The sequence below is a fragment of the Pedococcus bigeumensis genome (assembly GCF_006438965.1).
In the GTDB taxonomy this organism is placed as follows: domain Bacteria; phylum Actinomycetota; class Actinomycetes; order Actinomycetales; family Dermatophilaceae; genus Pedococcus; species Pedococcus bigeumensis_A.
In genome coordinates, this window is the sequence record NZ_RCZM01000004.1 from 342701 (window position 1) to 400018 (window position 57318).

56 protein-coding genes (2 of these 56 only partly in view) are annotated in these 57318 nt (G+C 70.3%); 42 read left to right on the forward strand and 14 right to left on the reverse strand.

Annotation, left to right across the window (positions count from 1 at the left end; genetic code table 11):
* Positions 1 to 486 carry the 3' portion of an NAD(P)H-dependent glycerol-3-phosphate dehydrogenase gene (locus tag EAH86_RS13115; protein ID WP_140741444.1) on the forward strand. It extends 513 nt beyond the left edge of the window, so only the last 486 of its 999 coding nucleotides appear in the window; its start codon lies beyond the left edge, outside the window; its stop codon occupies positions 484 to 486.
* Between the two features lie 80 nt (positions 487 to 566).
* On the opposite strand, the gene EAH86_RS13120 is transcribed toward EAH86_RS13115, so the two are convergent.
* On the reverse strand, positions 567 to 1643 hold the full coding sequence (locus EAH86_RS13120; RefSeq protein ID WP_241668351.1) for a trans-sulfuration enzyme family protein: 1077 nt from the start codon (positions 1641 to 1643) through the stop codon (positions 567 to 569).
* Positions 1644 to 1717: 74 nt separating this feature from the next.
* Between EAH86_RS13120 and EAH86_RS13125 the strand changes: the two genes are divergently transcribed.
* Entirely contained in the window at positions 1718 to 2848 is a 1131-nt protein-coding gene (locus EAH86_RS13125; protein WP_140741446.1) for a D-alanine--D-alanine ligase family protein, read from the forward strand.
* A gap of 164 nt (positions 2849 to 3012) precedes the next feature.
* Here EAH86_RS13125 and EAH86_RS13130 read toward each other — a convergent pair whose 3' ends face one another.
* From EAH86_RS13130 to EAH86_RS13145, 4 genes are all read right to left on the reverse strand, one after another.
* A complete protein-coding gene (locus EAH86_RS13130; protein ID WP_140741449.1) occupies positions 3013 to 3606 on the reverse strand; it encodes a GNAT family N-acetyltransferase in 594 nt (197 codons plus the stop codon).
* Between the two features lie 125 nt (positions 3607 to 3731).
* Positions 3732 to 4607, reverse strand: a complete 876-nt coding sequence (locus EAH86_RS13135) for an amino acid ABC transporter ATP-binding protein (RefSeq protein ID WP_277752337.1) — start codon at positions 4605 to 4607, stop codon at positions 3732 to 3734.
* Between the two features lie 2 nt (positions 4608 to 4609).
* The gene (locus EAH86_RS13140; RefSeq protein ID WP_140741451.1) at positions 4610 to 5434 is read right to left on the reverse strand and encodes an amino acid ABC transporter permease; all 825 of its coding nucleotides are present in this window, start codon (positions 5432 to 5434) and stop codon (positions 4610 to 4612) included.
* 96 nt (positions 5435 to 5530) lie between these two features.
* Positions 5531 to 6358: an ABC transporter substrate-binding protein gene (locus tag EAH86_RS13145; protein ID WP_140741454.1), complete on the reverse strand. Its 828-nt coding sequence runs from the start codon at positions 6356 to 6358 to the stop codon at positions 5531 to 5533.
* A gap of 277 nt (positions 6359 to 6635) precedes the next feature.
* On the opposite strand from EAH86_RS13145, the gene EAH86_RS13150 reads away from it, so the two are divergent.
* Both EAH86_RS13150 and EAH86_RS13155 read left to right on the forward strand, forming a co-directional pair.
* Positions 6636 to 7508, forward strand: a complete 873-nt coding sequence (locus EAH86_RS13150) for an LLM class F420-dependent oxidoreductase (protein ID WP_140741456.1) — start codon at positions 6636 to 6638, stop codon at positions 7506 to 7508.
* A 163-nt stretch (positions 7509 to 7671) separates the two neighbouring features.
* Entirely contained in the window at positions 7672 to 8397 is a 726-nt protein-coding gene (locus EAH86_RS13155; protein ID WP_140741458.1) for a phage baseplate assembly protein V, read from the forward strand.
* A gap of 44 nt (positions 8398 to 8441) precedes the next feature.
* On the opposite strand, the gene EAH86_RS13160 is transcribed toward EAH86_RS13155, so the two are convergent.
* A complete protein-coding gene (locus EAH86_RS13160; RefSeq protein ID WP_140741461.1) occupies positions 8442 to 9011 on the reverse strand; it encodes a hypothetical protein in 570 nt (189 codons plus the stop codon).
* Between the two features lie 210 nt (positions 9012 to 9221).
* Between EAH86_RS13160 and EAH86_RS13165 the strand changes: the two genes are divergently transcribed.
* Complete coding sequence (locus tag EAH86_RS13165) at positions 9222 to 10031, forward strand: LLM class flavin-dependent oxidoreductase (protein ID WP_140741463.1); 810 nt, start codon at positions 9222 to 9224, stop codon at positions 10029 to 10031.
* A 6-nt stretch (positions 10032 to 10037) separates the two neighbouring features.
* On the opposite strand, the gene EAH86_RS13170 is transcribed toward EAH86_RS13165, so the two are convergent.
* The 4 genes from EAH86_RS13170 to EAH86_RS13185 all read right to left on the reverse strand — a co-directional run bounded on the left by EAH86_RS13170 (position 10038) and on the right by EAH86_RS13185 (position 12691).
* Complete coding sequence (locus tag EAH86_RS13170; protein ID WP_140741465.1) at positions 10038 to 10679, reverse strand: hypothetical protein; 642 nt, start codon at positions 10677 to 10679, stop codon at positions 10038 to 10040.
* Between the two features lie 61 nt (positions 10680 to 10740).
* On the reverse strand, positions 10741 to 11499 hold the full coding sequence (locus tag EAH86_RS13175) for an MBL fold metallo-hydrolase (RefSeq protein WP_140741467.1): 759 nt from the start codon (positions 11497 to 11499) through the stop codon (positions 10741 to 10743).
* A 453-nt stretch (positions 11500 to 11952) separates the two neighbouring features.
* Positions 11953 to 12441, reverse strand: a complete 489-nt coding sequence (locus EAH86_RS13180) for a DUF3515 family protein (RefSeq protein WP_241668352.1) — start codon at positions 12439 to 12441, stop codon at positions 11953 to 11955.
* 16 nt (positions 12442 to 12457) lie between these two features.
* Positions 12458 to 12691: an Lrp/AsnC ligand binding domain-containing protein gene (locus EAH86_RS13185; protein ID WP_140741828.1), complete on the reverse strand. Its 234-nt coding sequence runs from the start codon at positions 12689 to 12691 to the stop codon at positions 12458 to 12460.
* A gap of 169 nt (positions 12692 to 12860) precedes the next feature.
* On the opposite strand from EAH86_RS13185, the gene thiL reads away from it, so the two are divergent.
* Positions 12861 to 13841: a thiamine-phosphate kinase gene (gene thiL / locus EAH86_RS13190; RefSeq protein WP_140741469.1), complete on the forward strand. Its 981-nt coding sequence runs from the start codon at positions 12861 to 12863 to the stop codon at positions 13839 to 13841.
* 52 nt (positions 13842 to 13893) lie between these two features.
* Here thiL and rpmB read toward each other — a convergent pair whose 3' ends face one another.
* Positions 13894 to 14100: a 50S ribosomal protein L28 gene (rpmB, locus tag EAH86_RS13195; RefSeq protein ID WP_140741471.1), complete on the reverse strand. Its 207-nt coding sequence runs from the start codon at positions 14098 to 14100 to the stop codon at positions 13894 to 13896.
* Between the two features lie 171 nt (positions 14101 to 14271).
* On the opposite strand from rpmB, the gene EAH86_RS13200 reads away from it, so the two are divergent.
* The 4 genes from EAH86_RS13200 (at position 14272) to rsmD (ending at position 19830) form a co-directional block, all read left to right on the forward strand.
* On the forward strand, positions 14272 to 15990 hold the full coding sequence (locus tag EAH86_RS13200) for a DAK2 domain-containing protein (protein ID WP_140741473.1): 1719 nt from the start codon (positions 14272 to 14274) through the stop codon (positions 15988 to 15990).
* A gap of 11 nt (positions 15991 to 16001) precedes the next feature.
* Complete coding sequence (locus tag EAH86_RS13205) at positions 16002 to 18266, forward strand: ATP-dependent DNA helicase RecG (protein ID WP_140741475.1); 2265 nt, start codon at positions 16002 to 16004, stop codon at positions 18264 to 18266.
* A gap of 76 nt (positions 18267 to 18342) precedes the next feature.
* Positions 18343 to 19131, forward strand: coding sequence for an alpha/beta fold hydrolase (locus EAH86_RS13210; protein WP_140741477.1), 789 nt, complete (start codon positions 18343 to 18345; stop codon positions 19129 to 19131).
* A gap of 123 nt (positions 19132 to 19254) precedes the next feature.
* Complete coding sequence (gene rsmD / locus EAH86_RS13215) at positions 19255 to 19830, forward strand: 16S rRNA (guanine(966)-N(2))-methyltransferase RsmD (protein ID WP_140741479.1); 576 nt, start codon at positions 19255 to 19257, stop codon at positions 19828 to 19830.
* Positions 19831 to 19927: 97 nt separating this feature from the next.
* Here the strand turns inward: rsmD and EAH86_RS13220 are convergent, their stop codons facing one another.
* Positions 19928 to 20221 (reverse strand): Fe-S cluster assembly protein HesB, encoded by a 294-nt coding sequence (locus EAH86_RS13220; protein WP_140741481.1) that lies wholly within the window; start codon positions 20219 to 20221, stop codon positions 19928 to 19930.
* Between the two features lie 163 nt (positions 20222 to 20384).
* On the opposite strand from EAH86_RS13220, the gene EAH86_RS13225 reads away from it, so the two are divergent.
* The 12 genes from EAH86_RS13225 (at position 20385) to EAH86_RS13280 (ending at position 31674) form a co-directional block, all read left to right on the forward strand.
* Positions 20385 to 20945, forward strand: coding sequence for a hemerythrin domain-containing protein (locus tag EAH86_RS13225; protein WP_140741483.1), 561 nt, complete (start codon positions 20385 to 20387; stop codon positions 20943 to 20945).
* A gap of 83 nt (positions 20946 to 21028) precedes the next feature.
* Positions 21029 to 21526 (forward strand): pantetheine-phosphate adenylyltransferase, encoded by a 498-nt coding sequence (coaD, locus tag EAH86_RS13230; protein WP_140741485.1) that lies wholly within the window; start codon positions 21029 to 21031, stop codon positions 21524 to 21526.
* A complete protein-coding gene (locus EAH86_RS13235) occupies positions 21459 to 23663 on the forward strand; it encodes an acyltransferase family protein (RefSeq protein WP_277752338.1) in 2205 nt (734 codons plus the stop codon). The genes coaD and EAH86_RS13235 overlap by 68 nt, the downstream gene beginning before the upstream one ends.
* A gap of 136 nt (positions 23664 to 23799) precedes the next feature.
* Positions 23800 to 24417: a YceD family protein gene (locus tag EAH86_RS13240; protein WP_140741489.1), complete on the forward strand. Its 618-nt coding sequence runs from the start codon at positions 23800 to 23802 to the stop codon at positions 24415 to 24417.
* Position 24418: 1 nt separating this feature from the next.
* Entirely contained in the window at positions 24419 to 24613 is a 195-nt protein-coding gene (rpmF, locus tag EAH86_RS13245) for a 50S ribosomal protein L32 (RefSeq protein WP_140741491.1), read from the forward strand.
* 65 nt (positions 24614 to 24678) lie between these two features.
* Positions 24679 to 25497: a ribonuclease III gene (gene rnc / locus EAH86_RS13250; protein ID WP_140741830.1), complete on the forward strand. Its 819-nt coding sequence runs from the start codon at positions 24679 to 24681 to the stop codon at positions 25495 to 25497.
* A 74-nt stretch (positions 25498 to 25571) separates the two neighbouring features.
* Positions 25572 to 26441 carry a bifunctional DNA-formamidopyrimidine glycosylase/DNA-(apurinic or apyrimidinic site) lyase gene (mutM, locus tag EAH86_RS13255; protein ID WP_140741493.1) on the forward strand — a complete coding sequence of 290 codons (870 nt, stop codon included), beginning with the start codon at positions 25572 to 25574 and terminating at the stop codon, positions 26439 to 26441.
* A gap of 92 nt (positions 26442 to 26533) precedes the next feature.
* Positions 26534 to 26830, forward strand: coding sequence for an acylphosphatase (locus EAH86_RS13260; RefSeq protein ID WP_140741495.1), 297 nt, complete (start codon positions 26534 to 26536; stop codon positions 26828 to 26830).
* A 161-nt stretch (positions 26831 to 26991) separates the two neighbouring features.
* Entirely contained in the window at positions 26992 to 27183 is a 192-nt protein-coding gene (locus EAH86_RS13265) for a hypothetical protein (RefSeq protein ID WP_140741497.1), read from the forward strand.
* 47 nt (positions 27184 to 27230) lie between these two features.
* Complete coding sequence (locus EAH86_RS13270) at positions 27231 to 27536, forward strand: chorismate mutase (RefSeq protein ID WP_140741832.1); 306 nt, start codon at positions 27231 to 27233, stop codon at positions 27534 to 27536.
* A 145-nt stretch (positions 27537 to 27681) separates the two neighbouring features.
* The gene (smc, locus tag EAH86_RS13275) at positions 27682 to 31254 is read left to right on the forward strand and encodes a chromosome segregation protein SMC (RefSeq protein WP_140741499.1); all 3573 of its coding nucleotides are present in this window, start codon (positions 27682 to 27684) and stop codon (positions 31252 to 31254) included.
* Positions 31255 to 31392: 138 nt separating this feature from the next.
* A complete protein-coding gene (locus EAH86_RS13280) occupies positions 31393 to 31674 on the forward strand; it encodes a hypothetical protein (RefSeq protein ID WP_140741501.1) in 282 nt (93 codons plus the stop codon).
* Positions 31675 to 31775: 101 nt separating this feature from the next.
* Here EAH86_RS13280 and EAH86_RS13285 read toward each other — a convergent pair whose 3' ends face one another.
* Together EAH86_RS13285 and EAH86_RS13290 are read right to left on the reverse strand one after the other, a co-directional pair.
* Positions 31776 to 32135: an STAS domain-containing protein gene (locus EAH86_RS13285; protein ID WP_161988649.1), complete on the reverse strand. Its 360-nt coding sequence runs from the start codon at positions 32133 to 32135 to the stop codon at positions 31776 to 31778.
* Positions 32132 to 34339 carry a SpoIIE family protein phosphatase gene (locus EAH86_RS13290; protein WP_140741505.1) on the reverse strand — a complete coding sequence of 736 codons (2208 nt, stop codon included), beginning with the start codon at positions 34337 to 34339 and terminating at the stop codon, positions 32132 to 32134. The genes EAH86_RS13285 and EAH86_RS13290 overlap by 4 nt, the downstream gene beginning before the upstream one ends.
* Positions 34340 to 34664: 325 nt before the next feature.
* Between EAH86_RS13290 and EAH86_RS13295 the strand changes: the two genes are divergently transcribed.
* The 20 genes from EAH86_RS13295 to EAH86_RS13390 form a co-directional block, all read left to right on the forward strand.
* Entirely contained in the window at positions 34665 to 37361 is a 2697-nt protein-coding gene (locus EAH86_RS13295; RefSeq protein ID WP_140741507.1) for a WD40/YVTN/BNR-like repeat-containing protein, read from the forward strand.
* A gap of 88 nt (positions 37362 to 37449) precedes the next feature.
* Positions 37450 to 38676: a signal recognition particle-docking protein FtsY gene (gene ftsY / locus EAH86_RS13300; protein WP_140741509.1), complete on the forward strand. Its 1227-nt coding sequence runs from the start codon at positions 37450 to 37452 to the stop codon at positions 38674 to 38676.
* On the forward strand, positions 38669 to 39718 hold the full coding sequence (locus EAH86_RS13305) for a hypothetical protein (RefSeq protein ID WP_140741511.1): 1050 nt from the start codon (positions 38669 to 38671) through the stop codon (positions 39716 to 39718). The genes ftsY and EAH86_RS13305 overlap by 8 nt, the downstream gene beginning before the upstream one ends.
* Entirely contained in the window at positions 39715 to 40548 is an 834-nt protein-coding gene (locus EAH86_RS13310) for an aminoglycoside phosphotransferase family protein (RefSeq protein ID WP_161988650.1), read from the forward strand. The genes EAH86_RS13305 and EAH86_RS13310 overlap by 4 nt, the downstream gene beginning before the upstream one ends.
* Before the next feature lie 146 nt (positions 40549 to 40694).
* Positions 40695 to 41159, forward strand: a complete 465-nt coding sequence (locus tag EAH86_RS13315) for a hypothetical protein (protein WP_140741515.1) — start codon at positions 40695 to 40697, stop codon at positions 41157 to 41159.
* On the forward strand, positions 41156 to 42130 hold the full coding sequence (locus EAH86_RS13320) for an MFS transporter permease (protein ID WP_140741517.1): 975 nt from the start codon (positions 41156 to 41158) through the stop codon (positions 42128 to 42130). The genes EAH86_RS13315 and EAH86_RS13320 overlap by 4 nt, the downstream gene beginning before the upstream one ends.
* A gap of 355 nt (positions 42131 to 42485) precedes the next feature.
* Positions 42486 to 42860 carry a maleylpyruvate isomerase N-terminal domain-containing protein gene (locus tag EAH86_RS13325; RefSeq protein ID WP_140741519.1) on the forward strand — a complete coding sequence of 125 codons (375 nt, stop codon included), beginning with the start codon at positions 42486 to 42488 and terminating at the stop codon, positions 42858 to 42860.
* 142 nt (positions 42861 to 43002) lie between these two features.
* A complete protein-coding gene (locus EAH86_RS13330) occupies positions 43003 to 43941 on the forward strand; it encodes a hypothetical protein (RefSeq protein ID WP_140741521.1) in 939 nt (312 codons plus the stop codon).
* Between the two features lie 210 nt (positions 43942 to 44151).
* Complete coding sequence (locus EAH86_RS13335) at positions 44152 to 45606, forward strand: ammonium transporter (RefSeq protein ID WP_194150780.1); 1455 nt, start codon at positions 44152 to 44154, stop codon at positions 45604 to 45606.
* Positions 45603 to 45941, forward strand: a complete 339-nt coding sequence (locus EAH86_RS13340) for a P-II family nitrogen regulator (protein ID WP_140741526.1) — start codon at positions 45603 to 45605, stop codon at positions 45939 to 45941. Before EAH86_RS13335 ends, EAH86_RS13340 begins: the two co-directional genes overlap by 4 nt.
* Before the next feature lie 264 nt (positions 45942 to 46205).
* Positions 46206 to 48581 (forward strand): [protein-PII] uridylyltransferase, encoded by a 2376-nt coding sequence (locus EAH86_RS13345; RefSeq protein ID WP_241668354.1) that lies wholly within the window; start codon positions 46206 to 46208, stop codon positions 48579 to 48581.
* 75 nt (positions 48582 to 48656) lie between these two features.
* Positions 48657 to 50276: a signal recognition particle protein gene (ffh, locus tag EAH86_RS13350; protein ID WP_140741528.1), complete on the forward strand. Its 1620-nt coding sequence runs from the start codon at positions 48657 to 48659 to the stop codon at positions 50274 to 50276.
* Positions 50273 to 51103: an alpha/beta fold hydrolase gene (locus EAH86_RS13355; protein WP_140741530.1), complete on the forward strand. Its 831-nt coding sequence runs from the start codon at positions 50273 to 50275 to the stop codon at positions 51101 to 51103. Before ffh ends, EAH86_RS13355 begins: the two co-directional genes overlap by 4 nt.
* A 44-nt stretch (positions 51104 to 51147) precedes the next feature.
* Complete coding sequence (locus tag EAH86_RS13360) at positions 51148 to 52236, forward strand: amidohydrolase family protein (protein ID WP_140741532.1); 1089 nt, start codon at positions 51148 to 51150, stop codon at positions 52234 to 52236.
* A 231-nt stretch (positions 52237 to 52467) separates the two neighbouring features.
* Entirely contained in the window at positions 52468 to 53517 is a 1050-nt protein-coding gene (locus EAH86_RS13365) for a sulfate ABC transporter substrate-binding protein (protein WP_140741534.1), read from the forward strand.
* A 4-nt stretch (positions 53518 to 53521) separates the two neighbouring features.
* A complete protein-coding gene (cysT, locus tag EAH86_RS13370; RefSeq protein ID WP_140741536.1) occupies positions 53522 to 54406 on the forward strand; it encodes a sulfate ABC transporter permease subunit CysT in 885 nt (294 codons plus the stop codon).
* A complete protein-coding gene (cysW, locus tag EAH86_RS13375; RefSeq protein WP_140741538.1) occupies positions 54403 to 55209 on the forward strand; it encodes a sulfate ABC transporter permease subunit CysW in 807 nt (268 codons plus the stop codon). Before cysT ends, cysW begins: the two co-directional genes overlap by 4 nt.
* Entirely contained in the window at positions 55206 to 56216 is a 1011-nt protein-coding gene (locus EAH86_RS13380; RefSeq protein WP_140741540.1) for a sulfate/molybdate ABC transporter ATP-binding protein, read from the forward strand. The genes cysW and EAH86_RS13380 overlap by 4 nt, the downstream gene beginning before the upstream one ends.
* 184 nt (positions 56217 to 56400) lie before the next feature.
* Complete coding sequence (locus EAH86_RS13385) at positions 56401 to 56865, forward strand: RrF2 family transcriptional regulator (RefSeq protein WP_140741542.1); 465 nt, start codon at positions 56401 to 56403, stop codon at positions 56863 to 56865.
* Positions 56865 to 57318 carry the beginning of an SDR family NAD(P)-dependent oxidoreductase gene (locus tag EAH86_RS13390; protein ID WP_140741544.1) on the forward strand. Its footprint extends 1103 nt past the window's final position, so 454 of the gene's 1557 nt are visible here — the first part of the coding sequence; its start codon is at positions 56865 to 56867; its stop codon lies beyond the right edge, outside the window. The genes EAH86_RS13385 and EAH86_RS13390 overlap by 1 nt, the downstream gene beginning before the upstream one ends.

A 57318-nucleotide genomic window follows, 5' to 3' on the forward strand; every position in this document is an offset into this window, starting at 1 on the left:
TTCCGGCCCTACACGAACACCGACGTCGTCGGCACCGAGATCAGCGGCGCCGTGAAGAACGTCATCGCCCTGGCCGTCGGCATGGCCGAGGGCCTGGGGATGGGGGACAACTCCAAGGCCTCGATCATCACCCGCGGGCTCGCCGAGACGACCCGGCTCGGCATGGCGCTCGGCGCGGATGTCATGACGTTCGCGGGACTGGCTGGCGTGGGCGACCTCATCGCCACCTGCATGTCGCCGCTGTCGCGCAACCACACCTTCGGCGTCAACCTCGGCAAGGGCATGAGCCTGGAGGAGGTCGTCGCGGTCAGCAAGCAGACGGCAGAGGGCGTGAAGTCCTGCCAGTCGATCCTCCAGCTGGCTCACAAGCACGACGTGCGAGTGCCGATCATCGAGCAGGTCGCCGCCGTGGTCCATGACGGCCGACGTGCCGAGGACGTCGTCGGAGCCCTGATGATGCGGGCCCTCAAGAACGAGACCGACTAGCTGTCAGCTGCCAAGCGCGCGGGCCTTCGCGGACGCTTCCGCGACCGGCTCCGGGCCTCACTCCTTCGTCGCTCGGGTCCTCACCGGCCTGTCAGCGCGCGGTCGAGGTCGCGCCAGAGGTCCTCGACGTCCTCGATCCCGACCGACAGCCGCAGCAGGGCCTCGGGGACGGTCTCGGGCTCTGCGGGGTAGCGACGACGTCGCTCGATCTGGGACTCCACGCCGCCGAGGCTGGTGGCGTGGGTCCAGAGGGTTGTCGCCGTGGCGACGCGTTCGGCCGCGTCGGGTCCGCCCTCCACCTCGATGGCGATGATCGCGCCGAACCCGGGATAGCGTGTCCGGGTCACCGCCGGGTGGCCTTCCAGCCGGGCGGCGAGCTCTCGGGCGTTGCCAGTGGCCCGCTCCAGCCGGACGTGGAGGGTGCGCAGGCCGCGCAGGGCGAGCCAGGTCTCCATCGGTCCGGCGATCGCGCCACCCAGCAGCCGGGCCGTCGACAAGCGGGCGTGCAACTCGCGGCCGGCGTCGGTGGACGGGGTGACCAGCGCGCCGAGGATGACGTCGGAGTGGCCGGAGAGGTACTTGGTGACCGAGTGCAGCACCACGTCGACTCCGTCCGCGAGCGGCTGCTGCACCAGCGGGGTGGCGAACGTGTTGTCACAGACCGTCAGGGCGCCGCACTCGCGCGCCATCGCGACGAGCGCGGGGATGTCCGAGACCTCGAGCATGGGGTTGGTGGGGGACTCGATCCACAGCAGGGCAGCGCCGTCCAGCGCGGTGCGGACCGCGTCCTGGTCGGTGGGGTCGACCCGGCGGACCACGGCGGCACCGGTGGCGGCGAGCTGGTCCAGCAACGACGTCGTGCCGTTGTAGGCGTGCGACGGGACGACCACGGCACCGCCGAGCGGGACGAGGGAGAGAGCAGCGGAGACCGCGGCCATGCCGGAGCTGAAGACGAGGGCGTCGCCACCCTCCAGCCCACCGAGGGCCTCCTCGAACGCCGACCAGGTCGGGTTGCCGACGCGCGCATAGTTGACCGGCCCGTCCGCGATATAGGTCGACGTGAACTCGAGGGGCGCGTTGACGCCGGCACCCGGCATACGGGGCTGGCGTCCCAGGGCGACCACTCGGGAGGCGGGGGACAGGTCGTCGTGGCTCACCCGGTCAGCGTAGGGGCGCCGCCACGCGAGCCGCGCGGGGTGCCCGGCGGATGGTCGGGATACGCTCGGCGGCGATGACTACGGACCAGCCCGCGCCCCACAAGCCCCGCGTCGCCATCGTCTTCGGTGGCCGCTCGTCGGAGCACGCCGTGTCCTGTGCGACGGCGGCCGGCGTGATGCGCGCGATCGACCGCGACGCCTACGACGTCATCCCGATCGGCATCTCGCGCGACGGTCACTGGGTGCTCTCCGATGGCGACCCGCAGCTGCTCGAGCTGACTGCCGACCGCACTCCCGAGGTCGCGCCGGACGGTGCGGGAGTGGTCGTGCCACTGGCGACGACCGACCGCACGCTCACGACGCTGGAGCCACAGGAGATCCCCCGAAGCCTGGGTGAGGTCGACGTCGTCTTCCCGTTGCTGCACGGGCCTTTTGGCGAGGACGGCACCATCCAGGGCATGTTCGAGATGGCCGACATCCGCTACGTCGGGTCGGGTGTCTTCGCGTCCGCCGCGGGAATGGACAAGCACTACATGAAGGTCCTGTTCGCGGGTGCCGGGCTCCCCGTCGGTCCGTATGCCGTGATCACCGACTCCCAGTGGCAACGCGACAAGGCGGCGGCGATGGACGCGGTCGGGGCGCTGGACTACCCGGTGTTCGTCAAGCCGGCGCGTGCCGGGTCGAGCATGGGGATCTCGAAGGTCTCGACCCCCGAGGCCCTCGAGGGCGCCATCGAGATGGCGCGCGAGCACGACCGCAAGGTCATCGTCGAGCAGGGCATCGTCGGGCGCGAGATCGAGTGCGCGGTGCTGCAGGGGCGGCGGACCGACGGGCCGCGGGTGTCGCACGTCGGCGAGATCGAGGTGACGGCCGACGGCGGTCACGAGTTCTACGACTTCGAGGCAAAGTACCTCGACGACGGCGCTGTCCTCTCGTGCCCGGCCAACGTCCCTGACACGGTGTCAGCCGAGGTGCAGCGGCTCGCTGGTGCGGCGTTCGAGGCGCTCGGCTGCGAGGGACTGGCGCGGGTCGACTGTTTCTACACCGACACCGGCGAGGTCATCATCAACGAGATCAACACGATGCCGGGCTTCACGCCGCACTCGATGTATCCCCAGATGTGGGAGGCAACCGGGCTGCCCTACCCGCAGCTGATCGACGAGCTCATCCAGCTCGCCCTGACCCGCCCCGTCGGCCTGCGCTGAGTCGACGGCGCGGGGCGGCGTCCCGCCACCGCATACCCGAGCGATTCGACTTAAAGCCAGACCTTTGCAACCTCGACACCCGTGATCAGGCTCGAACGAGAGCAAGCCCGTCGATTCCCTGCGTTCTCGGGTCACGAGCCGACCCAGGTGTGCGCAACGGACCGTCACGATGATGCGCCGAGTCGGTGACGCACCACCCTGCGGCGCAGGGTGGGCGATGCCTCGACCTCGTAGCCGGCGTCGAGGAAGACCTGGAGCAGGCCGACCGACGCCTCGTCCCAGATCACGGTCTTCCCCGGGGGCGCCTCGGTGGGGTAGCCCTCCAGGACGCGAGCACCGACCTGCCTCCCGTACTCGACGGTGGCGGCGGCGAGCTCGTACATCAGTCCCTGTCGGCGGAAGCCCTTACGCACGACGAAGCAGGTGACCGACCAGACGCCATCGAGGTCGGGGTCCATCCGCATCCACGACTTCTGCCGGGCCCAGATCCTCGGGTAGTTCACCCGGGGCTCGACCGCGACCCAGCCGACCGGCTGCTCATCGACGTACCCGACGAGGCCGGACGTGGGCCCGCGTGTGCCGCAGCCGGCCTGCTCCAGGAGCGCGGCGTCGCGCTCCTCCTGTGTCGTGTCGCGCCAGATCCAGCCCGGGACCTTGAGCGCCTGGCAGCGGCATTTGCGGGCGCCGCCGGCGTCGAACACGGCGTCGACGTCTTGGCTTGTCGCCTCGTTGGCCGGTCGCCAGCTGAACTCAGGCACACCACGAGACTAGTGGCGGATGGGCGCTGGTAGCGACGCGGCGACAGCGGCGACTCCAGGGCTATCGGATCTGCCTCTGAGCGAATGCTCGAGTCACGTTGGCGGGGTTGTCGCTGAGTGCTCCATCAGCCGCCGCCGCTGTTGCGACCGTGTGTCCCTGGGTGGTGCGCCACGGCGTTGTCGCCTGCCACGTCGCCGACGTGACGCTTGGCGTATGCCGCGTCCTCGGCCCCCGCTTCGACGTGCGTCGGGTCGAGCACGCGTTGCAGGAAGACCTTGGTCCGCTCCTCGGTGGGCTCTCCGATGACCTGCTCGGGGGCGCCCTCCTCGACGATGACGCCGCCGTCCATGAAGATCACGCGATCGGCGACGTCGCGCGCAAAGGCCATCTCGTGGGTCACGACGAACATCGTCATTCCCTCGCTGGCGAGCCGGCGCATGACTGAGAGGACGTCACCCACCAGCTCGGGGTCCAGCGCGGATGTCGGCTCGTCGAACAGCATGAGCTTGGGGTCCATCGACAGCGCTCGGGCGATGGCGACGCGCTGCTGCTGACCGCCGGAGAGCTGGGCCGGGTAGGCGTCCTCCTTCTCGGAGAGGCCGACCTTCTCGAGGTTCTCGCGGGCCTTGGCCTGCGCCTCGTCCTTGCTTCTCTTGAGCACCGTGGTCTGGGCGACGGTGCAGTTCTCGAGGACCGACAGGTGCGGGAAGAGGTTGAACTGCTGGAAGACCATGCCCATGTTGCGGCGGATGGCGTCGATGTCGCAGTCGGGGTCGTTGACCTCGTCACCGCCCACCTTGATCGAGCCGCTCGTGGGCTCCTCGAGGAGGTTGATGCAGCGCAGGAAGGTCGATTTGCCGGAACCTGATGGACCGATGACACAGACAACCTCGCCCTGGCGGATGGTGGCGTTGAGCCCGCGCAGGACGTGGTTGGCGCCGAACGACTTGTGGAGGTCGGTGACCTCGACGATGGGGGCGGCCGTGGTGGGCGCGGTCATGCTCAGCGCTCCTTCTTCTGTCGGGCTTCCATGCGGCGCACGATGATGGAGAGCGGGAGGGTGATGATCAGGTAGCAGAAGCCGGCCACCACGAGGGGTGTCAGGCTGGCATTGTCGCTGGAGAGCTGCCGCCCGTACTTGGTCAGCTCGTAGCCCGAGGCCGAGAGCCCCAGGACGTAGACGAGCGAGGAGTCCTTGACGAGGAGGATGAGTTCGTTCGTCAGCGGGGGAGTGATGACCCGGAAGGCCTGCGGCAGGACGATCTTTCGAGTGGCGACGCCGGACGGCATACCGAGCGAACGAGCAGCCTCGATCTGCCCGGGCGGCACAGCTTGGATGCCCGCTCGGATCGTCTCAGCCATGTAGGCGGAGGCGACGAGGCCCAGGGCGACCCACACCGTTCCATAGGGGTCGTACGGAATGACGAAACCCTCGAAGGCCAGCGACATGAGGCCGAACGCGATGAAGACGATGATCGCCGGCAAACCTCGGAAGAACTCGATCCAGACGGTGGCGATCCACCGGTACGGGGCCACCGACGACAGACGCATGAGGGCCAGCACTGTGCCGAGCAGAAGGCCAATGACGAAAGCGCCCGCGGTGTAGATGACCGTGTTCTTGAGGGCAGATCCCACACCTTCGGTCAGGGTGGTCTTGACGAGCTCCGGGTTGAAGAACTGCTTTTGAATCTGCGGCCAGTTCGCGGTCAGAGCGATGGCCAGAGCGACGAGGATGAGCGCGGTGTACTGCGCCCACCTGATCCGTTGGGCGCGCTTGCGTGGGGACAACTTCTTCTTCGTTGGCGCTTCAGCGGTGGTGGCGCTCATCAGTTCTCCTGCCGACCTACGGGGTCATGGGCCACAACGCCGAGGGGCGGCGGGCCGGTCGAAACCGTACCGCCGCCCCCGAACGATGCGGAAGGGTCACTTCGGGGCGTCGACTCCGAACCACTTCTTGTAGATCGTGTTGTAGGTGCCGTCGGCGACCGCGGCCTTGAGGACCTCGTTGGTCAGGTCCGTGAGCTTCTGACCGTTGGCGTCCTTCTTGAACATCAGGCCGTACTGCTCGCCCGTGTCGAACTCCTTGACGACCGCGGTCGTCGGGTTGTCCTTCACGTAGTCGAGCAGGGGGCCGTTGTCGTTGATCGCTGCGTCCACGCGACCGGCGAGCACGCCCGCGAGCTGCGTCGGCAGGTCATCGAAGACGACCGGGGTGAAGCCGTTGGCGGCCTTCTCCTTCTCGGCGAACTCCTGACCGGTGGTGTCGGTCTGGACGCCGACCTTCTTGCCCTTGAGGCTGGCGAGGTCGGTGACGCCCGAGTCCTTCTTGGTGATGAGCGCCGCAGTGGAGTCGAAGTACGGGTCCGAGAAGTTGATGGCCTGCTTGCGCTTGTCGTTGATCGTCGTCGCGCCGAAGCCGGCGTCGCACTTCTTGGCCGCGAAGGCCGCCCCCGACGTGATCGTCGCGAACTCGATGTCGACGACCTCCTGCTCGACGCCGAGCTTCTTGGCGACGAGGTCCATGAGATCGACGTCGAAGCCGACGACCTTGGAGCCGTCCTTGAACTCGAACGGCTTGTAGGACAGGTGGGTGCAGGCCTTGAGCTTGCCTTGCGTGATCAGCGTGACGCCACTGGAGTTCGTGGCTGCGGGGGTGTCCCCGTCACCGGAACCGCAGGCGGCGAGGGCCAAAGTGGAAACGAGCGCGGCGGCAGCGAGGGCGCTGACGCGGCGAGTGAGTGAGGTAGTCACCGGGGTACTCCTTGGCGGTAGTGGACGTGGTCGACCCACGACTGACTGTCGCTGACCCTACCCAGCGGTGGGCCGCATACACCGCCTCGCGTGAATGCGGCCCCCGAATCGTGACCTGTGCATGTGGTGTCTGAGTCTGGGGCGGTGCAGGCGGTGCGGGCGGTGTTCGGGCGGTGTTCGGGCGCTGGCGCGACGGTATGCCGTCGTGAGCGTTGAATGGGTGGGTGGCGGAGACGAACCCGCCGATCCAGCGGACGACGCGAACTGAGGGAGTGGCATGAAGCTTGGACTGCACATCTCGGACTTCACCTGGGACGGCGGGCCGGTCGCCTTGCGCGACAAGCTCGGTGACGTGGCGGCGCGCGCTGAGCAGGCGGGTTACGACCGTGTCAGCGTGATGGACCACGTCTGGCAGATCGCGCACCTGGGTCCGCCAGAGCACGAGATGCTCGAGGCGTACACGACGCTCGGGTTCCTCGCGGCGAAGACGGAACGGGTCAAGCTGCTCACCGTCGTGACGGCCGTGGTGTATCGGGACCCCGGGCTGCTGGCCAAGGCCGTCACCACCCTGGACATCCTCTCCGGAGGTCGGGCGATGCTCGGCATCGGCGCTGCCTGGAACGAGGAGGAGTCCCAAGGGCTGGGACTGTTCTTCCCGTCCACGGCGGAACGGTTCGAGCGGCTCGAGGAGGCCCTGCAGATCTGCCTGCAGATGTGGAGCGACGATCAGGGACCGTACGAGGGCAAGCACTACCAGCTGGCGCGGACGCTGAACTCCCCTCAGTCTCTGGGCCGCCCGCACCCCCCGATCCTCATCGGTGGCGCCGGCGAGCGGAAGACGCTGCGCCTGGTGGCCCAGTACGCCGACGCGTGCAACATCTTCGACACCCCCGAGCTGCCGCACAAGCTGGACGTGCTGCGTGAGCACTGCGCACGGCTTGACCGCGACTACGACGAGATCGAGAAAACGGCTCAGCTGCGGTTCGACCTCGGCCCGAACGGCGAGCGGGTCGAGCAGACGATCGAGCACCTGCACGAGCTCGCCGGCCTGGGTATCCAGGTGGCCCACGGCGCCCTCGCCAACGTCAGTCAGCCCGGCACGCTGGAGCTGATGGCCGAGCGGGTGATCCCGGCCGTCGCCGACCTGTAGGCGCAGCTCAGGGATGGGCCGGGGCGGTCGGCTGATTCGCACGACCGCCCCGGCGAGCTGCGGGCCGTGGGGTGAACACACGGCATACGCTCCGCCCGTCCTTGCCGTGGCTGGAAGTGGGGGAGGCGCGGATACTGGCGTGCATGACCAGGCACGTGAGCCAATGAGCGAGGATCGTGGTCCGACTGACCAGCCTCACCTCGAGGATCTGGTCCACCGCGCCCGCACCAAGCTGAGGGACTGGACGGACACGGACGACAGCGATCCGGGGGTGGCGCTGCTGGAGCTGTTCGCCTTCGTCGCCGAGCTTCTCAGCCGCCACTCCGACGAGATCGCGGCCGAGGCGTACCTGGGCACCGGACGTCGACATGGGTCGTCAGGTCGTCGACACGGCTTCGAGCTCGAGGTCGACGGACAGCCGTGGCGTCAGGTCATCGACCTCGCCGACTCGGGCGCGGAGGACCGTCACTACGTCGTCAGCCGACGCGATGACGGTGCGAGCGTCATCGAGTTCGGAGACGGCGTGCATGGTCAGAGACCGCCAGCCGAGAGCTCGATCGCGGTTCGCTACCGGCAGGGTGGCGGTTACGCGTCGGTGCTCCTGCAGCAAGGCCGGGTGGTCATCGACACCGATGAGAGCGAGGAGCCATCCCGTCGGACGTGCGGGGTCTACGCGGCTGAGGTGGTCGACAACACGGACCCGCTCGGTCAGCGGCGTCTGCTCGTTCGGGTTCCAGAAGTCAGCGGGCACGACACGGTGTGGGCCAAGGCGTGCCTGCCCGTACCGGGCACTCCCGGGGTCCCCTCCATGGGCGACGGCGTCTGGGTCGCCCTCGAGTCGTGCGACCCGACACGACCGATCTGGCTGGGTCGGCGCTTCACCGATTGAAACCGGAGTGCCCCGACGGGCGCGCGCCAAGGGCCCTGGGGCGGTCATGCCGCGAAGAGCTGGAGGGCAGCGGCCGCGGAGCCTTTCGAGGAGTGGAAGTCGACAACGGCGGTCTTTGTGTGGGGAAGCGGTGGAGCGATGTGGCTGGGGTCGGACTCGGCCCGTAGGCACCACAGGTAGTTGGTCCACCACGCCCCGGGAAGGACGCGCGGCTCTCGCAGCTCGATCCGGAGGTAGCCACCACTGCCGAGCACGCTGAAGAGCCTCTCCCCGAGTGGTGGGTTGAGGGCAGCTTCCGCATAGGTGACCGAGACGATGTCCTGACGATCCACACGCCCATCATGAGCAAGGAGCCCAGGGCTGTGGATCTGGATGGACCGGTCGACACCCACGATCAGGGCTTGGCCCCCGGACATCTCGACGAGAGCCTGCAGCCACACACCGAAAACCATCACGGCGACACCCAGCGCGTAGACGTACCACGGGGCCAACCCCCATGCGGCCCAGATGATCGCCGCGCCGGTCAAGGTGATGAGCGGGGACAGGAGTCTGGCCAGCCACCGCTGTACGCGAGCAGGGGCCGCATGGATGACCACGCTGGCTGAGTCAGGCACGACTGCCATCATCCATGTTCGAGAGGGCTTGGCGTACCCGGACCGCAAGACGGGCATGCCAGAGCACCGGAGGCCAAGATCGCTGGACGACCGGAGCTGGGTCCGCACTGTCGAAACCGGGTCAGCTCGCTCGTTGTGTGTGCAGAGACCGAAACGCGTGAAGCTGCTCAACAGCGGCAGGCATCGTGCCCACGAAAGAGGAGTCCAGACATGACCAGACCGTTTCGATTCGGAGTGGTTGCCCCTGTGCTGACCGACATGCCGACGTGGCGGGACAAGGTGCGCCGGATCGCCGACCTCGGCTATTCGACGCTGCTGATGCCCGACGTACCGCAGTGGCAGCCAGCGCCCGCGCCCACCCTCGCCTTTGCAGCCGCCCAGACGGACCTGCGCGTCGGCACCTGGGTCTACGCGTCCCCACTACGGCCATCTTGGAGCACCGCATGGGAGGCGCACTCCCTGTCGATGCTGACTGAGGGACGCTTCGAGATGGGCATCGGCACCGGCCGGCCAGGGATCGAGGACGAGCTCCGCGACCGCGGGATCGCAGTGGTACCAGCAAAAGAGCGGCTGGCCCAGGTGCGTGAGACCGTGGCGACGCTGCGAGACCTGGACGGTCCCGATGTGCACACACCAGTGGCCATGGCCGTTCGCGGGCCGAAGGCCAGGGCCCTGGCCCTCGAGGTCGCCGACACGGTCACCTTCGCCTTGGTCGAGACTGATACCCGCGCAGACGTCGCCGACCTCGCAAGGGACGTCCTGGCCGCGCGGGACGTCGAGCTCGCGGTCCACGTCTCGGTGATCGGCGACGCCGTCGCGCCGTTCATGGCATCGGCAAAGGACACCCATCCGGCTGCGATGCGGGAAGCCGACTCGCTGGCGATCCTTCCCGACGATCCAGGAGCCGCCATGGAGGAGATCCAGCGACGGCGCGAGGAGATCGGATACTCCTACTTCGTCTTTGGCGCGGACTTCGCCGAGGCAATGGCCCCGGCGGTCGCCGAGCTGGCTGGCCGATAAACGCGCCTACCCCGGGGCGGGGGCGCGCGAGGTCCTTAGGAGGCCGGGCTCGGAGCGTCTCCGGCGTCCAAGCGTTCGTCCTCTGGTGTCAGGTGATGGATAAGGGATGACGCGGCCGAGTCGGTGGTGCCTGGCACTGACGGCGACGCGGCCGTAACCGCGTGGAGCCGGTCGTCGGCTCGGAGGGTGGCCCGCCTCTCGTCGCGCCAGGCGAGGATCGTCGCAATCGAGCCCCACCTGTTCCCGCGTCTCCAGGTCCTTGGTCAGACCCGTCCGGAAGTAGGACGCCGCCTCCATCAGCGACGCGTAGTGGTCCGCGACGTTCGACTCGGGCTGGGACAGGAACGCTTCGAGCACGAGCTGCAGATGCTCGTAGCGCTTTCGCGCCCGCGTCGAGAGGTACATGCCGCCCTCGGCGTAGTACCAACGACGAAGGTCCTCGTGGAGCCTGACGATGTGTTCCCGGTCCGCGTCGGTCCGTGGCCAGCGGGACACGACGCCGGTGCGTCGCCAAGCCGCGGGGTATGCCGCGATGCGCTGGGTGCATACGCCTTCAGCGACCTTCTCTCGACCCGACAGCCAGCTGTTGATGAGTGCGAGGACGGCAGCAACGACGAAGCCGACGACTGCCGCGACGAATGCGTCCATGCTCCAACGAAGGCACCAACCACATCGACCGCAAACTCATGGTCGATGACCTTCACGGCTTCTACCCGGATGACTGCTTGGCCTGCTGCAGATTCGACTGGTGAGGGGCGGAAAGCCAGTCCTGAGCCAGACGCGAGTCGACCGGTTCCTCTCCTCGCCGCAGCGCGTCGATGTAGGCCCGATCGGCGGCAAAGCGTGCGGCGATCTCGGGACCGTTGGCAACGGCGCCGTGGCCGGGGACCACGACATCCACGTGCCTGACGGCCTCACCCAACCGGTCGAGCGCCGACCCGTAGGCGCCCACCTGACCGGGCCGACGAAAGTCGAGGAGTGGGATCAGGATGTCGGAGAGCATGTCGCCGGCGAGGAGGACGCCACGGTCGGCGAGCAGCACCGCGGCGTGGCCGATGGCGTGCGCCTCGTGCTCGATGATCTCGCCCGGCACGGGACTGCCGTCCGCGGGCAGGGGAGTGAGGAGCCCGATCAGCTCCAGGGGGATGCCCGACGCGCTCTCCTCGGCCATCTGTTGTGCCCGCTCCCGCACTCCAGGGGCGGCCTGAGCGGCGGCGGCAGCGGCGTAGCGCGGAACGTCGCCGAACCGGGAGTGCCAGAGCAGGTGGTCCCAGTGGAGATGGGTGCAGAAGCCGGCGACCACGGGGATGCCCAGCTGGTCCACCTCATCGGCGAGCTGCTCCAGCTCGGAGCCATGGATGCCGGGGTCGACCAGAATCAAACCCTCGTCGCCCCGCACCACTATTGCGTTGCTCCAGACCCACTCGCTCTGCCGGACCCAGACCCCGTCCGCCACCTCGTTCAGCATCGGATCACTGTGTCAGGTCGTCGCGTCGCGCGCGATGCGACGGCCCTCGGTCTGACTCGCGGGCGCCTCTCATGCCTCCTCGCGCCGCGGTGCGGACAGGAGGGCCTGCCGGACGCTGAGGCGGCGAAGACTGTGCCTGAGTCGTTTCTGACTCCCACGGGGGCATCCGGGAGTAGATTTCAATGGACGGGCAGAGCGCTCGTGACGGGGAGGTCGTGGCGAATGTTCGCGGTGATCTTGTATGGCTTGTTCGGCCTGGGAGCCCTGGCCTTCGTGGGGGCGGTGGCTCTCGGCGTGGTCAACAAGGTACGGGGACGCGACAACGGGGAGTGGCAGGACGAGCCCCAGGGCGGCGACCCGCCGAATGTCCGTCCGGGCGTTGGATGGGGCAACGGGGGGTCCTGGCACTAGCCGCCCACGCGGGCCACAGGGCCGGGCATGCGACGACTCATGTCATTTGCAGGTGCGACCGTTGGTGGGCAGCGCCTTGGCGGCCGCGCCGAAAGCTGGCAGCAGCAGGGGTTCCGGCTTGTAGGCGTCCGGCACCAGCACCTGGATCGCAGGCTCCCGACCGAATGTCGTGAACTTCACGCCGTCGCTCAGCGGCTCGACGACCCAGTAGGCGCCGTCGACGTCGAGGCACTCCTTGTCCGTCGGACCCGGCGCCGGCCAGCCGCAGGTGGCGATGACGGCGGGATCACCCCACGCGCGCGCATCCGAAACCGCGCCGCCGTTCGCGCTGATGTCGCGGAGGGTCTGGGCGCCGACCTTCGCGGGCCAGTGCGCTGTCGCCGGCTCGCATGCCGCGGAGTGCGGGGGAGCGGTGACATCGACCGCATTGGAGCAGCCAGACAGCAGACCACCGGCCACCCCGAGGACGAGGAGGCCGGTGGTCGTGGTGCGCAGCCGGCGCGCAGCCGTGAGGCGGGCGCCAAGGCTCACGTCGAGAGTCGAACGCTCAGACGTGGACGACGGTGCAGGTCAGGGTGCGGGTGATCCCGGGCACGTCCTGGATCTTGGCGATGACGAGCTTGCCCAGCTCGTCGACGGTGTTGGCCTCGACGCGAGCGATCACGTCGTAGGGCCCGGTCACGTCCTCAGCAAGGACCACACCGGAAATTGCGGCTATGGCTTCGGCAACGGACGCCGCCTTGCCAACTTCGGTCTGGATCAGGATGTAGGCCTGGACCACCACGAGACACCTCACACTTTCTGTTTCCTATGGCACAGTCTGTTTCTAAGACAGAGCCTGTTCTAAGACCCGGGAGAACCGCATGGCCGGGGCGCACCTCGACCACGCCAGACGCTACCGTGCCCGTGTCCCGCCCGTCTCCCCCGGGCCGTCACGAGGAGGTCAAGTCATGGTCACGTCGCCGCGGACGCTGGCAGATGTGTCCGAGTCGGACCTGCTGCGGCGGATCTTCCCGTTCTTCGAGGGGAGTGCGTCTCTCGCCGTCGGACCCGGCGACGACGCCGCAGTCCTTCGCACTGGTCCGACCACCGTGGCGACCACCGACTCGATGATCCGCGGACGCGACTGGCTCGACGAGTGGTCCAGCCCGTCCGACGTCGCCACCAAGCTGCTCACCCAGAACCTCGCCGACGTCGCCGCGATGGGCGCCACCTCGACCGCAGTCCTGGTCTCGCTCGTTGCCGACCCCGCGACCTCGCTGGACTGGGTGGTCGAGTTCGCCCGCACCCTCGGCAAGCGTGCCAGCGACCTCGGCGTGGTCGTCGCTGGTGGCGACCTGTCCTCGGCGCCCGAGGGCGTCCTGATGGTGTCGGTCACCGCCCTGGGAGATCTCGAGGGCCGGGAACCTGTGCTGCGCAACGGAGCCCGCCCCGGTCACGCGGTCGCGGTCAACGGCACCCTGGGTCGGTCGGCCGCCGGTCTCGCCCTCCTCGAGGGTGGCGCCGACCCGCGGGAGGCCGCGAGCGGCATACGTGCGGCGTGTCTGGCCCACCACCTGCGCCCCAGCGCGCCTCTGCATGCGGGGAGGCAGGCAGCCGAAGCCGGAGCGAGCGCGATGATCGACCTCTCCGACGGGCTGCTTCGCGACGGCCATCGCATCGCAGAGGCCAGTGGAGTGCGCATCGCCCTCTCCCCGGCGGGGCTGCACGACGACCTCGCGGCGCTTCAGGAGGTCGTCGCCGAAGCGGCGTGGGAGTGCCTTCTCGCGGGCGGCGAGGAACACAGCCTGCTGGCAACCTTCGCCCGTGACGTCCCCGACGGCTGGCGCACCATCGGAGCCGTGGAGGCAGGGGACGGCGTCACCCTGGACGGTGTCGTGCAGCGGCCCCGCGGCTGGGACCACTTCAGTGCCCAGAACGGAAACGACTGAAGCCGACCCCCCAGTGGGAGATCGGCTTCGGTGCGTATGCCGGTCGGCAGGCTCAGCTGGTCAGGGAGCGCTTGACCTTGCCGGCCTTGAGGCACGAGGCGCAGACATTGAGACGCTTCGGGGTCACACCAGCGGCGCCCACGAACGCCTTGACGCGCTGGATGTTCGGGTTCCAGCGACGCTTGGTACGGCGGTGCGAGAACGAAATGTTGTGACCGAAGCCCGGTCCCTTGCCGCAGACGTCGCAGTTGGCAGCCACGGGTGTTCTCCTGAAATCGATTGGTACAAGAAATGGGGTGGTCCCCGGTGTCTCCTCGCGCGGGCACAGGCCAGCGACGCAGAGGTCCATGGGAACCGGTCAAGAGTAGCCGAGGTGTGGCGCAACGGCCAAAACGGGGCCGATGACGGCCGCTGCGGCTAGCCTGCCACCGTGCTCGAAGCCCTCAGTGCCGTGGACGCGAGGCGATGGGCTGTGCTCACCCGGGCCGCCTTCGCCGCGCGGCGGGCGGAGATCGACGCGCTCAACGTCTACCCGGTCCCCGACGGCGACACGGGCACCAACCTCTACCTGAGTCTCGACGCCGCCCTCGACTCGGTCCGCACCGAGCACGAGAAGGCCGGGATCCTCGGCGATGCCTCGCTCGCACAGGAGTGCACGGCGATGGCGCGGTCGCTGCTGCTCACGGCCCGAGGCAACTCGGGGGTGATCCTCAGCCAGCTCGTGCGCGGCTTCGCCGAGGCGATCGCCGAGAGCGGCAAGGACGTCGCCGACGCAGCGATCATCGCCGACGGGCTCGAGCGCGCCAGCCAGCGCGCCTACGCCAGCGTGACCAGGCCGGCCGAGGGGACCATCCTCACTGTCGCCCGCGCCGCCGCCGCTGCCGGAGCTGCTGCGGTCGAGCGGGGGCTGGCCGCCGTGGCGGAGGACGCACTGGACGCTGCGACCGAGGCCCTGAAGGCGACCACCTCCCAGCTGCCGGCTCTCGAGCGCGCGGGGGTCGTCGATGCGGGGGCCGCGGGCTACCTCCTGCTCCTCGAGGCTCTCGCCCGGGTGGTTCACCAGGACGACACCCACGTGGGGGAGCGGATGGAGGTCTTCGCCGACCACTCCATGCGCCGCCGCGAGGACTGGAGCCACGCCGGCGGCGTCGTCACGCCGACTGGCGCCACCGGTGGCTCGCCCACCGGTGAGGGCGACCTCGTTCTCGACGGGCCCGCATACGAGGTCATGTACCTGTTGCGGGACAGCGACGAGGAGCGGGTGGCGACCCTGCGCGACTCTCTCGACCGATTGGGCGACTCGCTGCTCGTCGTCGGTGGTCCCGATCTCTGGAACATCCACGTGCACGTCGACGATGTCGGTGCCGCGGTCGAGGCAGGGATCGACGCGGGTCGTCCCTACCGGGTGCGGGTGACCCACTTTGCAGGTCAGGGTGGTGGCGCTGTTCAGGGTGGTCGTGCTGACCAGGTGGCTCGAGTGCCGGCGGCCGGGGTGGCCGTGGTCGCCTGTGCCGCTGGACCGGGACTCGCTGAGCTGTTCGAGCAGGCGGGCGCGCACGTCGTGTCGAGTGGACCGGGCAAGCGCGCGTCCGCGGGTCAGCTGCTCGACGCGGCTCGCGCCGCGCACGCCCTCGAGGTGATCGTGCTGCCCAACGACGGCGACACCGTCATGGCGGCCGAGGCTGCCGCGAGTGCTGCCGAGCAGGAGGGCGTCACGCTGCACATCGTGCGCTCGCGGACCGCGGTCCAGGGTCTCGCGGCGCTCGCCGTGTTCGACGCCAGCGCCAGCGCGTCACGCAACGCCTCCCAGATGAGCCACGCCGCTGCGGCGACCCGTCACGGTGCGGTCGCCGTCGCGAGCAAGCAGGCACTGACCAGTGCCGGACCGTGCGAGCCGGGCGACGTCCTCGGAGCAGTGGCGGGAGACGTCGTCATCGTCGGGGACGACCTCGAAGCGGTCGCGATCGACGTCGTGGCCCGGCTGCTGAGCAGCGGCGGTGAGATCGTCACCGTGATCGGTGGCGCCGATGCACCTCCCGGGCTCACCGAGTCGTTGGGCGCCCGCATCGAGCGTGGGCACCGCGACGTCGAGGTCAGCCTCATCGACGGTGGCCAGCCGCACTACCCCCTGCTGCTCGGAGTCGAGTAGGCGTGGTCGGTGTGGTCACGCAGTCCACCAAGCTCTCGCAGATCGTCTCCACGGCCGCGCCCAAGCTGGCAAAGCACCGTGGCATCACGGTGGTGGGGGACCTCCTCGAGTTCTGGCCCCGTCGCTACCTCGAGCACACCGCCGACCTCGGCACGCTGCACGTCGGCATGTACGTCGTGGCGGTCGCCACCGTCAAGACCGCCGCCACTCGGTCGATGAAGAACCGCCGCGGCGAGATGCTCACCGTGACGATCACGGACGGTGCGCACGAGGTGGACCTCGTCTTCTTCAAAGCATGGGGGCACCGGGACGCCCTGGTCCCCGGCACCACTGCCTTGTTTGCCGGCACCGTCGGGATGTACCGCGGGCGCTGGCAGCTGGCGCACCCGGCATACCAGCTCATGCACGGCGGGCTGGGCGACGCTGCCACGGACCGCGGGCCGATCCCGGTCTACCTCCAGGTCAAGGGCATGCAGAACTGGGCCGTGGCCGAGTGCGTGCGCCTGACCCTCGACCAGCTCGACGACCTCCCTGACCCGATCCCTGCCGCCCTGCGGGGACGGCGTGGCCTGCCGGGGCGGCTGGCTGCGATGCGTGGCATCCATGTCCCGGACGAGATGCCGCAGGTCTACCTCGCGCGCCAGCGGATGCGCTACGAGGAGGCCCTGGTCCTGCAGACCCTGCTGGCACAGCGACGTGCGCAGATCGCCCTGCAGCACACCGCGATCGCCCGACCCCCCGGCAAGGGTGGGCTGCTCGACGCGTTCGACGCGCGGCTGCCGTTCGAGCTCACGGCCGGCCAGCGAGAGATCGGGAACACCCTGGCCAGCGAGATGTCCGGCGACACCCCGATGAACCGGCTGCTGCAGGGTGAGGTCGGCTCGGGCAAGACGGTCATCGCGCTGCGGGCGATGCTGGCGGCCGTCGATGCGGGTGGTCAGGCTGCACTTCTCGCCCCGACGGAAGTCCTTGCGGCACAACACCATCGCTCGATCACAGCGATGCTCGGCGAGCTCGCTGAGCGCGGCATGCTGGGGGGTAGCGAGATCGGCACCCAGGTCGCACTGCTGACCGGCAGCCAGTCGACGGCCGCGCGCAAGAGGTCGCTGCTCGACGTTGCCAGTGGCGACGCGGGCATCGTCATCGGCACGCATGCCCTGATCCAGGAGCACGTCCAGTTCTTCGATCTCGCGCTCGTGGTCGTCGACGAGCAGCACCGGTTCGGGGTCGAGCAGCGAGATGCCATGCGGGACAAGGCGAAACAGCCCCCGCACGTGCTCGTGATGACGGCCACGCCGATCCCCCGCACGGTGGCCATGACGGTGTTCGGCGACATGGAGACCTCGACATTGACCGAGCTGCCCCGAGGTCGCGCACCCATCACGACCCATGTCGTCCCCACCGACAACCCTCGCTGGGTCGAGCGCACCTGGGTGCGCATCGCCGAGGAGGTCCGCTCCGGTCGGCAGGCGTATGTCGTGTGCCCGCGGATCGTGGACACCGAGTCGCGTGGTGGCATCTCGGACGAGGAGGTCCCCGACACGCGACCGGCACCCGAGGACGGCGAGCCCGGTGACGGGGAGCGCGAGGAGGGGGAGCGCCAGGACGGCGAGTCGGGGGAGACGGCGGAGCCGCGGGTGTGGGCGAGTGTCCTCGCGGTGGTCGAGCAGCTGCGGTCCGACCCTGCGCTGCACGGCATCACCATCGACGTCCTGCACGGCCGGATGACACCGGAGGACAAGGACGCCGCGATGGCGCGATTCACCCGCGGCGAAACGGGAGTGCTCGTCTCGACCACGGTCATCGAGGTCGGGGTGGACGTGGCCAATGCCACGGTGATGGTCGTGATGGACGCAGACCGGTTCGGGGTCTCCCAGCTGCACCAGCTGCGGGGACGAGTGGGTCGCGGCGGTCATCCTGGGCTGTGTCTGCTCATGACGGGTGCCGAGGCCGACGGTGGAGCCCGCGAGCGACTGGAGGCGGTGGCCGGCACGACCGACGGATTTGCCCTGGCCCAGCTCGACCTCGAGCTGCGCGGCACCGGAGACGTTCTCAGCGGACGCCAGAGTGGGGGTGGTCGGTCCACCCGCGGGATGGGCCGAGGCAGCTTCCGGTTCCTGTCCCTGGTCCGCGACGAGGAGCTCATCCTGCAGGCCCGAGAGGACGCAGCCGCTCTCGTGGCGGCGGATCCCGACCTCAACGCCCACCCCGAGCTCGGCGCGGCCGTCGCCGAACGGCTCGACGCCGAGCAGGCGGCGTTCCTCGAGCGCAGCTGAGCGATGACAGTGGTCTGCCTGCGGTTGGCCGAAAATGCAGCGGCGGCGACCCGCCCCTGCGCCCTAGTCTCGAGTCGTGCTGCTCTCCCATGACGACTCCGGTTCCGGCGACGCCGTCCTGCTCCTGCACGCCGGCGTGGCCGACCGCCGCATGTGGGACCCGCTCGTCCCGGCGCTCAGCCACACGTTCCGCGTGATCCGGCCGGACCTGCGCGGGTTCGGCGACTCCCCCCAGCCGGGGGAGGAGTACGCCGACGCCGACGACCTCGACGCCCTGCTCGACTCGCTCGGGGTGGGCAGCGCGGCGGTCGTCGGGTCCTCCTACGGCGGACGAGTCGCCATGGAGCTCGCGACCGCCCATCCCGCTCGGGTGTCATCCCTCGTGCTGCTGTGCTCCGCCTACCGCGGGCTGGAGCCCTCAGCGGAGGACGCGCCCGTCCTGGACGCCTACGGCCAGGAGGAGGAGCGCCTGTTGGAAGCAGGTGACCTCGACGGAGCCGTCGAGCTCACCGCGGACACGTGGGTGCGGCCCGAGGCCGGCCAGGACGTGCGCGAGCTCGTCGCGACGATGCAGCGCCGTGCCTACGAGGTCCAGCTGGCGGCCGACGAGCAGGACCCGCCGCCCTCGATGCGACGCATCGACGTGGACCCGACGGCGCTCTCGGTGGACACCCTCGTCGTGTCCGGCGCGCACGACCTGGGCCACTTCCGCACCATCGCTGCCCACCTTGGCGACCAGATCCCGGGAGCCGAGCTGGTCGAGCTCGACTGGGCTGGCCACCTGCCATCGATGGAGCGGCCGGACGCCGTCCTCGCCCTCCTCCTCGACGTGCTGCGCGACGACCCGACGGTGCACGCGCCCTGATCCCGCGGTGGCGACGTCTGCTCGCCCAGGGTCTGTGCACAGACGCTGGGCAGACTGCGCACTGATGCGGTCTCTGCGCGGCATGACCATCTGCTGTGCACAGACGTGCGCTACCTTGCCGCCGTGACTCGGATCATCAGTGGGCGCGCCGGCGGCATGCGGCTGGCCACCCCGGCCGGCTCCGGCACCCGACCGACGAGCGACCGGGTCCGGGAGGCCCTCTTCTCGCGCCTCGAGCACCTCGAGGTCCTCCTCGGTGCCCGAGTGCTGGACCTGTATGCCGGCTCGGGTGCCCTCGGTCTCGAAGCCGCCAGCCGGGGCGCGGTGAGCGTGCTGCTCGTGGAGTCGGACAAGGGCGCCGCGAAGGTGGCGCAGCAGAACGCGGGGGCACTCGGCATACCCGGGATCACGGTGCGGCACACCACCGTTCAGAAGGCGCTGGCCGCAGCGCCGGCGCAGCCGCAGACCTTGGTGTTCCTCGACCCACCCTACGAGCTGAGCGAGGAGGCGCTGGCCGCAGACCTCGCGGCCCTCGCAGACCAGCAGTGGCTCGACCGCGAGGCGCTCGTGGTCGTCGAGCGGTCCTCGCGATCACCCGAACCGGCCTGGCCCGAGGCGCTCGAGCTGGAGGGGGAGCGCCGCTACGGCGAGACGAAGATCTGGTTCGCCGGTCCTCGGGTCCCCGACGTCGTCGCGTGACCTGCGGGAGAAGCCGGTGCAGACCCGGCGGAGACTCGTCCGGACACGACACAGCCCGACCGCACTGCGGTCGGGCTGTGTCGTTGGTGCGGGTCGGTCAGACCGCTGGCGAGGAGGGCAGCAGGTTGAACTGCACGCCCCCGGTCTCGTCCACCGCGGCGTCGAGGACCTGGTCGCCCAGGGCGGCGACGGCGGTCTCGTCGAGGTAGACCTTGGCGCCGTCCTGCTCGACGACGGCGTCGCCGGGCAGCGCCTGCTCGGCGGTGGTCACCGTCAGGCCGCCGGACTCGACGCCTTCCTGGCTGAAGCGCAGGCCGGCGTCCTCGGTGGTGAGGTTCTGGTCCACGATGGTCTTCACGATCGTGCTGGCGTTCTCGGTCAGGGTGAGCATGTGGCTCTCCTTCGTTGCCGATGTGTCAGGCGATTGAGGTCAGGACCCCTCCACCGTGTCGCACCCGGTGTGCCGACTCCAAACCGGGCGTCCGATGGGTGGGACGAGGTCTCACGACGACCCCCGAGGTGTGGCATCACCGCAGGTGGGAGAGGGTATGGGCATGACGGACTACGAGATTCCCCGACCGACCAGTGGCGACGTCGTCGACCTGATCCTCGACGACCACCGGCTTTTCGAAGCCCTCCTGCGCGACCTGCGTGACGCCACGGCCGACCGCGAGGCGGCGCGGGCTGCGCTGGCGGCAGTCCTCATCGCCCACGGTGAGGCGGAGGAGTCGAAGGTCTACACGAACCTCAAGCGCAAGGACGCCATCACCGCCCACGAGGCCGAGCACGGCGAGGAGGAGCACGCCGAGGGCAACGAGGCGCTGCTGGCCCTCCTGGAGTGCAAGGGCACCGACACCCAGACGTTCGACGACGCAGTCGAGGACCTCGCCACCGCGCTGAACCACCACATCGGCGAGGAGGAGCAGACCATCCTCAACCCGGCTCGCACCGACGTGTCAGAGGACGTGCGCCAGGACCTCGGCGTGAAGTGGGCGACCGAGCGCAACCGCCTCCTGGAGGCTGGCGCCGGGTCGATCTCCAACGTCCGCGAGATCGTCGCGAAGGCCCACAAGGACGGGCTGCTGCCGGCCGACGACGAGGACGAGGAGAAGTAGCAAGCAGACGAGCCGTGCCCCCGGCAGCGGCCCGGGCCCTGCCGGAAGCCGGCCGGGGGTGGCCCCGCTGCTAGCGTGCCCGTGTGACGAGCGCAGCGACGAGACGGTGTGTGTGCCCCGGCTCCTACGACCCCGTGACGCTCGGCCACGCCGACGTGATCCGGCGGGCCGCGGCGCTCTATGACGAGGTCGTCGTGGCCGTCCTGCACAACCCGGCCAAGCAGGGCACCTTCAGCGCCGACGAGCGCCGCGACCTCATCCTCGACGGGTGCGCCGACCTCGACAACGTCCGGGTCGAGCTGTTCGCCGACAAGCTGCTCGTCGACGTGGGCCGTGAGGTCGAGGCGGCGGCCATCGTCAAGGGACTGAGGGGCAGCACCGACTTCGCCTATGAGCTGCCCATGGCCCTGATGAACCGGCACCTCACCGGCATCGAGACCGTCTTCCTGCCTGGCGACCCGAGCCTCGAACACATCTCCAGCTCGCTGGTCAAGGAGGTCGCGCGCTACGGCGGTGACGTCTCGGGGCTGGTCAGCGACCGCGTGCGGGACGCGCTCCTGGAACGCCTGCGGGAGCACTGACCTGACCTCGAAATCCCCACGGCCGGAACGCTTTCGGCCCGACATCGAGGGGCTGCGAGCCATCGCCGTCCTGCTCGTGATGACCTACCACGCGGGCGTTCCGCTGCAGAACGGCTTCCTTGGGGTCGACGTCTTCTTCGTCATCTCCGGCTTCCTCATCACCAGCATCCTCGTCCGCGAGCTCCTCACCACCGGCACGATCAGCTGGGCCCGCTTCGTCGGACGCCGGATCCGCCGCCTGCTCCCTGCCGCGATCCTCGTCCTCGTCGTCACCGCCCTCGTGGCCTGGTTCGCCGTCCCCGGCCTGCGCCGCCGGGAGATCGGCACCGACATCGCAGGCGCAGCCCTCTACGTCGTCAACTGGGTCTTCTCGCACCGCGCCGTCGACTACCTCGCCTCGGACAGCATCCCCTCGCCGGTGCAGCACTTCTGGTCGCTGGCGGTCGAGGAGCAGTTCTACGTCATCTGGCCGCTGGCCCTGATCGCGCTCGCGCTCGTCCTGCGCCGGCTGGGTCGGCGTCCCAGCGTGCCCGCGGTGGGCGCGCTGCTGGCCGCCATCGCCGTTCCGTCCTTCGGGTATGCCGTGTGGCTGGGAGCCGTCGACCCGGCGCGGGCCTACTTCGTCACCACCACCCGCGCGTGGGAGCTGGGCGTCGGCGCGGCGCTCGCCGTCTGGTGCGCGGGCAGGGAGGCGCCGACGCGGCATACCCACGCAGGCTCCGGCTCCGATGGTGGCGCACGCGAAGGCGTCGCCAGAGCAGCCGGTAGTCCCGCAGTCGCCGCCGTGATCGGCTGGGTAGGGCTGGTCTCGGTCATCGGCGCTGCCTGCTGGCTGCCGTCAGGCGCGGTCACGCCGGGGGCGTGGACGCTGCTCCCGACCGTCGGCGCCGCCGCCGTCCTCTATGCCGGCTGGACCGGCACTCCCCATGGCCCGGTCCGGGTCCTCGGCACCGCGCCGATGGTCTGGATCGGCGGGCTGTCCTACTCGCTCTACCTCTGGCACTGGCCGGCCCTCATCCTCAGTGAGTGGGCGTTCGACGGGCTCAGCCAAGCCCAGCAGGCGCTCGTCGTCGCGCTCGCGGTGGTGCCCGCCTGGCTGAGCCACCGGTTCCTCGAGAGCCCGATCCACCACAGCAAGGCCCTGGCCGCCCGCACCCGGCCCGTCCTGGCGATGGGGCTCGCGCTCTCGGCCGTCGGCGCCCTGGCTGCGCTGCCGCTGACCCACGCGGCGTCGCCGTTCCGAACCACGCCCCTGGCCGGCGCTCGCCCCGCCCTCGAAACCCTCGGCGCGGCGACCCTCACCTCACCGCCCAGCACCGACCCCGCGGCCTATGCCATCGACGACTGGGAGTGGCTGACGCCGGATCCGCAGCTCTCCGGCAAGGACCGGCCCAAGGCCGATGTCGACCGGTGCCAGGTCGACCGGGTGGTCGAGGAGCCGGTCGCCTGCGAGTTCGGTGTGGCCGGGGGAGCGACCACCGTCGCCCTCGTCGGTGACTCCAAGGCGATGCAGTGGCTGCCCGCGCTCGAACGGCTGGCGCCCGCACGTGGCTGGCGCATCGTGACCTACGGCAAGTCCGCCTGCACGTTCGCCGCGGGCCACGCCCAGAACGCGGGCAAGGCCTACCCGGCGTGCGACGAGTGGAACCGCCGCGTCGTGGACCGGCTGCGCGCCGACCCCCCCGACCTCCTGCTGACCTCCGGGTATGCCGGGTCCGCCTGGGACGGCGCCCGCGCCACCCGTGGCGCGTTGGTGGCCGGTCTGTCCGACCGGTGGACTCAGCTGCGGGACGCCGGTGTGCCGGTCGTGGTCCTCGGGGACAGCCCGCTGTCGCCCAACGACCTTGACGTCTGCACGGCCCGACACCCGCACCAGCTGAGCCGCTGCGCCTTCGACCGGGACCCAGCGGTCGCGGGGAGCGGGCTGCCCGCCCAACGCGAGGCGACCACAGCGTCGGGCACGCCGCTGGTCGACCTCACGGCCTGGATCTGCCCGGTCCCGAGGTGCCCCGTCGCCATCGGGAACGTCGCCATCCACCGCCCTGGCGACCACCTCACCGCGACCTATGTCCGCACCCTGGCGCCGGTCCTGGGAGCGGCACTGGACCGCGGGCTACCCTCGGCTGCTGCCCGCTGAGGACGGTCGCACGCGCCCGGGCGACGACGCGGCATACCCGCGCATTTGGGGGAGTGACCTGTGCTCCGGTAATCTCGTGCGTCGGTCTTGTCCTCGCCCGAGGTGCAGTCCGAGTCACTCGACGTCTGCTGGAGCCATGGAACACCTGAACCCCCGATCGCCGCTGGTCTTCGACACCACGGACCTCGGTCGGCGACCCGGTTCCATGGAACGCCTGCAGCGCACGATCGAGGCACCTGCCAACTTCGGCACGGACGTCATCGCGGTCCCGCAGGGGTCCACGATGGAGCTGGAACTCCGGCTCGAGTCCGTCGTCGAGGGTGTGCTGGTCACCGGCTCGGTCCGTGCCACGGCAACCGGCGCCTGCGTGCGGTGCCTGGACCCCGTCAGCCGCGAGGTTGACGGGAACTTCCAGGAGCTGTTCGCCTACGCCGATCGCGCAGCCCACCACCGTGAGGTGGGAGCGGACGACGACGAGGCCGAGGAGCACACCCTCGTGGGAGACCTGTTCGACCTCGAACCCGTGCTCCTCGACACGGTGGTGCCTGCACTGCCGTTCAAGCCCGTGTGCCGGGACGACTGTCCGGGACTGTGCTCCGAGTGTGGAGCGCGCCTGGCGGACGACCCGGACCACCACCACGAAGTGCTCGACCCACGGTGGGCTGCGCTGAGCGCGCTGTCTCCCGAAACCACAGACCTCCTGGGCAGCGCCCAGGGCACCACCCACAGCAACACCGAAGAGAAGAGGAACTGACGTGGCTGTCCCGAAGCGGAAGACGTCGCGCTCCAACACCCGTTCGCGTCGTGCGAACTGGAAGGCGACGGCGACCACGCTCACCACGTGCCCGCAGTGCAAGGCTGCCATGCAGCCCCACATCGCCTGCCCGTCCTGCGGCTACTACAAGGGTCGTCACTACACGCCGGCCGAGCGCACCGAGCACCAGGGCTGAGTCAGTCTGAACCGCGCGTGAGTCCCACTCCGTCCCCCACCTCGTCAGGCACGGGGGACAGCGCGATGCAGCGGCCCGTCGACGGGTTTGTCCAGCACCTCACCGAGGTGGTGGGCAAACCCGTCGACGAGTCGCTGCTTTCGCGTGCCCTCACGCACCGCTCGTACGCGTACGAGAACGGTGGCCTGCCCAACAACGAGCGCCTTGAGTTCCTCGGCGACTCGGTGCTCGGGCTCGTGGTCACCGACACGTTGTATGCCGCGCACCCGGACCTTCCCGAGGGCCAGCTCGCGAAGCTGCGTGCTGCCGTGGTGAACATGCGTGCGCTGGCCGACGTGGCCCGCACGCTGGGGCTGGGTGACCACGTGATGCTGGGCCGTGGCGAGGAGAGCACCGGTGGTCGCGACAAGGCCTCGATCCTCGCCGACACGATGGAGGCCGTCATCGGGACGGTCTACCTGTCCTGCGGGATGGGCGCCGCCGCGAACCTCGTGCACCATCTGCTCGACCCGCTGATGGCGGCGAGTGCGACGTTGGGCGCCGGCCTGGACTGGAAGACCAGCCTCCAGGAACTGTCCGCGTCCACCGTCCAGGGCGTTCCCGAGTACCGCGTCGAGGAAGAAGGCCCCGACCACGAGAAGACCTTCCACGCGCAGGCTGTCGTGGGCAACGAGGTCCTCGGCACCGGCACCGGCCGGTCCAAGAAGGAAGCCGAGCAGCGCGCTGCCGAGCTCGCCTGGCGGGCGCTCGACTCACGGGCTGCCGAGCTGGCCAACCCCGGTTCGACCGGCGCCGGCGCAGACTCCGTCGCCGTTGGGTCCGCTGGGCCCGCTGCCGCTGACGCGCTGGCCGACGAGGACGCCGTGGCGGGCTCGCCCTCCTAGGCGAGCGCCCGGCATACCCACGTCTTTGACGCCCGAGCCGCAGGGGTGTCGGCCACGCATGCTTGAGTTGGCCCATGCCTGAGCTGCCCGAGGTCGAGGTGGTCCGCCGCGGCCTGGCCGACCACGTCGTGGGGCGCACCATCGAGCGCGCCGAGTTCCGTGGCGCCCGTGTCGCGCGGCGGCACCTGCCCGGACCGCTCGACCTGGCCGCTCGCCTCGAGGGCAACCACATCCAGGAGGCGAGGCGGCGGGGCAAGTACCTCTGGCTCGTGCTGCGCGCGCCTGACGGCCACCAGCAGGGGCTGATCGCGCACCTGGGTATGAGCGGCCAGCTGCTCGTGGAGCCGTCGGAAGCGCCCGAGGAGAAGCACCTGCACGCTCGGTTCACCTTTGCCGACGGCGACCCGGAGCTGCGGTTCGTGGACCAGCGGACGTTCGGTGGGATGGCGCTCGCCGAGCTCACGCCCGAGGGCGTGCCCGAACCGGTGGCCCACATCGCCCCTGACCCGCTGGAGGCGGCCTACGACCAGGCGGCCGTCGTCCGGCGGATGAAGACCCGCGACTCGGCCGTGAAGCGGGCGCTGCTCGACCAGTCCCTCGTCTCGGGGGTCGGCAACATCTACGCCGACGAGGCCCTGTGGCGCGCGCAGGTGCACGGCGAACGGCTCTGCTCGTCGCTGACCAAGCCCGCGCTGAGGCGGGTGCTCGACCATGCCCGCGAGGTGATGCTGGCGGCGCTGGGGGAGGGTGGGACGAGCTTCGACGCGTTGTACGTGAACGTGAACGGGGCGTCCGGCTACTTCGACCGGTCGCTGCACGCGTACGGCCAGGAGGGCCGGCCGTGCGACCGCTGCGGCACGTTGATCCGGCGCGAGGCGTTCATGAACCGGTCGTCCTTCTCGTGCCCGCACTGTCAGCCGCGTCCCCGGCTGCGGCACGGCTGACACCGACCACCAGGCGCTGACAGCGACCCGGATCACGGGGCGCTGACAGGACCGGGCTTCCGGCGGTACAACTGAACCGAGAGGTGGTGCAGATGGATCACAACGGTCCGGCCCGCGCGGTCATCTGGGTGCACGGTCGGGTGCAGGGCGTCGGTTTCCGCTGGTGGACCCGCGCGCGGGCGCTCGAGCTGGGCCTCGTCGGCCACGCCCGCAATGCCGGCGACGGCCGCGTCGAGGTCGTGGCGCAGGGGGACGAGGAACGCATCCGTGCTCTCGTCGCCCTCATCGAGGAACGCCCGTCGCAGCACCTGCGCCCGGGCGACGTCCACACCTGCGTGACGACGTGGGGTTCGCCGCGAGACGGGCTTGCCGGCTTCGTCGAGAAGTGACATTTCGGTCGCTTTCGATCGCAGGTCAGTCCACGTGACCGGAGGTGAACTCATCGGTCTGCCATTGACCGGCCGGGGTCCGGGTGTCAGTCTGAGAGATGCCCGGTTCGGGCACACCCGCAGCACGCGATCCCCCCGACGTCTGCGGAGAAGGAGTCGACATGGCCAAGGCCCTGGTGGGCTATCGCGTGGCGTCTGACCCGCGACTGATGCTCGAGACCGTCGAACTGCGCCGCCGCGTGCGTGACCTCGAGTACCTCGTCGAACGGTTGCAGCGTGACAACGACCAGCTACGCGAAGATCTGAGACAGCCCGCCACCGTGGCAGCGGGCATGCCTACGATTGCCGGGTGAGTTCGCCCGCACAGACACCCAGTTCCGCACCAGGTTCAGGGCCACGCATTCCATCGGGTTCAGGACCCCGTTCGACACCCGACGATCTCGTGCGCCTGCGCGCCAGCATCGACAACGTCGACGCGGCCCTGATCCACCTGCTCGCCGAGCGGTTCAAGTGCACCCAGCAGGTGGGCGAGCTCAAGGCCCGCGAGGGTATGCCGCCCGCTGACCCCGCGCGCGAAGAGTCCCAGATCGCGCGGTTGCGCGACCTCGCCGACCAGGCCGGGCTGGACCCGACGTTCGCCGAGAAGTTCCTCAACTTCGTGATCGCCGAGGTCATCCACCACCACGAAGCCATCGCCGGCTCCTGACCGCGCGGCATACCTCTGGCGTCACTCCTGTCTCACGGTGCACAGGCAACGCAGGACGGTGGAAGGTGCGGGGAGCGCGCCGGTCCCGCGGGTACAGTGGCCGCGATCAGACCCCGCCAGCAACTCACCAGGAGCCGAGCCGCTCGTGTACGTCAAGAGCCTGACCCTGAAGGGCTTCAAGTCCTTCGCCTCGGCGACCACGATGCGCCTCGAACCCGGCATCACCTGCATCGTCGGGCCCAACGGCTCCGGCAAGTCCAACGTCGTCGACGCGCTCGCGTGGGTGATGGGGGAGCAGGGCGCCAAGAGCCTGCGCGGCGGCAAGATGGAGGACGTCATCTTCGCCGGCACCGCCGGTCGGGCACCGCTGGGCCGCGCCGAGGTGGCACTCACGATCGACAACACCGACGGCGCGCTGCCGATCGACTACACCGAGGTCACCATCGCCCGGACGATGTTCCGTAACGGTGGCTCGGAGTACGCCATCAACGGCACCTCCTGCCGACTGCTCGACGTCCAGGAGCTGCTGTCCGACTCCGGCATCGGCCGCGAGATGCACGTCATCGTCGGCCAGGGCCAGCTCGACGCCGTGCTGCGCGCCACTCCCGAGGAGCGCCGCGGCTTCATCGAGGAGGCCGCCGGCGTCCTCAAGCACCGCAAGCGCAAGGAGAAGGCGCTCCGCAAGCTCGAGTCGATGGACGCCAACCTCACCCGCGTCAACGACCTCACCGGCGAGATCCGCCGCCAGCTCGGTCCGTTGGGCCGCCAGGCCGAGGCCGCCCGCAAGGCCGCCGTCGTCCAGGCCGACGCCCGCGACGCCCGGCTGCGGCTGCTTGCCGACGACCTCGTCCAGCTCACCTCGACCCTCGAGCAGGAGGTCGCCGACGAGTCCGCGCTGATCGCCAAGCGCACCGAGGTCGAGGACGGCCTGACCACCCTGCGCAGCCGCCTCGCCACCCTGGAAGAGCAGGCGCAGGACGCCGCTCCCGAGCTGGCCAAGGCTCAGGAGCGCTGGTTCGCCCTCCAGCAGCTGCGCGACAAGCTCACCTCCACCGAGTCGCTGGCCGCCGAACGCGTCCGCCTGCTCTCCCAGGACAGCCAGGACGAGCAGACCTCGGGCCGAGACCCCGAGGAGCTCCGCGCCCAGGCCGTCGAGGCGCGCAAGCAGGAGGAAGCCCTGCTCGCCGAGGTGGGCGAGGCCAAGACCGAGCTCGAAGCCGCCACCGCAGCGCGTGCGGCCGCAGAGCAGGCGTATGCCGCGGAGCAGCAGCGCCTCCAGCGGCTCGTCCGCGCAGCCGCTGACCGTCGCGAGGGGCTGGCCAAGCTGGCCGGCCAGGTCGGCGCCCGCAGGAGCCGTCTCGAGGCCGGTGAGGCCGAGATCGGTCGACTCCGTGGGGTCATCGAGCAGTCCTTGCAGCGCGCCGCCGCCGCGGAGCAGGAGTTCCAGACGCTCGAAGCCTCCGTCGCCGTCGACGAGGAGGGTGAGGAAGGGCTGGACTCGGCCTACGAGAAGGCCGCCGCCATCCTCGAGCAGGTCGAGGCCGAGGTCGAGAAGCACCGCGAGGCCGAGCGCCTCGCCGAGCGCGACCGCACCAGCGGCACCGCCCGGCTCGAAGCTCTCGAGCTCAGCCTGTCCCGCAAGGACGGCGCCGCCACGCTCCTCGCTGCCGCAGACTCCAAGCACGGCATCGTCGGGTCGGTCGCGTCGCTGCTCCAGGTCAAGGGCGGGCACGAGGCCGCCATCGCCGCCGCTCTCGGCTGGGCGGGTGACGCCCTGGCCGTCGAGTCGGTCGAGCACGCCGCCCGCGCCCTCACCACGCTGCGCGCCGACGACGCCGGTCGGGCTGCGTTCCTCGTCGGGCAGACCGCGTCGTCGAGCGACCCGTCGACCTGGCCACGGCTCGAGGGCTCGGCTGTCTGGGCCCGCGAAGTCGTCGAGGCGCCTGCCACGGTCCGTCCTGCCGTCGAGCAGCTGCTCGAACGGGTCGCCCTCGTCTCCGACCCCGCTCTGGCTGCTGCGCTCGTAGCGAGTGGTGAGGGCATCACCGCGGTGACCACCGACGGCGACGTGTTCGCCCCCGGCTTCGTCCGCGGCGGCAGCAGCCACGCGCCGAGCCTCATCGAGATCCAGTCGGCCGTTGACGAGACGCGCGACCGCGTCGCCGACGCGACCCGCCGCGGCGAGCAGGCACGGTTCGCCCTGACCGCCGCGCAGGAGCGGCACCGGGTCGCCAGCGACGACGTCGAGCACGCCCTCGAGCGGCTGCACGACTCCGACGCCAAGATGGCCGCCGTTGCCGAGCGACTCGGTCACCTCGGCGCCACCGTCCGGTCCGCCAAGGCCGAGGCGGAGCGCACCGAACGCTCGATCGCCGATGCGACGGCCGCCCTCGAGACCGACCGCGTCGAGCTCGCCGGAATGACCGAACGCCTCGACGAGGCCAGCGCCGAACCGACCGAGTCGCAGGACCCCGGCACCGACGAGCGCGACCGCCTCGAGCTCGAGGCCAGCCGTGGTCGCACGGCCGAGACCGAGCTCCGGCTCACGCTGCGCACCAAGGAGGAACGGGCTCGCGCCCTCAAGGGCCGCGCGGACTCCCTCGAAGGCGCTGCCCGCAACGAGCTGGCCGCCCGCCAGCGACTGGCCGCCCGCCAGGAACGCCGCAAGCGCGAGGCCACGGTGGCCGAGGCGGTGCGACGCGGCGCGGCATACGCGAGCACGCTCATCGCCACCACCCTCGACACCGCAGCCCGCAAGCGCACCAGTGCGGAGCAGGAGCGCACCGAGCGCGACCAGGCCCTCACCGTGGTGCGCCGCGACGTCGCCGCCCTCCAGGACGACCTGCGCGAGCTCACCGACACGGTGCACCGCGACGAGGTGGCCCGCACCCAGCAGGTGCTGCGGATCGAGGCCCTGCAGGCCAAGGCCGTCGAGGAGCTCGGCATCTCGCCGGAGGCGCTGATGGAGGACTTCGGTCCGCACCAGCTCGTGCCGTTCGTCGTCGGGCCGGACGACAACCCCGACGAGATCCCCGAGCCCGGACCCTACGTCCGCGAGACGCAGGAGAAGCGGCTGCGCAAGGCCGAGCGTGCGCTGAGTGCTCTCGGTCGGGTCAACCCGCTGGCGCTGGAGGAGTTCGCTGCGCTGGAGGAGCGGCACAAGTTCCTCACCGAGCAGCTCGAGGACCTCAAGAAGTCCAAGCGCGACCTGCTCGACATCGTCCGCGAGGTCGACGAGCGCGTCGAGCGGGTCTTCACCGAGGCCTTCCACGACACCGCTGCCCAGTTCGAGGGCGTCTTCAGCCGGCTGTTCCCCGGCGGCGAGGGCAAGCTGACCCTCACCGATCCGAGCAACATGCTGACCACCGGCATCGAGGTCGAAGCTCGCCCCCCGGGCAAGAAGATCAAGCGGCTGTCGCTGCTGTCCGGTGGCGAGCGGTCACTGGTCGCGGTCGCGCTGCTCGTGTCGATCTTCAAGGCGCGCCCCAGCCCGTTCTACATCATGGACGAGGTGGAGGCGGCGCTCGACGACGCCAACCTCGGTCGCCTGATCACCCTCTTCGAGGAGCTGCGCGACTCCAGCCAGCTCATCGTCATCACCCACCAGAAGCGCACCATGGAGGTCGCCGACGCGCTCTACGGTGTGTCGATGCGTGGTGACGGTGTGACCACTGTGGTCTCACAGCGGATTCGCGACGTGGCGGCGCAGAGCGCCTGACCGCGCTGTCGTCGCCGGCCGCTGTCCGACGACCATGCAGGTCAGCGGGTATGCCGCCGTCCCCGCTGCCGGGCGTCGACGCGCCCGGGCGCGGCGGGTCGATTTGAGCATTCCCGCCGCGAGAGGCACCCTTGAAGCATGGTCCCCCTCATCATCGGCATGCTCATCTGCGTCGGACTGGCGGTTGCCGTGGTCGCCGTGGTGGCAATTCCGGCGCGCCGCGAGGGTCGAGAGCTGCTGACGCCGCAGGGCGAGGAGCTCATCGCCGTCGTCAAGGAGAAGACCGAGTCGACGTTGGAGAAGACCGGTGAGGCCATCACCTCCGCCAAGGACGCGGTGACCGACAAGGTCAGCGACACCGTGTCGAGCGCGGCACCCCGCGAGACCGTCGAGGAGTCCGGGCGCCACCGCGCCGGCTGATACTTCTCCGGCTGCCACCGCGCTGGCTGGCACCCGGCCACTCCCGCTGCCGCGCGCGGCATATCGTCGAGCGTTGCCTGCCGGACTGCAGGGGCCGACCGTCAGCGCGATCGATCGGCTGCGTCGCTGACTGCCGTGTCGACCCGCACGACCCGGTCGACAGAGGTGAGCTCGATGACGGCCCTGATGGGCGACCCGTCGGGGACCACGAGGCGCAGTTCCTGTCGGCTGGTCCCCAATCTGTCAGCCAGCCGGAACACCATCGCCACACCCGAGCTGTCGAGGTAGGTCGTCGCGCTCAGGTCCAGGACCACGTGCGTGGTGTCCTTCGACACCCGTCCGAGGATGAGGTCGAGCACATCGTGCGCGTTGGCGAGATCGACCTCTCCCTCCACCCGAACCACCCTGGTGCCGTCGACACCGGCCAGGTCCTCGCCGCGCACGTGGGCGTGGGGGTTCACGACGCGTCCTCTTGGCCCACGGTGCGTCGCAGGGTGACCACCGTGCCACTCGGCCGGCGGTCGATCTCGACGGCGTCGACGAGGGCCTCCATCAGCGAGATCCCCCACCCGCCACCTCGTTCCGCGGGACGTCGCCACCGGCCCCTGTCACTGACCGTCACGACGACCACGTCGCCATCCAGTCGAGCCGCGACAGCCAGCTCCCCATGGCCGTCATAAGCGTGCTGGACGACGTTCGCACTCGCCTCGCCGCACGCGACCAGGATCTCGTTCTCGTCGCTCGATGCGACTCCTGTGTCGCGGAGCCATCGTCGCAACGTCCGCCGCACGTGGGCGAGCTCATGAGGCTCGGCATCCACGAGCAGCTCGAGGGGACCCGCGAAACGGGGTGAGGTTCGAATGGCGACCAGCGCGATGTCGTCTGCGTTCCTCGTCTCCCCGAGCAGTGCCGACAGCAGGTGGTCGCACAGTGGCTCGAGGTCGTAGTCGGAGTGGTCGGCTGCCTCGAGGGCCAGCCGGTCGAGCCCCTCCTGGATGGAGACACCCCGGCGCTCGACCAGACCGTCGGTGTAGAGCAGCAGGGTCGCGCCGGGAGGGAGGTCCAGACTGGCCTCTGCATAGTGGTCGTCCGCGGTCACGCCCACCGGAGGTGCAAGGCCGTCGACCAGGAACCAGCTCGTGCCGTCGGCCATGACCAGCGCCGGTGGGTGTCCGGCGTTGGCGAAGCGCACCTCCCTGGTGTCGGGGTCGAACACGAGGTAGATCAGGGTGGCCATGTCGGGCATCGCGAGCTGGGTCACGAGCTGGTGGACGCCACGCAACACCTCGACGGGTGAGGGGTCGTGCAGTGCGTACGCGCGCAGCGCCATCCGCAGCTGGCCCATCGTCGCTGCCGCCTGGAGCCCGTGGCCGGTCACATCGCCGATGGCCAGCCCGATGAGCCCGCCCGGGAGCTGCACCACGTCGTACCAGTCGCCACCCACGTGCACGTCAGCCGTCGCCGGTACGTAGCGCGCCGCCAGGTCGACACCGGGGATGTCGGGAAGGCGGTCCGGAAGGAGGCTGCGCTGGAGGGTCTCGGCGATCTGGTGCTCGCGGGTGGCGCGCAGCTCCTCGCGGCTGAGCTGTTCCTGCGCCACCGAACGGTCGTGGATCTCCTGGAGGAGTCGCGCGTTCGCCGTGGAGAGGGCAGCCGTGCGCTGCTCGACTCGCGCCTCGAGCTCGGCGGCGGCCGCCTCGAGCGCGCGGGACGCCGCGACCCGCTCCGTCACGAGGGCCGACAGGAAGAACGACGCGAGAGCCACCCCTGAGTTGAACGCTTGGAGGATGGCCATCTGCTCGAACAACGAGTGCCCCTCGAAGGGTCCGCGGTCGTGCGTCGCCGCCCAGGTCGCGACCAGGGAGGCGACCAGGGCGGCCGGGGCGGCACCACGCAGCTGCAGCCGCCAGGCCGCCCATCCGAGCACCACCAGTACGAGGAAGAGCAGCGGCAGGTCATGGAGTGTCACCCAGACCGAGACGACCGCGAGCGCGGTCAGGATCAGCACGGCCTCTGCCGCGCGGGCCGGCGACCAGCGTCCGAGCTCGGCAAACAGTGGCAGGCACAGCAGGAACGGCGCCACGGCGAGGACCCCCATGGCGTCCCCGGTCCACCAGACGGCCCACGCCGGCATGACCCGGTCCGAGGTGATGGCTCCGGAGAGAACGAGGGCCGCCGTCCCGATGGTCGCGCTGACCAGCATGCTTCCCAGGGCGGCGAGGAACACCAGGGCGAGGGCATCACGACCGCGGTCCAGCTGGCGTCGGAAGCCCACGCGGCCCAAGAGCGTCGCCGCCAGCAGCGGAGCGAGCGTGTTGCCGACCGCGGTCAGCACCGCCGGCGCGAGACCCTCGGTCAGAGGAAGGTTGACCGCCAGCGCAGCCACGGTCACGGCCGGCCACGTGCGGCGACCCAAGAGCAGGAAGGCAGCAAGAGCGATCCCGGTCGGCGGCCACAACGGGGTGATGTTCTGTTCGACCAGGGACAGGCTCAGTCCGACCCTCGCCCCCACGTAGTAGGCCACGGCGACGAGGACCAGACCTGCCGGGCCTCGCCAGCGGGGGTCGAGGAGCCGAGCTGGGCGCCGGTCGGCCGCGAACGGAGCGCGCCGACCTGACGCAGCGGACGCCTGGTCGATCACCGCAGAGTCGCCTGGAACAGGCATCGGTGAGCTGGTCCGACCAGCAGTGACCGCTTCGTGGCCGGTCATCGGCACCGCACGGCGGGCTGCACACCACGGAGCATGGGACAAGAGCGTAGAGGCCGACCTGCGTCACCGTCATGGTTTGACGGTGAGGAGACGCCCGGCGAATCCCGGAGGGCGGTGGGGGAGCGCCAGCCGGCAGGTCTCGAGCCGTCGATGTTTGCGCAGGTCAGCGGGTAGCTCAGGGACGCACCCATGACATTTGTCATGGGTGGTTCCTGAGTGCTGGCTGGATGCTGGGGCGGGCCCGATCGGGTCCCCACCCATCCCCGGAGGAGATGCGCAGATGGCATCGTTCAAACCCCGCGCCCGCAGGCTGATCGCCGGCGGTGCAGGACTGGCACTCGTCGTTGGCGGTGCAGCCGGTTTTCTCGGCAGGCACGAGCTCAACGAAGCGTGGCTGAAGTACCAGTGGCGTGACCGACACTACAACGCCGCCGTCATGGAGAAGGCCCTCATGATCGCCGGTGGCAACCCCGCCGAGGCGCAGAACGAGTCCAAGGAAGCGGTGACGATCGCCGAGCAGTTCGACCAGGCACGCACGGCACCGTCGGGGATCGTGGCACCGGGCGCCTACGGCTCCGCGTTCGCCCAGATCCAGGCGCTCCCTCACACCACCGGCGCCTGGAACGAGGTCACCAAGGTCCCCTACAACGCTGACGACCCGCGGTACCGGGACTGGAACTCCAACTCCTCCGGCGGCGCCGGCCACGTCACCGGACGCATCACCGGCCTTGCGGCCGATGCCGCCAACCACGTGTATGCCGCGGGGGCCGATGGCGGGGTCTGGCGGTCCTCCCAGGGTGGCGGCAACTGGACGCCCATCGCCGACACGCTGCCCTCGCTGAGCTCGGGCGACCTGCAGCTGGCCGGTGACGGATCGCTGTGGTTCGCGACGGGCGAGTCCAACACCGGCGCGACCTCCTACGTGGGCGCCGGCGTCTACCGGCTGGGCAACCCGACGTCCGGGTCCTTCGCTCCGACCGACCGGGTCGGCGGCAAGGAGCTCGAGTCGACCACGGTCGGCCGGGTCCGGTTTGGCGGCGGCTCGACCGTCTTCGCAGCCACCAACCGGGGCATCTGGTACCACGCGGCCGGCAGCAAGGCCGGTGCGTGGACCTTCGGCTTCGCGCCCAACATGAGCTGGATGCCCGAGATCAAGGACGACGCGGGCACCGTGCTCGTGCCGGCGGGCAGCGACTGGGGAGGCAACACGGCCTCGGGACCCACGAACGCGGCATACAAGAACATCGTCAACGACATCGCGGTGGACCCCAAGAACCCCAAGCACGTGATCGCCGCCATCGGCTGGCGCTCGGGCGACACCTACAACGGCTTCTACGAGACCAACGACTTCACGGCCGGCCCGTCGGGCTGGCACAAGCTGTCGGTGACCCTCGGAAGCATCACGAACACCAGCGACGTGGGTTACACGACCTTCGCCTTCAGCAAGACTGGCGACCGGTTGTACGCCCTGGTCCAACAGCCGAGCAAGATCAACGCAACCTCTTCTCTCGCAGGCATCTTCGTCTCCAAGACCGGATCGCCGAACGGCCCCTGGAACAAGATCGCCGACCAGCAGCAGCTGCACAACAGCGGCTCTGCCCTGGACCGCAAGGGTTACGGCGTCGGTGTGCAGGCCTGGTACAACCAGTTCCTCACCGTCGACCCGGCCAACCGCGACCACGTGTGGGCGGGGCTGGAAGAGGTCTTCGAGACCAAGGACGCGGGGTCGCACTGGTCGGCCGTGTCGCCGTACTGGAACTTCGGCTTCCCGTGCTGGAGCCTCAGTGACGCGTCGAACAAGTGCCCGCTGGCCGGTCACCCGGACCAGCACTCCGTGACGGTCGGTACCGCAGGTGGCACCCCGGTCGTGTTCTTCGGCAACGACGGCGGCGTCTACCGGCGCCCGGTCAACGGCACGGTCAACGCCAACGGCAACGCCACCGACCTGGTGTCGATGAGCTCCGACGGCACGATGGACGCCCTGCAGTACTACTCGGTCTCCGTGGGTCGTGACACCAAGAACGGCAGCGGTGTCGTGGTCTCCGGCGGCCTGCAGGACAACGGTGTGTCCAACCTGTTCAAGGTGGCTCCCAACGGCACCAACACCGACACCGAGATGGGCTCCAACTTCGGTGGCGACGGTGGTGACGGTTCGGCAGACCCGGCGAACGGCTGCAACCAGCTTCAGGAGTACGTCAACCTCGCAGTGAAGATCACCAACAACTGTGCGCTCAACCCCGGAGCGCTCAGCGAGGCCCAGGCCAGCTCCTGGTCCCTCGACCCCGGTGACCCGTCACCGCGGTTCATCGCCCCGATCGCGCTCGACGGCGCAGCGTCCGACCACTTCATCTTCGGCGGCCGCTACGTCTACATCGGCACCAAGGGCTGGACGGCCACGCGCAGCGCAGCCGACCTGACCAAGGCGTTCGACCTGGGCGCCGGGCACTCGGCGACCGCCGTCGCGATGCAGGGCGGGACGGCATACGTGTCGTGGTGTGGCCCGTGCAACAACGCCGGGTTCGCCCGGGGTATCGCCACCAACGCAGGAGGCACCTGGCACCAGCTCTCGCTGGCCAGCACCTTCCCGCTGCGGTTCGTCCAGGGCCTGGCCATCGACTCGGCCAACGGCAGCCACGCGTATGCCGCGATCAACGGCTTCTCGCGCCGGTTCACCGAAGGCCCCGGAGCAGGTGTCGGGCACGTCTATGAGACGAACGACGGCGGCGCCACCTGGGCCGACGTGAGCGCCAACCTGCCGGACGTCCCGGCCAGCACGGTCAAGCGGCTGTCCAACGGTGCGCTCGTCGTGGGCACCGACCTCGGCGCCTTCTACCGGGCGCCCGGAGCGACGTCGTGGCAGGTGCTGGGCACCGGGCTGCCGACCACCGTGGTGATGGATGTGGAAGCCGGTCCTGACGGCAACCTCTACGCCGCCACCCACGGACGCGGCATCTGGAGCATCACGCCTCCGCAGTGACGCAGGCAGTGCACCACCACCTGAAGAGGTGAACCGGGACGACCCCGACCGCGAGGAGCGGTCGGGGTCGTCTCGTCGCAATGAGAGGATGGCGCGCGTGATCGATCAGCTGTGGGAATGGATTGTCGTCGCCGTGGGCCTCCTCGTGGTCCTGGGCGGGGTGTTGCTCGGACTCGTGCGGGGACGGGGGCGCCGGACGAAGTCGGCTCCGACCCCGACGCGGGGGGCCGGCGGCTCGACCGACGTCCTGCCCGGTGTCGGTGACGACGCCACCCCACCGCGCGACGCGCCCAAGAGATCCATCGAGGACGCCGGCTCGGTCGACACCCTTCCCGCTCCCTCGGACGAGGACCTGCCGCCAGTCCAGCCGACCCCGACGCTGGACCGCCCGGACGCGCCGGCCGGACGACTCCAGAGGCTTCGCGCCCGGCTGGCCCGTTCCAACACCGCCCTCGGGCACGGGCTGCTGACCCTGCTGTCCCGTGGCAAGCTCGACGAGGCCGCCTGGGAAGAGGTCGAGGACACCCTCATCGCCTCCGACCTCGGTGTCGAGGCCAGCACCGAGCTCGTCGAGACGCTGCGCTCGCGGGTCAAGATCGAGGGCACGACCGACGAAGCCACCGTGCGCGGGTGGCTCCGAGAGGACCTGCTGCGGCTGGTGGACCCGACGATGGACCGCACCGTGGTCAGCTCGCGGGTCGACGGCCGCCCCGCCGTGGTGCTCGTGGTCGGAGTCAACGGGACCGGCAAGACCACCACCGTGGGCAAGCTGGCGCGCGTGCTCGTCGCGGAGGACAAGGACGTCGTCCTCGGGGCAGCGGACACCTTCCGCGCGGCCGCGGCCGACCAGCTCGAGACCTGGGGTGCCCGGGTGGGCGTGCCCACCATCCGCTCCGACCGTGACGGCGCGGACCCGGCCGCGGTGGCCTTCGACGCCGTCAAGGCCGGTGCCGAGATGGAGGCTGACGTGGTCCTCATCGACACCGCCGGCCGGCTGCACAACAAGGTCGGGCTGATGGACGAGCTCGGCAAGGTCAAGCGGGTCATCGAGAAGCAGAGCCCGATCGACGAGGTGCTGCTCGTCCTCGACGCCACGACCGGCCAGAACGGGCTGCGCCAGGCGGAGGTCTTCGCGCAGGTCGTCGACGTCACCGGCATCGTCCTCACCAAGCTCGATGGGACCGCCAAGGGCGGCATCGTGGTCTCGGTGCAGCGCAAGCTCGGCGTCCCCGTCAAGCTCGTGGGCCTGGGGGAGGGCCCGGACGACCTCGCACCGTTCGACCCCGAGGCCTTCGTCGACGCGCTTCTTGCCTAGCCGGTTCGCGCTCGCCGCCGCGCTGCTCACCATGGCAGTGGTGGGTATGCCGTGCGCGGCCTTGGCCGCGTCCGGCGCCGCGTCGAAGGGCGTCGACGTCCGGATCGACGACTCCCGGATCACCGAGTCGTCCGGCCTGGCACTGAGCGTCCGGCACCCGCACACCGTGTGGACGGGCAACGACTCCGGCGACACGGCACGGGTGTTCGCCATCGACACCGAGACCGGCAAGACCGTCGGGGTGCACACGTTCGACACCGAGGTCCGTGACGTCGAGGCGCTCGCCATCACACCCCAGGGACGCATGCTCGTCGCGGACATCGGGGACAACGACAGCGCCCGCCCGGTGGTGCGGGTGTTCTGGTTCGACGAGCCGGAGCTGGGCAGTACCTCGGGGGCGTGGGCCTCGTGGGAGCTGTCCTACCCCGACGGACCGCACAACGCCGAGTCCATCGCCGTCGACCCCACCTCCGGACGGGTCTTCGTCGTCACGAAGGGCCGGCCAGGCGCGGTCTACGCCCTTCCGGCGACGCCGAGCCGCAAGGGCGTGAACCGGTTGACCAAGGTCGGTCCGGCCCCCGACATCGCCACGGACGCGGTGTTCCTGCAAGGCGGGTCCGGTCTGGCTGTCCGGACCTACACCTCGCTGGTCGTCCTGGACCCTGACACCTGGCGCGAGACGTCGTACCAGGTGCTGCCTCTTCAACCGCAGGGCGAGACGCTCGCACTGGCTCCTGACGGCAACGGGCTGCTGGTGGGAACTGAGGGCACGCACTCACGGATCCAGCAGGTGGCGATCAACGTCCCTGCCAGCTCCACGACCACGACTGCCCCCAGTCCCACCGCCACCCCCGGCGGCGCACCCGCGACGTCGGGGCAGTCGCAGCCGCAAACCCAGTCGCAGACTCGCGCGGTGGGCGACGGCGAGGGCTCCCGGCTCGTGGCCAACCGTGGCGAGCTCTTCGCCGGCCTCGGGGCCTGCGCGGGGCTCGTGCTGCTGGCGTACCTCATCGCCCGCCTGGCCCGACGGGGTCGCCGGTGACCGTTCACGAGGAGCCATTGGCGGGCGGCAACACCGGCGTCGTCGTGCGCGTGGGCGACACGGTGCGGCGCCAGGCCGGCCCCTGGACGCCCGCCGTGCACGCCCTGCTGGACCATCTCGAGACCGTCGGTTTCGACGGCGCACCACGCGCCCTGGGGACCGACGAGCTGGGACGTGAGGTCGCGTCATACGTCGAGGGGGTCGCGGGCACGCTGGGACCGCAACCGCTCGCGCCGGAGTTCCAGACGATCGAGGCCTGCCGCGCGATCGGGGCGTGGGTGCGTGCGTTCCACGACGCCCAGGCTGGTTTCGCACCCGACCCCGCGCTTCCGTGGCGGGTGGTGCCGGGGCGGGCGTTGCGGCCGGGCGAAGTGGTCGTGCACCACGACGTCGGCACCTACAACACGGTGCTCCGACCGGACGGGTCGTTCGCGGTGATCGACTTCGACTTCGCGTCGCCGGGTGCGCCTGTGGAGGACCTTGCCTATGTGCTGTGGTCGTGGACGCCGCTCTGGGGTGAGTCAGCGGCGGTCCGACGGGAGATGGGGGCGGTGACGATGGCCGATCGGCTGCACAAGTTCGCGGCAGTGCTCGACGGGTATGCCGCGGACGCCGACCTGCGTGCCCAGGTCCCAGACGCCGTGCTGCAGTGCATGACCGACCACTCCCGCACAGTGGAAGAGCTTGCAGCGCAGGGGGATCCGGCATTCGTGCGGATGGTGGCGGATGGTCACGCGGAACATCCACTGCGGGACGCGGAGTGGTTCGCGTCCAGGCGTGAGCTGTTCGCGGCGGCTATCGCGCCGAGTGGTGTGCGCGGGTCCGAGTGACCGGGTTCGCAGAGCAGAGCAGTGCGTGCGGCGGGCAGGCACCCCTGGCCGGGCGAACAGGTCCGCCCTCCCGCGCAGCGCGCGAACGTGAGGGCACCCGCCTGCGGGGACCGGCCGGCATACCCGGCATGGCTTAACCTGTGCCCGTGGATGCGGGGGTCGTGGACCGGCTCGGTCGAGTGGCGAAGACGTGGCGGATCGCCGTCCTGCTCGCCCTCACCGTCATGTTCTGCGCGGGCTCGCTCGTGGGCAACGACCACTGGTGGCCGTTCAGCCCGTGGCGGATGTTCTCCACCTCCCAGGCCGCCACCGGATCCGTGTGGTCGACCGGCATCGAGGTGCAGACCGCGGACGCGCCCGGCGAGTGGGTGCGCGCGCCACTGACCCCTGAGAACGTCGGCCTGAACCGCGCCGAGGTCGAGGGACGCATCACCCAGATCGAAGCCGACCCGTCCCGCCTCGGCACCCTCGCGCGCAGCCACGCCGAGCTGCGCCCGACGGCAGCGGAGTGGACCGCGCTGCGGGTCGTTCGCCGACTCATCGTCGTGGTCGACCGCAAACCCACCGGCGAGGTGCGCACCGAGGTGCTGGCCCAGTGGGACGCGCGGTGAGCGGCGTCAACGGCGGGCCGGGCTCGGTCACCGGGCTCGCCGACCGCTCGATCGGCCAGCTCGGGCGCTGGCTGTTCACGCCGATGCCTGTGTCGAGGGTGGCCACGCTCCGCCTGCTCGTCTTCGCGTTCGTGATCGTCGACGTGGTGCTGCTGCACACCTCCGGCTGGTACCACGGCTACGCCGACCCCGTCTGGTACGAGCCGCTGGTCATGGGCAAGGTCCTGCACCTGCCGGCCGCCACGGTCCTGCTCGTGCAGGCGCTCAAGTGGGGCTGCGTGCTCGCTGCACTGGCCGCCATGACCGGCCGGGCGCCACGGCTGCTCGGCTGGACCGTCGCCATCGGGTGGGTCTGGTACCAGTACATCGCCTTCTCCTACGGCAAGGTCGACCACGACCGGGCGGACTTCGTGGTGGCCCTCGCGCTCCTGCCGACGGTGGGGCTGGCGCACCTGTCCGACCAACGTCGCAGCGAGGCCGCGGGCTTCGCGCTCCGAGCCGTCCAGCTGTCCGCCATCGCCACCTACTTCCTGTCGTCCTGGGCCAAGGTCCGGTTCGGCGGCTGGGACTGGGTCAACTCCGCGACCATGGTGCGGGCCGTGGTCCGGCGGGGTTCGCCGATGGCGCAGTGGCTGCTCGAGGTGCCGTGGACGCTGCACTGGTTCCAGTGGGTGCTGATGGGCGCCGAGCTCACCTCACCGGTCATCTTCGTGCTGTCCGAGAAGTGGCGCCGCCGGGTCGTGGGCGGCTGGTTCGTCTTCCACGCCATGACCTATGCCGCGATCACCATCGCCTTCTGGCCGCACCTCGTGATGATGCTCGCCTTCCTCCCGCTCGAGCGGTATGCCGCGTGGTTGCGTTCGCGCCTCGTCCGCCTCCGCGGGGGCGACGACGGCGGAGAAGGAGGCGGTGCGGGCGATGCTGCAGCCAGTCCTGACTCGCGAGTCTTTGAAGGATCCGCCACGCCCTGACGTGGCAGATCCTTCAAAGACCCGACGCTCGGGGCGATCTGGCGGGCGACCTAGTCCTGTCGGGGAGGCTGGGTAGGGTCGGTCGGGTGAGCAGAGCCGAACACATGACCGCGTTCCTGTCGGCGTTCGACCTGTCCCGCGAGCTGGCCGCCCGACCCGAGGTCCGTGCGACCTGGGACGCCGAGAGCGCCTGCGCTGGGATGACCGTCGGCGGGCTGACCTTCCACCTCCTCAAGCAGGCAGGCAACACCGCGCGTGGCCTGCGGGCCGCCCCGGACGAGGCCCCGCCGATCGCGCTCCAGGAGCACTACTCCCGCGCTGCCTGGGTCGAGGCAGGGCCCGACGACGAGCCAACGTGTCGATCCGCGAGGGTGAGAACGACGGCGCCCAGGTCGGCCCCGACGTCGTGCTGGAGCTGGCCGACGAGTGGGCCGCTGAGCTCCCAGCCCTGTTCGAGGCACCCCGCGACCCCGACACGATCTTCATCCCGTGGCAGGGCTGGTCCCTGACGACCGAGGACTTCCTGACGACCCGGATGATGGAGCTCGTCGTGCACGGTGACGACCTGGCCGCCAGCGTGGGCCTAGAGACACCGAGCTACTCCGACCACGTCATCTCCTCCGTCGTCGGCCTGCTCACCGGGGTCGCGGTCCGCCGCCACGGCCAGACGGCAGTGATCCGCGGACTCAGCCGCCCGCAACGCGCCCCCGCCTCGATCTCGGCGTTCTGACCGGGGCGCGCACGCGGCATACCCGGCCGTCCGTTGCCCTGAGACTGCTCCATCGGCCACCCCGTGTCGATCGCCTTCCAGCCGGTGGATCTCCGAAGAACGGCGGAGGGAGAGTCCCACGTCCGGCGCTAGGGTCGGCGTCGTGGAGTCCGACCAAGGCCAGCTGCCCGCCGCCGTACTCGCCGAGGCGCGGGTGCCACTGCCCACCGACATCGCGGGTTTCCACGACGCACTCCTGGAGGCGGCCGACGCCCACGACCCCATCCGGATGGACCACCTCGTGCACGGCTGGGGCGAGGCCCGGGCGGACCTGCTCCCCGGCCGCGACGAGGCCGAGCACCGGATGCACGCGGTGCTGGACCGGCGGCTCGGACAAGTGCTGTTCGGGGCCGGGCATCCTGCCGCGGGGCACGTGCTCGCGGACGCCCTCACGGCCGCGACCGCCTCCGGCGACGAGGTCGAGACCCTGCGCTGCCAGCTGGCGATGGTCCCGGTCGAGGTGCTGGTCGGCGATCCCGATGCGCTGGCTGCGGGGCGCGGCTACGTCGAACAGCTGCAGTCCCTGGGTGAGCCGGCCCACGCCGCGAGCGGTCTGATGGGTCTGGCCCAGGTCGCGCCCGAGGACGAGGGCCCGGTCATGGTCCTGCGGGCGTCGCACCTCTACGAGCAGGCGGGGGACACCGGGTGGGCGGCCGAGGCGGCGGTGCTGGCCGCGCGTGCCATGGTGGCGACCGAGGACCCGCGCACGGCAGACGTCCTCGAGCGGGCTCGGCGCCTGGTGGACCTCCACGTCACCGTGGAGCTGCGGGTAGCGCTCGCGGAGGTGGAGTCGATCGTGTTGTGGCAGGGCGGTGACGCGCCGACCGCGGCCATCCTGCTCGGCGAAGCCATCGACGCCTGCGAACGGACGGGTCGGCCCGTGGCCCCCGACCTGCGTGTGCTGCTGTGCGACGTCCTCGTCGAGGACGGCCAGTGGGATGCCCTCCGCACCCAGGCGCAGGCTCTGGCCCAGCTCGGCCGGCTGCTGGAGGACGACGTGCTCACCTCGATGGGGGAGCGCTACCTCGCCAGGGCCGGATAGCCGGCGGCTACCTCCGCCGGTCCTCCGCCTGTCCTCCGCCTGTCCTCCGCCTGTCCTCCGCCGTGACAGGATCCACCTCGGGGTCGGAGGGTCCAGGATGCGAGACGCTGACCAGCGCGTTACCTGATCCTTACCGATACGCAGATCCGCTAACACTCCCGTAACACGGAGCGGCGTTCGCCGAAATCCGCCGACGGCATGGTTCTCCGCATGAGCGCTATAACTTTCGTGGCGGCCGACGTGCCGTTCACCGACAGCGGGAACACCGCCTGGGTCCTTGCTGCGGCGGCCCTGGTGCTGTTCATGACACCGGGCCTCGCCCTCTTCTACGGAGGCATGGTTCGGACCAAGAGCGTGCTGAACATGATGATGATGAGCTTCATCACCATGGGCACGGTCGGCACAGTGTGGATCCTCTGGGGTTACAGCGAGACCTTCGGTCCCGATGTGGGCGGCGGCATCGTGGGCAACCCCTTCACGCATTTCGGACTGAAGGGAATTCTCGACCAGATCTACGGCTACGTGCCGGCTGACGCAGCCGCCGGAACCGCAGCAGCCGGTGGCATCCCCGCCCCGGCCTTCGTGGCCTTCCAGGTCGTCTTCGCCATCATCGCCGTCGCGCTGGTGTCCGGTGCGATCGCAGACCGCGCCAAGTTCACCGCCTGGACCGTCTTCACCGTCGTGTGGGCAACCCTCGTCTACTTCCCCGCGGCCCACTGGGTGTTCGCGTTCAGCGGGTACGCCGCCGAGACCGGTGGCTGGATCGCCAACAAGGCAGACGGGCTGCTGTTCGGCGGCGCCGGTGCCTATGACTTCGCGGGTGGAACCGCAATCCACATCAACGCTGGTGCGGCCGGCCTGGCCCTGGCCATCGTGCTCGGCAAGCGCATCGGGTTCGCCAAGGAGCCCATGCGTCCGCACAACCTGACGCTGGTCATGATCGGCGCGGGCATCCTGTGGTTCGGCTGGTTCGGCTTCAACGCGGGCTCGGCCCTCGGCGCCGGCACGCAGGCTGCAGGCGTCTGGGTCAACACCCTGGCGGCGACCTGCACCGCGATGCTCGGCTGGCTGATCGTGGAAAAGGTCCGCGACGGTCACCCCACCTCCCTCGGTGCCGCCTCCGGCGTCGTCGCAGGCCTGGTCGCCATCACCCCGGCCTGTGCCACGGTCTCCCCGATCGGCGCCCTGATCGTCGGCCTCGTCGCCGGCGCCGGGTGTGCCCTCGCGGTGGGCCTGAAGTTCCGGTTCGGCTTCGACGACAGCCTCGACGTCGTGGGTGTCCACCTCGTCGGTGGTCTCATCGGAACCCTGCTCATCGGCCTGCTGGCCACCAAGGGCAGCCCGACCGGTGCTGCCGGCCTGGACGTCAACGAGGGCGTGTTCTACGGCGGCGGGTTCTCCCAGCTCGGGGCCCAGGTCACCGGCGCCCTCACCGTCATGGTCTTCTCCTTCGTCATGACGTACCTGATCGGCCTGGCCATCCACAAGACCATCGGCTTCCGGGTCGACGACACGCAGGAGTCGCAGGGTGTCGACCTCTCCGAGCACGCTGAGAGCGCGTACGACCTGAGTGGCCTGACGGGTGGACGCTTCGGCTCACCTGGTGCAGTCTCGACCGCGTCGTCCGGCAAGCCTGCCAAGACCCATGAGGGAGCATCGGCATGAAACTCGTGACCGCGATCATCAAGCCCCACCAGCTCGACGAGGTGAAGGAGGCCCTGGAGGCCTACGGAATCTCGGGCATGACCGTCAGCGAGGCGTCCGGCTACGGTCGGCAGCGCGGCCACAGCGAGGTCTACCGTGGTGCTGAATACACCGTCGACTTCGTGCCCAAGGTCCGCGTCGAGGTCCTCGTCGACGACATCGACGCCACCTCGGTGGCCGACGTCATCCTGAAGGGCGCCCAGACCGGCCGGATCGGTGACGGCAAGATCTGGACGGTGCCCGTCGAGGACGTCGTCCGGGTCCGCACCGGAGAGCGCGGCGTCGACGCCCTCTGAGGCAAACCAAGCACTGGGTATGGCGCCCGGTCCCGTTCGCGGGGCCGGGCGCCATCGCGCGTTGCCCGGGCCGACGCGGGCGCCTGGGAGTTTCTGTTGGTAGCGAAACTTCCGGATATCCGGAAGTTTCGCTACCAACGGGCCTGAGGTAGGCGAGCCGGCGGGAGGGCTCGGCGTGCGCAGGGGCGGCCACGCGGCATACGTCTAACACGGGCGTAACACGACGGCTCACGTTCGGAAACGTCGGAAGGGCACGGTGGGCACGTGACGATCGAGCAGAGCGACCTGGCGGCACGCCGCCTCGACCTGGCGGGGGCCAGGGGCTTCGACGCCCCCGGGGCCGGTCAGGCCCGCCGCGAAGCCATCGCGACCCTGACCCGGGGCTGGCTGAGCGACGTCTGGAAGGTGGCCCTGGACGGTCGCTCCGCTGAGGGCATCGCGCTGGCCTCGGTCGGCAGCCTCGCCCGGGGTGATGCCGGCCCGCTCAGCGACGTCGACCTCGTGCTGCTGCACTACGGGCGCTCGCTCAGCGGCGACGACCTGCGCGGACTGGCCGACCGGGTCTGGTACCCCGTCTGGGACGCCGGGGTCAAGCTCGACCACGCCGTCCGCACGGTCAACCAGTGCCGCACCGTGGCCTCGGGCGACCTGGCTGTCGCCGTTGGCCTGCTCGACCTGCAGTGCGTGGCGGGCGACCCCGAGGTCGTGGCTGCCGCCCGGTCGACGGTCTCGCACGACTGGCGCGGCAACGCCCGCCGCCGGCTGCCCCAGCTCGTCGACAGCCTCAAGGCGCGGCACGCCCGGCACGGCGAGCTGGCCCAGAGCCTCGAACCGGACCTCAAGGAGGCGCACGGCGGGCTCCGCGACATGACGGTGCTCGGCGCCCTCGTGGCCGCCTGGCTCACCGACCGCCCCCACGTGGGGGTCGACGAAGCGCACCAGACCCTGCTCGACGCCCGTGACGCGGTCCACGTCGTCACGGGACGCGGCCGCGACCGGCTCACCCGGGAGGACCACGATGCCGTCGCCGCGCTGCTCGGCCACAGCGACTCCGACGAGATGATGACGGCGGTCGCCGACGCGGGTCGCACCATCGCCTACGCCCTCGACGGCACCGTCCGTCGGGCCGGCCAGTCGCAGCGCGCCCGCACCCTGCGGGTAGGCCCCCGACGGCCCCAGCTCAACCCGCTCGGTTTCGGCATGTTCGAGCACGACGGTGAGGTGGTCCTCGGGCCTCGCAGCACCCTGTCGACCGACGCGCTCCTGCCGTTGCGCGCCGCCGTCGTCGCCGCGCGCAACAACCTGCCCATCGCCCCGACGACGCTGGCCAACCTCGCCGGCCAGGCGCCGACGCTGCCGGACCCGTGGCCGCTGATCGCCCGTGACCTGTTCGCCGACCTCCTGGCCACCGGACCCGGCCTGATCGGCGTCTGGGAGGGGCTGGACCAGGCCGGCATCATCGACCGCTGGCTGCCGGAGTGGGCCGCGGTGCGTTCCCGTCCGCAGCGCAGTGCGGTCCACCGCCACACGGTGGACCGGCACCTCATCGAGACCGTGGTGCTCGCCGGGGGACTGGTGCGCTCGGTCACCCGCGCCGACCTGCTGCTGCTCGCGGCCCTGTTGCACGACATCGGCAAGATCCGTGGCGCACACGACCACTCGGCAACAGGCGCCCCGCTGGCGAGGGCGATCGCCATCCGGCTGGGCTACCCCGCCGCCGACGTCGATGTCGTCACCACCTTGGTCCGCGAGCACCTCACCCTGATGGATCTGGCCACCCGTCGTGACCACCAGGACGCCGGCACCGTCACCGCAGCGCGAGCCGCCGTCAACGGGTCGCGCGACGTGTTCGACCTGCTCGTGGCCCTCACCGAGGCCGACGCGAGTGCCGCCGGCCCGCTCGCCTGGACCGACTGGCGGGCGACCCTGCTGAGCCAGCTCGCCGATGGAGCCCGCAAGGGCTGGGAAGAAGGCAGTGTGCCACCGCCGGCAGAGACCGCGACCGTCGACGAGGCGGACCTCCAGGCGGTCGCCGCGGGGGATCCGCGGGTCATCGTCCGTCCCCAGGGCGGGTCCTACCGCATCGACGTCTTCGACCGCGACCGGCTGGGACTGTTCGCCGACACGGCAGGCCTGCTCGCGGCATACGGGCTGGTCGTCCGCACCGCGATCCTGCGCACCATCGACGGCGTCGCGGCCAACGAGTGGCACGTGGAGAGCCCCAGCGGTGAGCCGCCGCAGGAGGAGCGGATCGTGCGCGGGCTGGAGCGGCTCGCCCAAGGCGACCGAGGCCCGTTGGGGTTGCTGGAACGCCGCCGGGCGTTCGCCGCGCGACCCAGCGGCGAGTCCGCCACGGGGTCGCCCGGGCAGGCGCGAGCGCTCGTGGTCCCGCACGCCTCCGAGGAGGCGACCGTGATCGAGGTGCGCGCCCAGGACCGCCAGGGCCTGCTCCACGAGCTCGGCTTGGGGTTCGCCAAGGCGGGCCTCTCGGTGCGCTCCGCACACATCGCCACGTATGCCGGTCAGACCCTGGACACGTTCTACCTCACCGAGTTCGGTGGTCGCCTCCTGTCGCCGGCCAAGGTCGCGCAGACGGTGTCCATGGTGATCGACACCTGCGACGGCGCCGCGCCCGCCTGAGGCAGGGCGTGTGCTTGAGACGGCGCTCGGGCGGCGCGTCAGGCACACGACGCGGGTTCGATTAACCTTGGGCGCGTGTTCACCTCACTCTCCGACCGCCTGACAGCCACCTTCAAGAACCTGCGGGGCAAGGGGCGACTGTCCGAGTCCGACGTCAACGCGACGATCCGCGACATCCGGCTCGCGCTGCTCGACGCGGACGTCTCGTTGCCCGTGGTCAAGAAGTTCACCCACGCCGTGCGCGAGCGCGCCATGGGTGCGGAGGTCTCGGGTGCGCTGAACCCGGCGCAGCAGGTCGTCAAGATCGTCAACGAGGAGCTCGTCGACATCCTCGGTGGGGCGACCCGGACCATCGTGTTCGCCAAGAACCCGCCCACCGTCATCATGCTCGCCGGCCTCCAGGGTGCGGGCAAGACGACCCTCGCCGGCAAGCTCGGGCGCTGGCTGAAGGAGCAGGGCCACACCCCGATCCTCGTCGCCGCCGACCTGCAGCGCCCCAACGCCGTGACCCAGCTCGAGGTCGTCGGCGAGCGCGCCGGCATCCCGGTCTACGCCCCCGAGCGCGGCAACATCGGCGGCCACGACGCCGTCGGGCCGACGGGGGAGGGCACCAAGTCCTTCGGTGACCCGGTCGCGGTGTCCCGCGCGGGCATCGAGCAGGCCCGCCGTGCCCAGCACGACGTCGTCATCGTCGACACCGCCGGTCGGCTGGCCGTCGACGAGAACCTCATGCAGCAGGCCGCCGACATCCGCGCCGCCATCTCACCCGACGAGGTCCTGTTCGTCATCGACGCGATGATCGGCCAGGCCGCGGTCGACACGGCGCTCGCGTTCCAGGAGGGCGTCGACTTCACCGGTGTGGTCCTGTCCAAGCTCGACGGTGACGCCCGCGGTGGCGCTGCTCTGTCGGTCGCGTCGGTCACCGGCCGCCCGATCATGTTCGCCAGCACCGGTGAAGGCGTGAAGGACTTCGAGGTCTTCCACCCCGACCGGATGGCCTCGCGCATCCTCGACATGGGTGACGTGCTCACCCTCATCGAGCAGGCCGAGAAGGCGTTCGACGCCAGCCAGGCGCAGGAGATGCACCGCAAGTTCCTCGCCGAGGAGGACTTCACCTTCGACGACTTCCTGCAGCAGATGTCGGCGCTGAAGAAGATGGGCGGCATGAAGGCGATGCTCGGGATGATGCCGGGCATGGGCCAGATGAAGGCCCAGCTGGACAACCTCGACCCGCGCGAGTTCGACCGCATCGAGGCGATGGTCCGGTCGATGACGCCGTTCGAGCGCACTCACTCCAAGCAGATCAACGGGTCGCGCCGGCTGCGCATCGCCAAGGGTTCCGGCGTGCAGGTGTCCGAGGTCAACGGGCTGCTCGAGCGGTTCACCGAGGCGCAGAAGATGATGAAGCAGCTCGCCCGCGGCGGCAACATCCCCGGGATGCCGGGCATGCCCGGGATGGGTGGCGGCAAGAAGGGCCGACAGCAGGCGCAGCAGCGCAAGAAGTCCAAGTCCGGCAACCCCGCCAAGCGGGCGGCCGAGGAGCGGGCGGCTCTCGAGAAGGGCACGGCCGCGAAGCCGAGTGGCGGTGGCGCGGCGTTCGGTGGTGGCGGTGCCGGCGCCGGGGACGGCGGCATACCTGCTGACCTCGACCCCAACCAGCTGCCCGCAGGCTTCGAGAAGTTCCTCGGAAGGTGAGTGGCGCGGCGCCGCTGCACACGCTCTCGGTCGGCACTGCCGGACCGCGAATCGCCTTTCTGCACGGGCTTTTCGGACAGGGACGCAACTGGTCCCAGATCGCCAAGGCGCTCGCCGGTCCGGACGGCACGGGTGCGCGCAGCACCGTGGTCGACCTCCCGGACCACGGCCGGTCGCCGTGGTCGCAGGAGTTCTCCTTCGAGGGGTATGCCGCGTCAGTCGCCGACACGCTGCGCGGCATCGACGCTGACGCGTCGTGGGTCGTCGTGGGCCACTCCCTGGGTGGCAAGACCGCGATGCTGCTTGCGCTCCAGCACCCCGAGCTGGTGTCCCGGCTCGTCGTCGTCGACATCGCGCCCAAGAGCTACGGCAGCCTCGAGCGGTTCAGCGGCTACATCGAGGAGATGCAGCACCTCCCGTTGGCCGAGCTGACCAACCGGGGCGACGCGGAGGCGCGGTTCGAGGAGCCGAACCCAGGGGTGAAGGCCTTCCTGCTGCAGAACCTGCGCCGCGACGGCGACTCGTGGCGCTGGCAGGCCAACCTCGACCTGTTCGCCGCAGACGCCGCCACGGGGACGGACTCGGTGATCGCAGCGTGGCCCGAGTCGGCCGCGCAGCTGCCGCCGTTCACCGGACCGGTCCTGTGGATCGCCGGCTCGGAGTCGACCTACATCACCGACGAGGACCTGCCGGCGATGCGGGCGCTGTTCCCCAAGGTGCGCCAGCTGACCGTCAAGGGCGCGACGCACTGGGTCCACACCGACGCGCCCGAGATCGTCGTCGAGGCGTTGCGCCTGTTCATCCATCCGCTGACCGAGCCCGCCTGAGCGCCATCCGGTTCCGCGGCTGGATCGGTCGCTAGGGTCGGTCCATGGCAACGGTGCTGCACCTGCAGGGTGAGGTCCTGGTCGGGCCCGAGGACGTGCGTCCCGAGGCGTGGGTGGTCGGCGGGAGGCTGACCTTCGAACGGCCGACTGCGAGCGGCGACGACGTCCAGGTGATCCGCGGCTACGTGCTCCCGGGCCTGGTCGACGCCCACTGCCACGTGGGGCTGGACGCCCACGGTGCGGTGGACGACGCGACCTCAGAAGCCCAGGCTCTGGCCGACCGCGAAGCCGGCACGCTGCTCATCCGCGATGCCGGGTCGCCCGCCGACACCCGGTGGATCGACGAGCGTGACGACCTGCCCAAGGTCATCCGGGCCGGGCGCCACATCGCGCGGACCCGCCGCTACATCCGCAACTTCGCCCACGAGATCGAGCCCGACCAGCTGGTCGAGCGGGTCCGGCTGGAGGCCCGCGCCGGCGACGGCTGGGTCAAGCTCGTGGGGGACTGGATCGACCGTGACGCCCGCGACCTCACGCCCTGCTGGCCGGTCGACGTGCTGACGGATGCGATTGCCGCCGCCCACGAGGAGGGTGCCCGGGTCACGGCGCACTGCTTCGGCGAGGCGTCGCTCTACGACTTCGCCGCGGCCGGCACCGACTGCATCGAGCACGCCACGGGGCTGGAGGCCGAGACCATCGCCCAGTTCGCGGAGCAACAGATCGCGATCGTCCCCACCCTGGTCAACATCGCGACGTTCCCGGCCCTCGCCGAACCCGCCCAGGAGAAGTTCCCGGACTACCACCGCCGGATGCTCGCGCTGCACGAACGCCGCTACGCCACCATCGGCGCGGCCCACGACGCCGGCATCCCCATCTACCTCGGCACCGACGCCGGCGGCTCGCTGCGGCACGGCCTGGTGGCCGACGAGGCGCTCGAGCTCACCAAGGCCGGGCTGTCCGCCGACGAGGCGTTGTCTGCGGCGACCTGGGGCGCCCGCGAATGGCTGGGCCGCCCCGGGCTGGAGGAAGGCGCGGACGCGGACCTCGTCGTCTACGCCGCCGACCCGCGGCGTGAGATCCGGGCGCTCGCGGCACCCGAGCACGTCGTCCTCCGAGGCCGCGACTTCTCCTGACCCCGCGGCACCCTGCCGCATCCCCGCCGCAACCCCGCCCCCGCCGCAACCCCGCCCCACCCGGGACCTGCGTGGACAGGGGCGCGGGCGGCATACCGGCGGGCCTTTCCACGATGCGAGACATAAGGTCATGTTATTTGACCGATAACCAAACGCTATCCAAACTCCTAGTTGTCACATAGGAGTTGCGCAGCCTGCGCACCGCGCCGCAAGGCACCGAAGGAGCCCCCGATGACGTCGACCCGCCGTCACCCCCGCCTCGCCCTGGCCGCCGCCGCGACCGTCGGCGCGATGGTGATGAGTGCCTGTGCCGGTGGGGGAGCCAGTGACACGGTCGGTGCCGCCGCGGACGCGGAGAACGCCGCCGCCAAGACCGGCACCATCAACCTCTATGCGTATGCCGTGCCGAAGGTCGGCTTCGACAAGCTGATCCCCGCGTTCAACAAGACCGCGGCGGGCAAGGGCGTGCAGTTCCAGCAGTCCTACGGCGCTTCGGGCGACCAGTCGCGCAAGGTGGCGGCAGGTGCCACGGCTGACTTCGTGAACTTCTCGGTTGAGCCGGACATCACCCGCCTCGTCGACGCAGGGCTGGTCGCCAAGGACTGGAATGCCAACCAGTACAAGGGAATTCCGTTCGGCTCGGTCGTCACGATCGTGGTCCGCAAGGGCAACCCCAAGGGGATCAAGGACTGGGACGACCTGCTCAAGCCGGGCGTCGAGGTGGTCACCCCGAACCCGTTCAGCTCGGGCAGTGCCAAGTGGAACCTGCTGGCTCCGTATGCCGCGAAGAGCGACGGCGGCAAGAACCCGCAAGCGGGTCTCGACTACATCGAGAAGCTCGTGACCGGTCACGTCAAGGTGCAGCCGAAGTCAGGACGCGAGGCGACCGAGACGTTCCTGCAGGGGACCGGCGACGTGCTGCTGAGCTATGAGAACGAGGCCCTCTTCGCCGAGCGCAGCGGCGACCCGGTCGAGCACGTCACCCCGCCGACGACGTTCAAGATCGAGAACCCCACCGCCGTGCTGAGCGGGAGCAAGAACCTCGCCAAGGCCAAGGCCTTCAACGACTTCCTGTTCACGCCGGAGGCCCAGAAGCTGTGGGCGCACGCCGGCTTCCGACCGGTCGACCCGGCGGTGGCCAAGGAGTTCGCGGCCGACTTCCCGGCCCCCCAGAAGCTCTGGACGATCGACGACCTGGGCGACTGGAAGACCGTGGACGGGACGCTGTTCAAGAAGGACACCGGCTCCATCGCGGTCATCTACGACAAGGCGACGTCGTAGGGAGATGACCACGACCACCGCAAGCGTGCGCAGGGACGACACCTCGACCACCGAGGTGGCGTCCCTGCCGCCGCGCCCTGATCCTTCTCGTCGCAGGCCCCAGCTCGGCCGCCCCCTCGGGGTCGGGCTGGTCGGACTGTGGCTGAGCGTGCTCGTCCTGCTACCGCTCGCCGCGCTCACCGTCACCTCGCTCGGCGACGGGGTAGGCGGCTTCTGGGACGCCGTCACGGCTCCTGTCGCCCTGGCCTCCCTGCGCGTGACGGTCCTGGTCGCCGCCCTCGTCGCCGTGGTGAACGCCGTCATGGGCACCCTGATCGCCTGGGTGCTGGTGCGCGACGAGTTCCCCGGCAAGCGGATCGTCAACGCGCTGATCGATCTGCCGTTCGCCCTGCCCACGATCGTCGCCAGCATCGTGCTGCTGTCGCTCTACGGACCGAACAGCCCGATCCACGTGCACCTCAACGCCACCCAGCCCGGACTGTGGGTCGCGCTCGCGTTCGTCACACTGCCGTTCGTCGTGCGCTCCGTCCAGCCGGTGCTCATCGAGGCCGACCGCGAGGTCGAGGAGGCCGCCGCGTCGCTGGGCGCGTCGAACTGGACCACCTTCCGCCGGGTCGTCCTGCCGACGCTGGCCCCGGCCCTGATCAGCGGCACCGGCTTGGCGTTCGCGCGGGCGATCGGGGAGTACGGCTCGGTCGTGCTCATCGGCGGCAACATCCCGCGCAAGACGCAGGTGGCCTCGCAGTACATCCAGCAGCAGATCGAGATCGACCGACCCCTGAACGCCGCCGCCGTGTCGGTGGCACTGCTGGCGATCGCCTTCGTCACCCTGTTCGTGCTGCGGGTGTTCGCCGGCCGCAGCCAGCGCCGCGAGGAGGACGCCCAGTGAAGACCTCCACGGGCGCCCGACTGGGCCTGCGCACCATCGCGCTCGGCTACCTCGTGCTGCTGATCGCCGTGCCCATCGTGCTCATCCTCGTGCGCACGTTCGGCGAGGGCATCGGGGCGTTCCTGGAGTCGATCAGGACCCCTGCGGCGATCTCCGCGCTCAACCTGTCGCTGCTGATCGTGGCGATCGTCGTGCCGCTCAACGTGCTGTTCGGTGTCGCGACCGCCTTGGCGTTGGTGCGCGGCCGGTTCCGCGGGCGCGGCGTCATCCAGGCCGTGGTCGACCTGCCGTTCGCGGTGTCGCCGATCGTCGTGGGCGTCTCGCTCATCCTGCTGTGGGGAGCCGACGGCTGGTTCGGCGGTCTCGAGCGGCTCGGGTTCAAGGTCATCTTCGGTCTGCCGGGGATGGTCATCGCGACGCTGTTCGTCACGCTGCCGTTCGTCGTGCGCGAGGTGGAGCCGGTGCTGCACGAGATCGGCACCGAGCAGGAGCAGGCCGCCTCCACCCTCGGCGCCAGCACCTGGCAGACGTTCTGGCGGATCACCCTGCCGGCGATCCGCTGGGGCCTGACCTATGGCGTCGTCCTCACCATCGCCCGCGCCCTGGGCGAGTTCGGCGCGGTCATCATGGTCAGCTCCGGCTTCCCGGGGGTCTCCCAGACCCTCACCCTGCTCGTCCACTCCCGCTACATCGACGACCACAACACCTACGGCGCCTACGCAGCGGCCACCCTGCTGATGGGCCTGGCCGTGGTGACGCTGCTCGGCATGACTGCGCTCGACCGCAAGAGGAGAACCACATGATCACCGTCGTCGACGCCCGCAAGAACTACGGGGACTTCGCCGCCCTCGACAACGTGACCCTCGACATCCCCGCGGGCTCGCTCACCGCACTGCTGGGGCCGAGCGGGTCGGGCAAGTCGACGCTGCTGCGCTCGATCGCCGGACTCGAGCAGCTCGACGGCGGGCGCATCGTCATCGGCGGCCGCGACGTGACCGGGGTGGCACCGCAGAAGCGCGGCATCGGTTTCGTCTTCCAGCACTACGCCGCCTTCAAGCACATGACGGTGCGCGACAACGTCGCCTTCGGCCTGACCATCCGCAAGCGCCCCAAGGCCGAGATCGCGCGCAAGGTCGACGACCTGCTGGAGATCGTCGGGCTCGACGGGTTCCAGCACCGCTACCCGGCCCAGCTCTCCGGCGGCCAGCGCCAGCGGATGGCTCTGGCCCGTGCCCTCGCCGTCGACCCCGAGGTGCTGCTCCTCGACGAACCCTTCGGAGCCCTCGACGCCAAGGTGCGCGCCGACCTGCGGCAGTGGCTGCGCCGACTGCACGACGAGGTCCACGTCACGACCGTGCTGGTCACCCACGACCAGGAGGAGGCGCTCGACGTCGCCGACCGGATCGCCGTCCTCAACAAGGGCCGGATCGAGCAGGTGGGTGATCCGGTGACCCTCTACGACCGCCCCGCCAACGACTTCGTGATGTCGTTCCTGGGTTCGGTGGCCAGGCTCGGCGGCCAGCTGGTACGTCCGCACGACATCGCCCTCGACCGCAGCCGGGAGCGTGCGGAGGCGCTGGACGCCCGTGTCGGCGGGTCGCCCGGTGTCGTCGAGGCGGTCGTCGAGCGCGTCGTGCGGCTCGGCTTCGAGGTGCGGATCGACCTGCGCACCGACTCCGGTGTCCGCTTCGCGGCGCAGGTCACCCGGGCCGAGGCCGACGCCCTGGGTCTGGCGGACGGCGAGACCGTCTACGCCCGCGCGACGACGGGACCGGACGCGGCCGAGCTCCACCCGGCGCTCGCCATCTGACGCGCGGCCTCCGGAGGGGTGGGCCGCGCGCGGAGGTACGACGTGCAGGCGCCGTCGTGCCTGAGCGGCCACGCAGGGATCCGGCGCGTCCGCGACGTCCACTGCACGTCGCAGCGCCGTGGCTGATGGCGCGCCGTGCCCGGGCGAGTGCCGACGGTGCCACGGGGTGCGACACAATGCGCGGGTGGACATCTCGGCGCGCACTGAGTACGCGGTCCGCGCCATGCTCATCCTCGCCGAGTCGGCGACCTTGTCGGCCGGCCCCGTGAGCGTCGAGACGCTGTCCTACCGGCAGACCCTGCCGCGCAAGTTCCTCGAGGCCATCGTCGCGGACCTCAAGAACGCCGACCTCGTCAAGAGCACCCGCGGGGCGCGCGGCGGTTACGCCCTCGCCCGTGAGCCCAGGGACATCTCGCTCGGCGACGTGTTCCGCGCCGTGGACGGACCACTCGCGGAGGTGAGGGGACTGCGGCCGCACGAGACGGCATACGACGGGGTTGCCGAGCACCTGCCCACCGTGTGGGTGGCGCTGCGCGCGAGCCTGCGTTCGGTTCTCGACGAGACCAGCCTGGCCGACGTGCTCTCCGGCGACCTGCCCGAACGGGTGTCCGCCCTGGCTGCCGACCCCGACGCCTGGCGCAGCCGCTGATGGCTCACGACAAGGCCGACCACCTGACACCTGACGCGGCCCCCGATCTCGACCGCGACCCCGGGCCCGGCATCGACCCTGACGACCTCGCGACGGCGTTGCGGGTGCTCGAGCAGCTCGCCGAGATCGACGGCGAACACCCCGACATCCAGACCGTCAAGCGGGCCACCGGGCGGATGTACAAACGGGTGCGCAAGGCCCGTCGTCGCGAGGCGAAGCAGCCCGAGATCGACCACGACGACGCGATCATCGCCAAGACCGCCACCGGCTCCCCGATGCGGATCGACGACGAGACCAAGGGCATCCCGCTCGTCTCGACCACCCGGGGTGCCCACGCCGGCGAGCTCATCAACCCGCGCAACTGCTACATCTGCAAGGCGGAGTACACCCTTGTCGACGCGTTCTACCACTGGCTCTGTCCCGACTGCGCCGCCCTCAGCCACACCAAGCGCG

What these genes read in the sequence shown, in the direction of transcription:
- EAH86_RS13125 (WP_140741446.1), top strand. Translation starts at nt 1,718, where the DNA reads ATGACTACGGACCAGCCCGCGCCCCACAAGCCCCGCGTCGCCATCGTC.
- EAH86_RS13220 (WP_140741481.1), bottom strand. Translation starts at nt 20,221, where the DNA reads ATGCTCACCCTGACCGAGAACGCCAGCACGATCGTGAAGACCATCGTG.
- EAH86_RS13140 (WP_140741451.1), bottom strand. Translation starts at nt 5,434, where the DNA reads ATGAGCGCCACCACCGCTGAAGCGCCAACGAAGAAGAAGTTGTCCCCA.
- mutM (WP_140741493.1), top strand. Translation starts at nt 25,572, where the DNA reads ATGCCTGAGCTGCCCGAGGTCGAGGTGGTCCGCCGCGGCCTGGCCGAC.
- EAH86_RS13340 (WP_140741526.1), top strand. Translation starts at nt 45,603, where the DNA reads ATGAAACTCGTGACCGCGATCATCAAGCCCCACCAGCTCGACGAGGTG.
- EAH86_RS13170 (WP_140741465.1), bottom strand. Translation starts at nt 10,679, where the DNA reads ATGGACGCATTCGTCGCGGCAGTCGTCGGCTTCGTCGTTGCTGCCGTC.
- EAH86_RS13150 (WP_140741456.1), top strand. Translation starts at nt 6,636, where the DNA reads ATGAAGCTTGGACTGCACATCTCGGACTTCACCTGGGACGGCGGGCCG.
- EAH86_RS13295 (WP_140741507.1), top strand. Translation starts at nt 34,665, where the DNA reads ATGGCATCGTTCAAACCCCGCGCCCGCAGGCTGATCGCCGGCGGTGCA.
- ftsY (WP_140741509.1), top strand. Translation starts at nt 37,450, where the DNA reads ATGGCGCGCGTGATCGATCAGCTGTGGGAATGGATTGTCGTCGCCGTG.
- EAH86_RS13165 (WP_140741463.1), top strand. Translation starts at nt 9,222, where the DNA reads ATGACCAGACCGTTTCGATTCGGAGTGGTTGCCCCTGTGCTGACCGAC.
- EAH86_RS13280 (WP_140741501.1), top strand. Translation starts at nt 31,393, where the DNA reads ATGGTCCCCCTCATCATCGGCATGCTCATCTGCGTCGGACTGGCGGTT.
- EAH86_RS13265 (WP_140741497.1), top strand. Translation starts at nt 26,992, where the DNA reads ATGGCCAAGGCCCTGGTGGGCTATCGCGTGGCGTCTGACCCGCGACTG.
- EAH86_RS13225 (WP_140741483.1), top strand. Translation starts at nt 20,385, where the DNA reads ATGACGGACTACGAGATTCCCCGACCGACCAGTGGCGACGTCGTCGAC.
- EAH86_RS13240 (WP_140741489.1), top strand. Translation starts at nt 23,800, where the DNA reads ATGGAACACCTGAACCCCCGATCGCCGCTGGTCTTCGACACCACGGAC.
- EAH86_RS13360 (WP_140741532.1), top strand. Translation starts at nt 51,148, where the DNA reads ATGGCAACGGTGCTGCACCTGCAGGGTGAGGTCCTGGTCGGGCCCGAG.
- EAH86_RS13290 (WP_140741505.1), bottom strand. Translation starts at nt 34,339, where the DNA reads ATGCCTGTTCCAGGCGACTCTGCGGTGATCGACCAGGCGTCCGCTGCG.
- EAH86_RS13135 (WP_277752337.1), bottom strand. Translation starts at nt 4,607, where the DNA reads ATGACCGCGCCCACCACGGCCGCCCCCATCGTCGAGGTCACCGACCTC.
- rnc (WP_140741830.1), top strand. Translation starts at nt 24,679, where the DNA reads ATGCAGCGGCCCGTCGACGGGTTTGTCCAGCACCTCACCGAGGTGGTG.
- EAH86_RS13260 (WP_140741495.1), top strand. Translation starts at nt 26,534, where the DNA reads ATGGATCACAACGGTCCGGCCCGCGCGGTCATCTGGGTGCACGGTCGG.
- thiL (WP_140741469.1), top strand. Translation starts at nt 12,861, where the DNA reads ATGGTCACGTCGCCGCGGACGCTGGCAGATGTGTCCGAGTCGGACCTG.
- EAH86_RS13175 (WP_140741467.1), bottom strand. Translation starts at nt 11,499, where the DNA reads ATGCTGAACGAGGTGGCGGACGGGGTCTGGGTCCGGCAGAGCGAGTGG.
- EAH86_RS13155 (WP_140741458.1), top strand. Translation starts at nt 7,672, where the DNA reads ATGAGCGAGGATCGTGGTCCGACTGACCAGCCTCACCTCGAGGATCTG.
- EAH86_RS13335 (WP_194150780.1), top strand. Translation starts at nt 44,152, where the DNA reads ATGAGCGCTATAACTTTCGTGGCGGCCGACGTGCCGTTCACCGACAGC.
- EAH86_RS13380 (WP_140741540.1), top strand. Translation starts at nt 55,206, where the DNA reads ATGATCACCGTCGTCGACGCCCGCAAGAACTACGGGGACTTCGCCGCC.
- cysT (WP_140741536.1), top strand. Translation starts at nt 53,522, where the DNA reads ATGACCACGACCACCGCAAGCGTGCGCAGGGACGACACCTCGACCACC.
- EAH86_RS13365 (WP_140741534.1), top strand. Translation starts at nt 52,468, where the DNA reads ATGACGTCGACCCGCCGTCACCCCCGCCTCGCCCTGGCCGCCGCCGCG.